54 protein-coding genes, 1 other RNA gene and 1 pseudogene (1 of these 56 running past the window's edge) are annotated in these 56,323 nt (G+C 65.1%); 33 read left to right on the top strand and 23 right to left on the bottom strand.

Features of this window, described 5'->3' with window-relative positions; genetic code table 11:
* Positions 1–11: 11 nt before the first annotated feature.
* The 5 genes from MJ606_RS03400 to mdoH all read left to right on the top strand — a co-directional run bounded on the left by MJ606_RS03400 (position 12) and on the right by mdoH (position 7,354).
* Positions 12–1,016, top strand: coding sequence for a hypothetical protein (locus MJ606_RS03400; protein ID WP_243047994.1), 1,005 nt, complete (start codon positions 12–14; stop codon positions 1,014–1,016).
* Positions 1,017–1,462: 446 nt separating this feature from the next.
* On the top strand, positions 1,463–1,627 hold the full coding sequence (locus MJ606_RS03395; RefSeq protein WP_243047993.1) for a hypothetical protein: 165 nt from the start codon (positions 1,463–1,465) through the stop codon (positions 1,625–1,627).
* 401 nt (positions 1,628–2,028) lie between these two features.
* A complete protein-coding gene (locus tag MJ606_RS03390) occupies positions 2,029–2,838 on the top strand; it encodes an alpha/beta fold hydrolase (RefSeq protein WP_243047992.1) in 810 nt (269 codons plus the stop codon).
* 498 nt (positions 2,839–3,336) lie between these two features.
* Positions 3,337–4,959: a glucan biosynthesis protein G gene (locus MJ606_RS03385; RefSeq protein WP_343214788.1), complete on the top strand. Its 1,623-nt coding sequence runs from the start codon at positions 3,337–3,339 to the stop codon at positions 4,957–4,959.
* The gene (gene mdoH, locus MJ606_RS03380; RefSeq protein ID WP_243047991.1) at positions 4,940–7,354 is read left to right on the top strand and encodes a glucans biosynthesis glucosyltransferase MdoH; all 2,415 of its coding nucleotides are present in this window, start codon (positions 4,940–4,942) and stop codon (positions 7,352–7,354) included. The genes MJ606_RS03385 and mdoH overlap by 20 nt, the downstream gene beginning before the upstream one ends.
* A gap of 413 nt (positions 7,355–7,767) precedes the next feature.
* On the opposite strand, the gene MJ606_RS03375 is transcribed toward mdoH, so the two are convergent.
* The 8 genes and pseudogenes from MJ606_RS03375 to MJ606_RS03340 all read right to left on the bottom strand — a co-directional run bounded on the left by MJ606_RS03375 (position 7,768) and on the right by MJ606_RS03340 (position 11,943).
* Positions 7,768–8,586, bottom strand: a complete 819-nt coding sequence (locus tag MJ606_RS03375) for an IS3 family transposase (RefSeq protein ID WP_243047990.1) — start codon at positions 8,584–8,586, stop codon at positions 7,768–7,770.
* Positions 8,586–8,899: pseudogene (locus MJ606_RS18370) on the bottom strand (DUF1153 domain-containing protein). The gene MJ606_RS03375 and the pseudogene MJ606_RS18370 overlap by 1 nt, the downstream one beginning before the upstream one ends.
* 449 nt (positions 8,900–9,348) lie before the next feature.
* Complete coding sequence (gene rpiA, locus MJ606_RS03365) at positions 9,349–9,990, bottom strand: ribose-5-phosphate isomerase RpiA (RefSeq protein WP_243047989.1); 642 nt, start codon at positions 9,988–9,990, stop codon at positions 9,349–9,351.
* Between the two features lie 27 nt (positions 9,991–10,017).
* Positions 10,018–10,482 carry an EVE domain-containing protein gene (locus MJ606_RS03360; protein ID WP_243047988.1) on the bottom strand — a complete coding sequence of 155 codons (465 nt, stop codon included), beginning with the start codon at positions 10,480–10,482 and terminating at the stop codon, positions 10,018–10,020.
* Positions 10,479–11,099, bottom strand: coding sequence for a 5-formyltetrahydrofolate cyclo-ligase (locus MJ606_RS03355; RefSeq protein ID WP_243047987.1), 621 nt, complete (start codon positions 11,097–11,099; stop codon positions 10,479–10,481). The genes MJ606_RS03360 and MJ606_RS03355 overlap by 4 nt, the downstream gene beginning before the upstream one ends.
* Before the next feature lie 95 nt (positions 11,100–11,194).
* Positions 11,195–11,381: non-coding RNA, 6S RNA (ssrS, locus tag MJ606_RS03350), on the bottom strand.
* Positions 11,382–11,387: 6 nt separating this feature from the next.
* Positions 11,388–11,711: a cell division protein ZapA gene (locus MJ606_RS03345; RefSeq protein WP_243047986.1), complete on the bottom strand. Its 324-nt coding sequence runs from the start codon at positions 11,709–11,711 to the stop codon at positions 11,388–11,390.
* Positions 11,704–11,943 (bottom strand): TIGR02449 family protein, encoded by a 240-nt coding sequence (locus MJ606_RS03340; RefSeq protein WP_243047985.1) that lies wholly within the window; start codon positions 11,941–11,943, stop codon positions 11,704–11,706. Before MJ606_RS03340 ends, MJ606_RS03345 begins: the two co-directional genes overlap by 8 nt.
* Positions 11,944–12,032: 89 nt before the next feature.
* On the opposite strand from MJ606_RS03340, the gene MJ606_RS03335 reads away from it, so the two are divergent.
* Complete coding sequence (locus tag MJ606_RS03335) at positions 12,033–12,596, top strand: UPF0149 family protein (protein WP_243047984.1); 564 nt, start codon at positions 12,033–12,035, stop codon at positions 12,594–12,596.
* On the top strand, positions 12,554–13,903 hold the full coding sequence (locus tag MJ606_RS03330) for an aminopeptidase P N-terminal domain-containing protein (RefSeq protein WP_243047983.1): 1,350 nt from the start codon (positions 12,554–12,556) through the stop codon (positions 13,901–13,903). Before MJ606_RS03335 ends, MJ606_RS03330 begins: the two co-directional genes overlap by 43 nt.
* 44 nt (positions 13,904–13,947) lie before the next feature.
* Here MJ606_RS03330 and cydX read toward each other — a convergent pair whose 3' ends face one another.
* From cydX to rph, 10 genes are all read right to left on the bottom strand, one after another.
* Positions 13,948–14,085, bottom strand: a complete 138-nt coding sequence (cydX, locus tag MJ606_RS03325) for a cytochrome bd-I oxidase subunit CydX (protein WP_243047982.1) — start codon at positions 14,083–14,085, stop codon at positions 13,948–13,950.
* Positions 14,086–14,100: 15 nt separating this feature from the next.
* Positions 14,101–15,231: a cytochrome d ubiquinol oxidase subunit II gene (gene cydB, locus MJ606_RS03320; RefSeq protein WP_243047981.1), complete on the bottom strand. Its 1,131-nt coding sequence runs from the start codon at positions 15,229–15,231 to the stop codon at positions 14,101–14,103.
* A gap of 10 nt (positions 15,232–15,241) precedes the next feature.
* A complete protein-coding gene (locus MJ606_RS03315; protein ID WP_243048578.1) occupies positions 15,242–16,819 on the bottom strand; it encodes a cytochrome ubiquinol oxidase subunit I in 1,578 nt (525 codons plus the stop codon).
* Positions 16,819–17,061: a cytochrome oxidase putative small subunit CydP gene (cydP, locus tag MJ606_RS03310; protein WP_243047980.1), complete on the bottom strand. Its 243-nt coding sequence runs from the start codon at positions 17,059–17,061 to the stop codon at positions 16,819–16,821. The genes MJ606_RS03315 and cydP overlap by 1 nt, the downstream gene beginning before the upstream one ends.
* 204 nt (positions 17,062–17,265) lie before the next feature.
* Positions 17,266–18,588 carry a Xaa-Pro dipeptidase gene (gene pepQ / locus MJ606_RS03305; RefSeq protein ID WP_243047979.1) on the bottom strand — a complete coding sequence of 441 codons (1,323 nt, stop codon included), beginning with the start codon at positions 18,586–18,588 and terminating at the stop codon, positions 17,266–17,268.
* Between the two features lie 143 nt (positions 18,589–18,731).
* Positions 18,732–19,091, bottom strand: coding sequence for a PilZ domain-containing protein (locus MJ606_RS03300; RefSeq protein WP_243048577.1), 360 nt, complete (start codon positions 19,089–19,091; stop codon positions 18,732–18,734).
* Between the two features lie 5 nt (positions 19,092–19,096).
* Entirely contained in the window at positions 19,097–21,370 is a 2,274-nt protein-coding gene (locus tag MJ606_RS03295) for a DUF1631 family protein (RefSeq protein ID WP_243047978.1), read from the bottom strand.
* Between the two features lie 81 nt (positions 21,371–21,451).
* The gene (gene hemW, locus MJ606_RS03290; protein ID WP_243048576.1) at positions 21,452–22,618 is read right to left on the bottom strand and encodes a radical SAM family heme chaperone HemW; all 1,167 of its coding nucleotides are present in this window, start codon (positions 22,616–22,618) and stop codon (positions 21,452–21,454) included.
* Between the two features lie 2 nt (positions 22,619–22,620).
* Positions 22,621–23,220, bottom strand: coding sequence for an RdgB/HAM1 family non-canonical purine NTP pyrophosphatase (gene rdgB, locus MJ606_RS03285; RefSeq protein ID WP_243047977.1), 600 nt, complete (start codon positions 23,218–23,220; stop codon positions 22,621–22,623).
* Between the two features lie 20 nt (positions 23,221–23,240).
* Positions 23,241–23,972: a ribonuclease PH gene (gene rph / locus MJ606_RS03280; protein ID WP_243047976.1), complete on the bottom strand. Its 732-nt coding sequence runs from the start codon at positions 23,970–23,972 to the stop codon at positions 23,241–23,243.
* 81 nt (positions 23,973–24,053) lie between these two features.
* Here rph and MJ606_RS03275 point away from each other — a divergent pair, with 81 nt between their 5' ends.
* From MJ606_RS03275 to MJ606_RS03245, 7 genes are all read left to right on the top strand, one after another.
* Positions 24,054–24,914, top strand: a complete 861-nt coding sequence (locus MJ606_RS03275; protein WP_243047975.1) for a YicC/YloC family endoribonuclease — start codon at positions 24,054–24,056, stop codon at positions 24,912–24,914.
* Positions 24,911–25,546 carry a guanylate kinase gene (gmk, locus tag MJ606_RS03270; RefSeq protein WP_243047974.1) on the top strand — a complete coding sequence of 212 codons (636 nt, stop codon included), beginning with the start codon at positions 24,911–24,913 and terminating at the stop codon, positions 25,544–25,546. The genes MJ606_RS03275 and gmk overlap by 4 nt, the downstream gene beginning before the upstream one ends.
* 157 nt (positions 25,547–25,703) lie before the next feature.
* Positions 25,704–26,540, top strand: a complete 837-nt coding sequence (locus MJ606_RS03265) for an ATP-binding cassette domain-containing protein (protein ID WP_243047973.1) — start codon at positions 25,704–25,706, stop codon at positions 26,538–26,540.
* Positions 26,537–27,310 (top strand): lipid asymmetry maintenance ABC transporter permease subunit MlaE, encoded by a 774-nt coding sequence (mlaE, locus tag MJ606_RS03260; protein ID WP_243047972.1) that lies wholly within the window; start codon positions 26,537–26,539, stop codon positions 27,308–27,310. Before MJ606_RS03265 ends, mlaE begins: the two co-directional genes overlap by 4 nt.
* A gap of 43 nt (positions 27,311–27,353) precedes the next feature.
* Positions 27,354–28,223: an outer membrane lipid asymmetry maintenance protein MlaD gene (gene mlaD, locus MJ606_RS03255; protein WP_243047971.1), complete on the top strand. Its 870-nt coding sequence runs from the start codon at positions 27,354–27,356 to the stop codon at positions 28,221–28,223.
* A 53-nt stretch (positions 28,224–28,276) separates the two neighbouring features.
* Positions 28,277–28,951, top strand: coding sequence for an ABC transporter substrate-binding protein (locus tag MJ606_RS03250; protein WP_243047970.1), 675 nt, complete (start codon positions 28,277–28,279; stop codon positions 28,949–28,951).
* A gap of 14 nt (positions 28,952–28,965) precedes the next feature.
* On the top strand, positions 28,966–29,256 hold the full coding sequence (locus MJ606_RS03245) for an STAS domain-containing protein (protein ID WP_243047969.1): 291 nt from the start codon (positions 28,966–28,968) through the stop codon (positions 29,254–29,256).
* A 63-nt stretch (positions 29,257–29,319) separates the two neighbouring features.
* Here MJ606_RS03245 and MJ606_RS03240 read toward each other — a convergent pair whose 3' ends face one another.
* Positions 29,320–30,159, bottom strand: a complete 840-nt coding sequence (locus tag MJ606_RS03240) for a VacJ family lipoprotein (RefSeq protein WP_243047968.1) — start codon at positions 30,157–30,159, stop codon at positions 29,320–29,322.
* Positions 30,160–30,358: 199 nt separating this feature from the next.
* Here MJ606_RS03240 and rpoZ point away from each other — a divergent pair, with 199 nt between their 5' ends.
* The 7 genes from rpoZ (at position 30,359) to MJ606_RS03205 (ending at position 38,504) form a co-directional block, all read left to right on the top strand.
* The gene (gene rpoZ / locus MJ606_RS03235; RefSeq protein ID WP_114238931.1) at positions 30,359–30,649 is read left to right on the top strand and encodes a DNA-directed RNA polymerase subunit omega; all 291 of its coding nucleotides are present in this window, start codon (positions 30,359–30,361) and stop codon (positions 30,647–30,649) included.
* A 133-nt stretch (positions 30,650–30,782) separates the two neighbouring features.
* Positions 30,783–32,948, top strand: coding sequence for a bifunctional (p)ppGpp synthetase/guanosine-3',5'-bis(diphosphate) 3'-pyrophosphohydrolase (locus tag MJ606_RS03230; protein ID WP_243047967.1), 2,166 nt, complete (start codon positions 30,783–30,785; stop codon positions 32,946–32,948).
* Positions 32,949–33,021: 73 nt separating this feature from the next.
* Complete coding sequence (locus MJ606_RS03225) at positions 33,022–33,405, top strand: RidA family protein (protein ID WP_243047966.1); 384 nt, start codon at positions 33,022–33,024, stop codon at positions 33,403–33,405.
* Between the two features lie 80 nt (positions 33,406–33,485).
* A complete protein-coding gene (gene recG, locus MJ606_RS03220) occupies positions 33,486–35,606 on the top strand; it encodes an ATP-dependent DNA helicase RecG (RefSeq protein WP_243047965.1) in 2,121 nt (706 codons plus the stop codon).
* Positions 35,607–35,676: 70 nt separating this feature from the next.
* Complete coding sequence (locus tag MJ606_RS03215) at positions 35,677–36,603, top strand: nucleoside hydrolase (RefSeq protein ID WP_243047964.1); 927 nt, start codon at positions 35,677–35,679, stop codon at positions 36,601–36,603.
* Between the two features lie 107 nt (positions 36,604–36,710).
* Positions 36,711–36,956 (top strand): type B 50S ribosomal protein L31, encoded by a 246-nt coding sequence (locus MJ606_RS03210; RefSeq protein ID WP_243047963.1) that lies wholly within the window; start codon positions 36,711–36,713, stop codon positions 36,954–36,956.
* 252 nt (positions 36,957–37,208) lie between these two features.
* A complete protein-coding gene (locus MJ606_RS03205; protein WP_243048575.1) occupies positions 37,209–38,504 on the top strand; it encodes a citrate synthase in 1,296 nt (431 codons plus the stop codon).
* A 99-nt stretch (positions 38,505–38,603) separates the two neighbouring features.
* Here MJ606_RS03205 and MJ606_RS03200 read toward each other — a convergent pair whose 3' ends face one another.
* A complete protein-coding gene (locus tag MJ606_RS03200; protein WP_243047962.1) occupies positions 38,604–39,278 on the bottom strand; it encodes a hypothetical protein in 675 nt (224 codons plus the stop codon).
* A gap of 69 nt (positions 39,279–39,347) precedes the next feature.
* On the bottom strand, positions 39,348–41,870 hold the full coding sequence (locus MJ606_RS03195; protein ID WP_243047961.1) for a penicillin-binding protein 1A: 2,523 nt from the start codon (positions 41,868–41,870) through the stop codon (positions 39,348–39,350).
* A gap of 249 nt (positions 41,871–42,119) precedes the next feature.
* On the opposite strand from MJ606_RS03195, the gene MJ606_RS03190 reads away from it, so the two are divergent.
* The 11 genes from MJ606_RS03190 (at position 42,120) to MJ606_RS03140 (ending at position 54,506) form a co-directional block, all read left to right on the top strand.
* Entirely contained in the window at positions 42,120–43,178 is a 1,059-nt protein-coding gene (locus tag MJ606_RS03190) for a pilus assembly protein PilM (RefSeq protein WP_243047960.1), read from the top strand.
* Entirely contained in the window at positions 43,178–43,858 is a 681-nt protein-coding gene (locus MJ606_RS03185; RefSeq protein ID WP_243047959.1) for a PilN domain-containing protein, read from the top strand. Before MJ606_RS03190 ends, MJ606_RS03185 begins: the two co-directional genes overlap by 1 nt.
* Positions 43,858–44,574, top strand: coding sequence for a type 4a pilus biogenesis protein PilO (gene pilO / locus MJ606_RS03180; protein ID WP_243047958.1), 717 nt, complete (start codon positions 43,858–43,860; stop codon positions 44,572–44,574). The genes MJ606_RS03185 and pilO overlap by 1 nt, the downstream gene beginning before the upstream one ends.
* Entirely contained in the window at positions 44,571–45,113 is a 543-nt protein-coding gene (locus MJ606_RS03175; protein WP_243047957.1) for a pilus assembly protein PilP, read from the top strand. Before pilO ends, MJ606_RS03175 begins: the two co-directional genes overlap by 4 nt.
* A 56-nt stretch (positions 45,114–45,169) precedes the next feature.
* A complete protein-coding gene (locus tag MJ606_RS03170; RefSeq protein WP_243047956.1) occupies positions 45,170–47,293 on the top strand; it encodes a type IV pilus secretin PilQ in 2,124 nt (707 codons plus the stop codon).
* A 157-nt stretch (positions 47,294–47,450) separates the two neighbouring features.
* Positions 47,451–48,446, top strand: coding sequence for a MoxR family ATPase (locus tag MJ606_RS03165; protein WP_243048574.1), 996 nt, complete (start codon positions 47,451–47,453; stop codon positions 48,444–48,446).
* Between the two features lie 8 nt (positions 48,447–48,454).
* On the top strand, positions 48,455–49,381 hold the full coding sequence (locus MJ606_RS03160) for a DUF58 domain-containing protein (protein WP_243047955.1): 927 nt from the start codon (positions 48,455–48,457) through the stop codon (positions 49,379–49,381).
* Positions 49,378–49,917 (top strand): DUF4381 family protein, encoded by a 540-nt coding sequence (locus MJ606_RS03155; RefSeq protein WP_243047954.1) that lies wholly within the window; start codon positions 49,378–49,380, stop codon positions 49,915–49,917. Before MJ606_RS03160 ends, MJ606_RS03155 begins: the two co-directional genes overlap by 4 nt.
* Positions 49,910–50,890: a VWA domain-containing protein gene (locus MJ606_RS03150; RefSeq protein WP_243047953.1), complete on the top strand. Its 981-nt coding sequence runs from the start codon at positions 49,910–49,912 to the stop codon at positions 50,888–50,890. The genes MJ606_RS03155 and MJ606_RS03150 overlap by 8 nt, the downstream gene beginning before the upstream one ends.
* A complete protein-coding gene (locus MJ606_RS03145; protein WP_243047952.1) occupies positions 50,887–52,797 on the top strand; it encodes a VWA domain-containing protein in 1,911 nt (636 codons plus the stop codon). Before MJ606_RS03150 ends, MJ606_RS03145 begins: the two co-directional genes overlap by 4 nt.
* Positions 52,794–54,506 carry a BatD family protein gene (locus MJ606_RS03140; RefSeq protein ID WP_243047951.1) on the top strand — a complete coding sequence of 571 codons (1,713 nt, stop codon included), beginning with the start codon at positions 52,794–52,796 and terminating at the stop codon, positions 54,504–54,506. Before MJ606_RS03145 ends, MJ606_RS03140 begins: the two co-directional genes overlap by 4 nt.
* Here the strand turns inward: MJ606_RS03140 and MJ606_RS03135 are convergent.
* Positions 54,490–55,014: an O-acetyl-ADP-ribose deacetylase gene (locus MJ606_RS03135; protein ID WP_243047950.1), complete on the bottom strand. Its 525-nt coding sequence runs from the start codon at positions 55,012–55,014 to the stop codon at positions 54,490–54,492. The genes MJ606_RS03140 and MJ606_RS03135 overlap by 17 nt on opposite strands.
* Before the next feature lie 67 nt (positions 55,015–55,081).
* On the opposite strand from MJ606_RS03135, the gene MJ606_RS03130 reads away from it, so the two are divergent.
* Positions 55,082–55,546, top strand: coding sequence for a MarR family transcriptional regulator (locus tag MJ606_RS03130; protein WP_243047949.1), 465 nt, complete (start codon positions 55,082–55,084; stop codon positions 55,544–55,546).
* A gap of 79 nt (positions 55,547–55,625) precedes the next feature.
* Here MJ606_RS03130 and MJ606_RS03125 read toward each other — a convergent pair whose 3' ends face one another.
* Positions 55,626–56,323: the end of a M20/M25/M40 family metallo-hydrolase gene (locus MJ606_RS03125; RefSeq protein WP_243047948.1), read on the bottom strand. 742 nt of this gene lie beyond the right edge of the window; the window shows 698 of its 1,440 coding nt (coding positions 743–1,440); its start codon lies off the right edge, out of view; it ends in the stop codon at positions 55,626–55,628.

Raw genomic sequence — 56,323 nt, 5'->3', positions numbered from 1 at the left:
CACAAGTAGGGATGCAAGCTAACAGCGTTGAAAGGAACCTGGATAAGATCGTAGAGCTTCTTACGTCTGAAGCCCGGTCAAGGAGTTTTACGGATGCAAAGGAGTTTGAGCAACGGGTGCGTGAAGCTGCTGCCGAGTTCTTCGGCAAGAATGCAATCGACTACGACCCTGCAGCTCAAGCATTTCCTGATATAGAAATCAAAGGGACTGGGGCGGGGATTGAAGTCAAGTTTACGACCGCCGATTCATGGAGGAGCGTCGCAAATAGTGTGCTGGAGACAAACCGAATACAGAACGTAAAGAAGGTATACGTAGTATTCGGAAAAATGGGTGGGGTACCTGAGGTGCGATGGGGTGAGTACGAAAAATGCGTGATGCATGTTCGTACCTCTCACGTTCCAAGATTTGAGGTGGATATCGAGGCAGAGGAATCGTTATTCACTCAGATGGGAGTCACCTACGATAAGTTCCGCACCTCCGAGATGCACGAAAAAATGGAGTACATCCGGAAGTATGCGCGCGGGCGGTTGAGGCCCGGTGAGCGACTTTGGTGGCTTGAGGATTCGCCAAATGAGGTGCACTCATTACCCATACAGGCGCGGTTGTACACCAAGTTGCCCTTGGATGAAAAAACGAAGTTAAGGGCCGAAGCGGTACTGCTCTGTCCCCAGATAGTTGCATCCGGTCGGTCACGAAATAAGTACGACGACGTAGTTCTTTATCTTTTGACCTATCATGGCGTCCTATGTCATCAGGCAAGAGATCTATTTAGTGCAGGAAGCGTTGCCAATCCGGACAATGATGATGAAGGCGGCCTATACATCGAGCGGGCTATTAAGCTCATTGAAGGTGAAATGATTGCCGCTGCGTATCGGATGGACGATGCGCTATTTCAGGAGTACTGGGGAAAATCCGTTCCTCCGAATCGGCGAATCAAAGAATGGTTGGCGCGAGCCGATCTAGCGGCTCAGGGATGGACTCCATCACAGTCCCTCTTTCTGTCGCAGAGAATATGAGTTCGGGTAACCCGGTTCTCATGGCCCTCATGGCTGTTCGCTCCCATTGATTGTGTCTTAGCGCAGTCGACTCTTTTTGCCGGTATGGGCGTTGATGGTGGGCTGTAAACGAGATGGGCGTCACATTTTTGTGATCCAGGTCGGGATTGAACCCATGAGTGGGCATCTTATAAAGTGGACACTTCTTTGGACACTTATGTCAGAAAGTTCAATCGGAAGAATCCCTTACGCCATAAGGGGTTTGGACACTGAGGTGGGGGTCCTAGTCTCCCAGCCACATCAAGGCTCCGCTTCGGCGGGGCCTTTTTGTTTTTTTGGCTCTGCACGAGAGTTTCAAGGCCTATGGGGCTCGTCCCGAGGCCGGCGGGATGCCGGTCGAACGACGACGGTGTTCCCACATTGTTCTCTATGAGAAAGCCCTGGACTACCACTCGTTTCGGCACGGCATGACCACCAAGCTCTATGCCGCAGATGTATCGGAGCCGATCATCGACGAACTGACTGGCCATGAAGGACAGGGGACAAGTCGCCGGGTCTATAAGAAAGACATGCCGTTGACGAAGCTACACGCAGCGATCGTCAAGGTTGAATGGCCGGAGGTGGCTCTCTGACGAGCCGAAATATTTGGGAGGAAATTTCCGAGGCGGTATCTAACGATGCCGCCAACGCTATTCACCCCCTAACCAGCTCGACTGCTGGGCGACTTGCATTGGTTCGTTATCAAACCTAGGATATATGTATGTACTTACTTACATTGTGGGTTTAATGACACCAAATGCCCAAAGGGTCAACGGATAGCCGCCATCGCACAACGGAGCGGCCAATGCCGGCCACTGACGCGTTGATCTAGCAAGCACTGGCGGACAGACCTGCACGGCCCCGATACACCCGCATGTGGCACAGGCACGGCCGGATAGGCCGCAGCCAAAACGATTCAGTGACCATTGCGAGATCGAAAAATATAACGATCTGGCGTTTTCATCACGGAAATATGATTGGAGAGGTGAAAGGCATGGCTACATTCGACACAAACGGTATCTCGCTTTACTACGAGACCTTCGGGAACCCGGCCCATCCCCCGGTAATGCTGATAACCGGCCTGGGCGGCATAGGAAAGAGCTGGAACTCCCAGGTGCCTCACTTCGCGAAGGATTTTTACGTGGTGGTGCCGGACCATCGTGGCACTGGCCGGTCTACGCACACGCTGGAAGGACATACGACCCAGCAACTGGCCGCAGACATGGCGTCATTGATCGAACACCTCGCTTGCGGCCCCATGCACGTGGTAGGTGCATCGACGGGCGGCGCGATTGCGCAGTACATGGCTTTGAGCCACCCCCATACGGTGCGCAGTCTTACACTCTCGTCGACCTTTGCGCGTTTCGACACCTTCACCCAGATTGAGTTCAAGATCCGGCGCAAAATGGTCTCTGAGTGGGATCGGCGCAGCGTCGTCGAGGGATCCTCGCTTTTTCTGTTCTCTCCGCGATACATACGGGAGAATCCCAAAAAACTGGAATCATGGATTGAACAAGCGGCAGCGCACTCGACTCAACCCGAAGACCTTGAAATAGCCCTAAAACGCATCGACATGGTTGCATCCCACGATGCGCTCGCGCGGCTTGGAGAAATCCGGCAGCCAACGCTGGTCGTGTGTGGCAACCGTAATTTTTGCACGCCATTACCGCTCTCCGAAGAGATCGCCCATGCCGTACCCGGTGCCGAACTGGTAATTTTCGAAGACGCAGGCGAGCTCATTGAAATCGAGCAGGAAGAGAAATACTTCCAAGTCGTCAGCGACTTCATCAAGCGCCACGGCTAGTCCGAAAAAATAAGCCAAGCCCGCGTCCCCGCTTAAAACCCAAGATAGATAGCCACCGGCCATGCTGGTGGCTATCGCTCAACGCAACTCATAGGTTCTGCGCGAGGAAGCCCGAAGGGGTGACACGCTTGGCCGCTGTTGCATCGACATCGGTAGAGACTGAGAAGCAAGCAGCATTGTTTCTCAAATTCAACAATCTTGAAGACCAAGGGCTAGTTTGGTCCATTTCGCCCCCGCCCTAGAACGCCCAGCATTGTCGGCCAGCACGCGCGAGCATCCAGCTTAACCAAAGCAGTCCTGCTTGCCCTATCGAGCGCCAACTCGCGATGCAACTCCCCGGCCAAAGCGCCTAGACTACAAAGGCGGCAATTTGCCGACCGTCCTGAAACCTGCAACTTGCCGCGCCAGTTACAGATTTCGCAAAGGCCCTGAATCGTGTGCGCATCCGTCATCCGCCGCGTTAGCTACTGCAGTGCATGGCTTCTTGCATTCGTTGCCATGCTCTTCGGGGGAGTGTCCTGCGAGCAGCCGTCATCTCCCACGCCAAGTACGCCCACAACGGACACAGCTCCCACGAAGTCGCCTGCGGTTGATACCGCCAAGTCCAGTCTCAACCGTTCATCGGCCAGTGGCTTCTCGTTCTTCGATGTGGCGGATATTGCGCGCAGCTTGGCAGCGCAAAGTTACAGGCCGCCGGTGTCCAACCTTCCCCAAGAGCTGCGCGATCTGACGTATGCCGGCTACCAGAACATACAGTTGCGCGCCGGCCATGATCACTGGCGCGATGATGGCCTGCTGTTCCGGCTTGCCTTTTACCATCAGGGCATGCAGTTCGATACGCCGGTAGCCATCAATGAGATCGATGAGTACGGCCAGGCGCATCCACTCCAGTTCGATCCTGCCGATTTCGACTATGGCAGCCTGCAGGTCAACATCGATCTGCTCAAGGACCTTGGTTTCGCCGGCTTCAAGGTGCTGTACCCAGTAAACTCTGCGCTCAAGCCTGATGACGAGCTGGCGTCATTTCTGGGGGCGAGCTACTTCCGCGTGATCGGCCGAGGGCAGATCTATGGACTATCGGCGCGTGGCCTGGCCATCGATACGGCCTTGCCTATTGGCGAGGAATTTCCCGCCTTTCGCGAGTACTGGATCGTCAAGCCGAGCAAGAGCGCACGCGAACTGGAAATCTATGCGCTGCTCGATTCACCACGCGCGGTCGGCGCCTATCGCTTCGTGATCCGGCCAGGCGTCGATACGATCGTCGATGTCCATGCACGCATCTACTTGCGGGCAAAGGTTAGACGCTTGGGCATCGCGCCGCTCACCAGCATGTTCTTGTACGGTGCGAACCAGCCGTCGCCGACGCACAATTATCGGCCAGAAATACACGATTCCGAGGGCCTGGCGATCCACACAGGCCTGGACGAATGGGTGTGGCGCCCGCTGAACAACCCGAAGAGGCTGAGCATCAGCACATTCCAGATGGAGAATCCGCGCGGTTTCGGGTTGTTGCAGCGCACGCGCGACTTCGGTCACTACGAGGATCTCGACGACCGTTACGAAAAGCGTCCGAGCCTATGGATTGAACCCATCGGCAACTGGGGCAAGGGCGACGTACAGCTGATCGAGATTCCCACACCGGACGAAACCAACGACAACATCGTGGCATTCTGGGTCCCTGACGCGCAGCCCAGCCGCGGGACACCGCTCGATATCCAATACCGGATGACTTGGACGCTCGACGAGCCGAGCACCCATACGACTCCACTCGCGTGGGTGACCCAGACGCGCCGTTCCGGCGGTGAGCTCAAAGGCCCTGACCTGGTCCGTCGCGGCGACGACAGCATAAGCTTCATCATCGACTTCGCCGGCCCTTCGTTCGCGCATCTGCCGCCGAACGCGACTGTCAGCGCAGATACCTGGTGCGATGACAACGGCGAAATCATCGAGCATTGGGTGCGCGCCAACGAGGCCACGGGTGAGCACCGCCTGATGCTGCGCGTCAAAGTCAAGGATGTATCCAAGCCAGTTGAAATGCGGGCAACGCTGACTAGCGGGCGAATCGCGCTGTCGGAAACCTGGTCTTATCGGCTTCCCGCCAATGAAGTCGATGCAAAATAGACCCGACAGTTTGCTGCAACGCTATCTACAACGGTTGCCGTCGACCAAGGGCGAGCAATCCGCGCTGGAGCATGGCGTAGAAGTGCGAATCGCGAGCGGCAATGAGCCATGGGCAGCGCTGCACGAGACGTTGGGCCAGCCGTGGCAGCATGCCGTCGCCGAGCCCTCGGCGGCCTCTGTCGGCCGGCGCCTGATGCTTGGCTATGGCGCCGCCTGCGCGGCAGCCGGCGTGCTCCGCAGCGATGCCGCTGGTGCCAAAATCGCCGCTGTACCACCGCTAGCCCGCACTCCGCTGGCCGCAACCCCTTGGGAACCCAATCCCTTGCTGCGCGCGTGGCGCCGGCTACGCACCGCTCGTCGGCCTCCCGCCGCCCTCCGCCATCGCAGGACGCGCTGGCACACCACTAACTGGCGGCGGCTCGCCCTGGTGTTCGCTGTCGGCCTTCAGACGGTGATCGCCACGGCGTATATGCAGGATGTACTGCCCTACCATGGCGCCGAACCGCTTGAAGTGTTGATCCTGATTCTGTTCGCGCTGCTGTTCTGCTGGATCTCATCCGGCTTCTGGACGGCCGCGATGGGCTTCGTGCAGATCATGGTTGGGCACGACCGCTACAGTATCTCGGCGCGCGGCCTCCCCGATGCACCGCTGTCTGCCGACATACGTTGCGCATTGGTCATGCCGATCTGCAACGAAGACGTAGGACGCGTGTTTGCCGGCTTGCGAGCGACCTATGAGTCACTGGCGCGTACCGACTCGCTTAGGCACTTCGACGTTTTCGTGCTCAGTGACAGCGACCAAGCCGACATCTGCGTGGCGGAACAACAGGCCTGGATGGAGCTGTGCAGTACCGTCGATGGCTTCGGGCGCCTCTTCTATCGCCACCGTCGCCGTCGCGTGAAACGAAAGAGCGGCAACATTGACGATTTTTGCCGCCGCTGGGGCGCGAAATACCGCTATATGGTGGTGCTTGACGCCGATAGCGTGATGACCGGGGCCTGCCTGAAGTCGCTGGTGCAGCTTATGGAAATCCATCCCGCGGCGGGCATCATCCAAAGCGCGCCGTTCGCGATGGGCATGCAGACCCTCTACGCTCGGATCCAGCAATTCGCGACACGTGTCTATGGCCCGCTATTCACGGCTGGCCTGCATTTCTGGCAGCTGGGCGAATCCCATTATTGGGGCCATAACGCGATCATCCGACTTCGACCATTCATGCAGCACTGCATCCTGGCACCGTTGCCGGGCAAAGGGGCCTTCGCCGGCACCATCCTGTCCCACGACTTCGTCGAAGCTGCGCTGATGCGCCGCGCGGGTTGGGGCGTATGGATCGCATACGACCTACCAGGGAGCTACGAAGAGCTTCCGCCCAACTTACTCGACGAACTGAAGCGGGACCAGCGTTGGTGCCATGGTAACTTGATGAACTTCCGCCTATTCCTGACCGACGGCTTCCATCCAGCACACCGCGCTGTGTTTCTTATCGGCGTCATGTCGTATCTTTCGGCGCCGTTGTGGTTCCTGCTCCTCGTACTGGCCACGGTCCTACTGGCCGTGCATACGCTGATCGAGCCACAGTACTTCGTCGAGCCACATCAGTTATTCCCAGTCTGGCCGCAGTGGCATCCAGGCAAGGCAATTGCACTGTTGTCGTCGACCTTCGTGCTGCTATTGCTGCCGAAGGTCCTGAGCGTCCTTCTTGTCTGTTTGCGTGACCCGCAGGACCATGGCGGACGCTTCAAGGTCGTCCTGAGCATGCTGTGCGAAATGCTGTTCTCGATGCTACTCGCGCCGGTACGCATGATCTTCCATACACGCTTCATCACCGCCGTGCTGTTTGGTTTGAAAGCGCGCTGGATTTCGCCACAGCGCGACGCGAACCACACCCCCTGGGGCGAGGCGATTCGCCGCCATGCTTCCCAGACGTTGCTGGGGCTGGCGTGGGCCGGCCTGGTGGGCTGGCTCAATCCGCTATGCCTGTGGTGGATGGCCCCCATTCTGGCTGCCTGGCTGCTCGCCATCCCACTGTCGGCACTGACGAGCCGCGTGGACATAGGCCGGAAATCGCTCGCCGTGGGCCTCTTCCGTACTCCTGAGGAAACGAGGCCGCCGAAAGAGCTCGTCGCGACACACGCCTACACGCTGGCCGCACGCCATCACGAGGATGAAACCCCTGATTTCGACGCCGCTGTCACCGACCCTGCAATCAATGCGCTGGTCTGCGTGATGGCGGGGGCTCGCCACCGGAATGCGCCGCCCAACATTGAGGCCCGCAAAGCACTGGTCGAACTAGCCTCCGAGAAAAGTGCCGAGCTTTCCGAACTGCAGCGCATCAGGCTGCTGGATGACCCCGTGGCCATGGCACAGTTGCATCGCCTGGCGTGGGTGCAATAGCCAGATGCCCGGGCTCAACTCCGGGAATGCCTTGCTTGCGAAATAGGCGCAGTCGAGCGCGAAAGCCTCCCGCAGCGAATGACTAGTCCGGTGGGCAACACGAGCACCGAGTTCAGACGCCTCCGGAATAGTGGTCAACCCAGATCGGAATCCGCACCTGGACGATGCACCGCTCAAAGCAGGACCCGGCCCCTCGTGTCTGAGCACCTTGTTACAGGTCTGCATCGTCCAATCGCCGTATTGATGGCTGAACGGTGTGAACGCAGACTGCGTCGGCGCCACTGCCCCGTCACGACGGCAGAGGAACGCATGTCCACTAGGGTCTATCTGACGATCTCCACGGACGCCGGCGCCCCTTTTTATCATGATGTTGACGGTGGACACCTGTAATGACCCAGCACTTCCTGCGCAGGTCAGGCCGCTAAAGCATACGCCTGGGCAGGTGTTTTCATACCGAGCGCCTGGTGCGGTCTGCGGTGGTTGTAAAACGCGACCCAGTCACCGATCACACGGCTAGCGTGTTGCTGGGTTTCAAAGCGATGGCGATGGACGCATTGCTCTTTGAGCGTCCGAATCAGGCGCTCGACCATGCCGTTTTGTTGCGGGCAGTGCGGCGTGATGAACTCTTGTTTCAAGCCGTAGCTGCGCACCAGCGCGGTGTAGCTGCGGCTGGTAAAGACCAACCCGTTATCGGAGCGAAGCAGAAAGGGCTCTCGCACGCGGCCTAGGCTACCCAAGCGACTGATCAGGGCTTGTTCCAGCGCCGCTTCGGCGGTCTTGGACTTGGCACTGCGCGATAGGTGCCAGCCAAGCAGCTGACGCGTATGGCAGCCCATCACCAGCGCCAGAGTCAGCCAGCCGTCACGGCCCGCCCAGATGCGGCATTGGTCCGTTGACCAACGCTCATCCGGCGCCTTGGCCACCGAGGGCAAGGCTTCGATCCGTGGGCGCTGCCCGATCGGGCGTTTGCGCACCTGCCAGCCCTTGAGCTGAAAGAGGCGCTGCACCGTGTTCTTGTTCATACCCAACAACCACGCCACCGTGCGATAGCCAAACGACGGCTCCTGTTCGATCGGCGCCTTCACCGGTTCGGCCCGTTCGGCGCGAACTTTCGGCGCGGCCTTCACTGGTCGGTAGTAGATCGTCCGTCGCGACACGCCAAACCATCGACACAACTTGGCCAGCGCCACCTCCACGCCCTCCTTGCGCAGTCCCTGCTGGATCGAGAGCATCACGTCTCGTCCTTGCCCAACAGGGACGCCAATCTTTTCGTGCGCGAAGTTCCAACATGGCCTCGCCGTAGGCTTCTTGCAGTTCCTTCAGCTGCCGCTCGTACTGTTCGCGCACATCTTCGGGCTTGGTGCGCAACGCATTCTCCATGCCGCGCTTGCCATCATCGACCCAGCTCTCGATCTCCGAGGGAGGCAGGTCGAACTGGCGGCTTGCCTGCGCCACGGTCGTTTTTCCCTGGATGATGTCGAACACCAGCGACGACTTGCGTCGGGCCGTCCACCGCTTGATCTCTTCGTCCATCACGTTGCTCATCAGTGTTCCTCTCTCAAAGTAACACCTGAGCAGGAAATCACTGGGTCATTACACGGGCGCGATAGTGGGTGCAGCCTGTTTTAGGCGTTAATGTAGCGTAAGATCAGGAACGCATTTCTTGGGACAACTTTCATCCGAGTTTTCCTCATGATTTTCTTCTGAATCAATGGCTTGATATGACGCCTTGGTGGGCTGGTCTTCCAGCCAAAAACACAAAGCCCGCCTATATGGCGGGCTTTTGTTTTTGGTCTGGAATGCTGGGCGAACCATGTCCAATCGATTAATTTGGAGCAAACATGGCTCGTAGTGCGCGGGTCGACTCGATGGCCCAGCCCCACGACATGGCCTTGCGCTTGATCGGTTCGAACAAAAACGCCTCCCGGGAAACCAGGAGGCGTTTCGTTTTCTGGCTTCTCCCCCGTGAAGGAGGGCGGGCGAGCAAGGCGTGCTCAAATCACCTTGTCGCCCACCAGCACCACATCGGCCGGGCGGCGTGCAAACAGGCCTACGGTGACAATGCCCGGAATCTGGTTGAGGTCGCTCTCCAGTGCTACCGGGTCGACGATCTGCCAGCCATGCACGTCGATGATCCAGTTGCCGTTGTCGGTGACCACGCCATCGCGCCACACCGGCTGGCCGCCGCGCTTGACGATCTCGCGGCCGATCAGGCTGCGCGCCATCGGGATCACTTCGATCGGCAGCGGGAACTTGCCCAGCAGGTTCACCTGCTTGCTCGAGTCGATGATGCAGACAAACTTTGCGCTGGCCTCGGCCACGATCTTCTCGCGGGTGAGCGCGGCGCCGCCGCCCTTGATCAGGCGCTTGTGCGGATCGCACTCGTCCGCGCCGTCCACATAGAGCGAGAGCGGCCCGGTGGCGTTGAGATCCAGCACCGGAATGCCCAGGCGCTTGAGGTGCGCGGTGGATTGTTCCGAGCTGGACACTGCACCCTGGATACGGTCCTTCAGGTCGGCCAAGGCATCGATGAAATAGGCGACCGTGGAGCCGGTGCCGACGCCGACGATGGCGCCGTCCTCGACATAGCGGATGGCGGCTTCGCCGGCCTGGCGTTTCTCGTTGACGTTGCTCATGTCGTGCGTTCCGGTAAGGGGAAAGAGTTATTCCATCGCCAGGATATGACGCCATTCGGCCGCGCCCACCGGCATCACCGAGAGCCGATTGCCCTTGCGCACCAGCGCCATCTCGGCCAGCGCCGGCTCTGCCTGCAGCTCCTTGAGTGGAATGGTGCGCTTGAGCTTCTTCACGAACTTCACGTCCACCAGTGCCCAGCGCGGGTTGTCGCGCGAGCTGGCCGGGTCGAAGTACTTGCTCTTGGGGTCGAACTGGCTGGGGTCGGGATAGGCGTCGGTGGCCACTTCGGCAATGCCGACGATGCCCGGCTCGGCGCAGTTGGAGTGATAGAAGAAAATCTTGTCGCCCACGCGCATGCCGTCGCGCATGAAGTTGCGCGCCTGATAGTTGCGCACGCCGTCCCAGGCTTCCTGGCCCTTGCGCTTCAAGTCATCGATGGAGAAGGCGTCCGGCTCGGACTTCATCAGCCAATATTGGGTGTGCGCCGTCATGTGTGGGCCTCTCCATCCTCGCCGGAGGCGTGGCAGTCGATCAGTTCGTGCTCGGTGGCGATGTAGTCGAGCGGTACGTCCCAGGTTTGCGCATCGATCTGCGGCAGCTCCTGGAACGCATAGGCTATGCCCACCAGCAGCGGCTCGGTGGGGCGTGCCTGTTCCCGCAGGAAGGCGAAGCTGCGGTCGTAATAGCCGCCGCCGGTACCCAACCGGTTGCCGTTGCGGTCGAACGCCAGCAGTGGCACCAACACCAGGTCAAGCTGGAATGGTTCCAGCAGCTCTTGGGGTTCCACCGGCTCGGGAATGCCGTAGCGGTTGGGCTGCACATCCTGGCCGGCCTGCCACGGGGCAAAGCGCAGCCGCTGCCCGGGTCCGATCACCGGCAGCAGAAACTGCTGGCCGCGCGCGGCCAGGGGGGGGATGACCAGGTTGAGCGGCAGCTCGCCGTCGCAGGCCCAATAGCCGGCCACGCGGGCGTCGGTGAGGTACTCGGGGAGTTGTTCCAGGCTGCGTCGCAGACCCTGGGCGGCACCGATGCGCTGCGCCGGGGTAAGCGCACGGCGGCGTTCGGCCAGTTGCTGGCGTAGTTCGCGTCGCTGGGCGGTAGCGTCCACGTTCGCATCTCCTGCAAAGCGAGCCCGCGGACGTTGCGGCGAGCGGCCCGGGGCCGTACGGCGCCAGACGGCGCCGTACGGTAGGGAATGAGGTGGCGTTAACCGCGATGCCGCTGCCCACCGAACGACCTTGATCCACGATGGATCAGGTGGGAGAGCTACATGGTCTCAAGGCTTTCCGCACGCGGCGGACATGCACAACAACCGATGAAAAGCCGACCCGGGGCCGTATTTAGGAACAAGGCAAATGTAAGAGTGTGCTGGCGCACACCGCAGAAAACGCCGAGGCTATTTTACGTGGGCGTCGAGGGCCGCTTCAAGCTTGCGTCGCAGGGCGGCCAGACCATCAGTCACGCCCTGATCAGTACCGGTGTGCTGCTTGCGCAGGGAAAGGAATTCGTGCGTGACGCTGATGGCAGCCAGCACGGCCAGCCGATCGAAGCCCGGCGCCTTGGCGTTGGCACGCAATTCGCGCATCTTGCGGTCGAGGTAGGCGGCCGATTCCAGCAGGCCTTCACGCTCTTCCGGTGCGCAGGCGATCAGGAATTCGCGGTCGACCAGTCGCAGCGCAACCGGTTCGTTGGCGGGGGTGCTCACGCTGCTCTCAGCCATTGTTCTCAAGCGCCTTCAGTCGCTGGATCATTGCTTCGACGCGGCTGCGCGCCTGTTCGTTGCGCGCCATCAGGCCCGCCCGCTCGTTCGCCAGCTGCTCCTGGCTATGCCGCAGGCTGCGGTTTTCCTCGGTAAGCCGGCGCACGATGTCGAGCAGCCGATCGAGCTGCTCGCCCAGGGCTGCTAGCTCTAGCTTGACGGGATCAGGCTTGATGGATTCGGGCGCGCTCATGGGTCGAAACTATAGCAGGAGGGCCAATGAAAACAGCAGGCTCGGGGGCGCTGCATTAAACTGGCGGCTTGCCTTGAAGGAGTAATGCCATGACACCGAGCGAGCTGATCGGCTACGACGAACTGGACGACGCCATCGCCCGCCTGCAGCTGGGTGTCCAGGCCAGCGAACTGCATGGCTCGCTGTGCGGCTTCCTGGCCGGTGGCGGTCACTTCGGCAAGCAGTCGTTGATCGAAACGCTGCACCTGGACGCCGAGGCGGCCACGCCCTCCGCGCCGACCCAGGCCGTGCTCGACCGCCTGGTCAAACAGAGCCAGGCCGAGCTGGACGACCCGGAGCTGGGCTTCGAGCCGCTGTTGCCGGCGGATGACCGTCCCTTGCCGGAGCGTGCCGAGTCGCTGGTCGACTGGTGCCGCGGCTTCCTGGGCGGCTTCGGGCTGGCGGGCGCCGAGGCGCACGGCCAGTTGTCGGACGAGGCGCAGGAAATCCTGCGCGACCTGGCCACCATCGCTTCCTCCGCGTTCGATTTTGGCGACGAGGGCGAGGACGAGGACGCGCTGATCGAAGTCCATGAGTTCGTGCGCATGGGCGCCATGCTGCTGTTCGCCGAATGCGCCGGCCGCAACAAACCCAACAGCGATACCGTGCATTGAGCATTTCGGCCGAGGAATATGCGCGTCGCCGCCGCCAGCTGATGCGCATGGCTGGCGAAGACGCGGTGATGCTGATTGCCGCCGCGCCCGAGCGGGTGCGCAACGCGGACGCCAACTGGCCGTACCGGCAGGATTCGGACCTGCATTATCTTTCGGGTTTTCCCGAGCCCGATGCCGTGCTGGCCCTGTTGCCGGGCCGCAAGCATGGCGAAGCCGTGCTGTTCTGCCGCGAGCGCGACGAGGAGCACGAGCGCTGGCACGGCGAATCCATCGGCACCGATCGCGCCGTCAGCGAATACGGCATGGACGATGCGTTTCCCATCGACGATATCGACGACATCCTGCCCGGCATGATCGAGGGCAGGGCACGCGTCTACTGCCATTTCGGCCGCGAGCCGGAATTCGACGCGCGTTTGCTGGGCTGGATGCGCCGGCTGCGTCAGCTGCGCGGCGGCGGTGTGGTGCCCAAAGACCTGGTGGCGCTAGGCCATCTGCTGCATGACCTGCGCTTGTACAAGTCGCGTGGCGAGTTGAAGCTGATGCGCGCCTCGGCTGCCGTGGCGGCCGAAGCCCATCGGGCGGCCATGCATGCTGCCGTGGCCGGCCGGCATGAATACGAAGTGGAAGCCGAGATCCTGCGCGTCATGCGCAGCCGCGGCGCGGTGCCGGCGTTTCCGCCCATCGTGGCCGGCGGCGCCCATGCCTGTGTGATGCACTACACGGCCAATCGCGCCGTGCTGCGCGATGGCGACCTGCTGCTGGTGGATGCCGGCGCGGAAGTGGACTGCTATGCGTCCGACATCACCCGCACGTTTCCCATCAACGGTCGCTACAGCCGCGAGCAGCGTGCGCTGTACGAAGTGGTGCATGCCGCCCAGCTGGCGGCGATCGACGAAGTGCTGCCGGGGCGCACCTTCAGTGCCGCGCACGAGGCCGCCGTGCGCGTGATCGCCGAAGGCCTGTGCGCGCTGGGCCTGCTCAAGGGCAGCGCCGACGATGCCATCGCCGATGGCGGCTACAAGCGTTTCTTTCCCGCCAAGACCGGCCATTGGCTGGGCCTGGACGTGCACGACGTGGGCGACTATCGGGTGGATGGCGAACCGCGCCTGCTCGAGCCGGGCATGGTGGTGACGGTGGAGCCGGGCATCTACGTGCCGCCCGGCGATGCCGGCGTGGCGGAACGCTGGCGCGGCATCGGCATTCGCATCGAGGACGACGTGGCCATCACCAAGGACGGCAATGAAGTGCTTACCGATGGTGTGCCGAAGGATGCCGAGGAGATCGAGGCGCTACTGCGCGCGCGTTGAACCCAAGCCCGTGATCCCGGCGCGGGCCGGGACCACGGATCGCATCAGCGTGCTTCGCCCGGCGGCTTCGGTTCGCTGCGCTCAAGCGCCTCATCGGTAGCATGCACCTCGTACCACATCGCATTGAGGATGCCGAACGCACAGGCCAGGCCGAGGCCGAGGATCCAGGAGAAATACCACATGGCGTCGTTCCTCTCTCAGTAGCTGTGGCCGGACTGGCGCACGTGTTCCAGCGTCACGCGTCCGCGCAACACGCGGAACACCCAGCTGGTGTAGATGATGATGATCGGCATGAACACCGCCGTGGCGCCCAGCATCAGCGCCAGCGTGCCCTTGCTGGATGAGGCATCCCACACGGTGAGGCTAGAGCGCGGATCGATGCTGGACGGCAGCAGGAACGGGAACAGCGCGAAGCCCGCCGACAGGATGGTGCCGACCACCATCAGGCTGCTGCACAGGAAGCCGCCCAGCCCTTTCCTTGCCACGGTCAGCTGCACACCGATGGCGCCCAGCAGGCCCAGCACCGGCGCCAGCCAGAACCACGGGTACTGCATGTAGCTGGCGAACCAGCTGCTGCCGTGCGCCACTTCCTTGTACAGCGGGTTGGATACGCCACCGGTCACCACCGGGCCGACGATGGCGTAGCCCGGCACGCCGTACGCCAGCCAGATACCAGCCAGCACGTAGAACACCACATAGGCCAGGGTAGTCCAGCGCGCCACGCGCACGGCGCGCGTGGCGATCACCTGGTCGGCCTTGTAGGCCGCCCAGCAGGCGCCATGGGACAGCAGCATGGTCAGTGAGACAAGACCGGCCACCAGGGCGAACGGGTGCAGCAGTTCGAAGAAGCTGCCATGCCAGGTCATGCGCAGGTTGCCATCGAACTGGAACGGCACGCCAAGGAACAGGTTGCCGAAGGCCACGCCGGAAATCAGCATCACCACCACGCCGGACGCGGTGAGCACCCAGTCCCACAGGCTGCGCCAGCGTGCATCGTGGATTTTGCTGCGGAAGTTGAAGCCCACGGGTCGCAGGATGAAGGCCAGCAGCACCAGGAAGATCGCCAGGTACATGCCGGAGAACGACACGGCATACAGCGCCGGCCACGCGGCAAAGGCGGCGCCGCCACCCAGGATGAACCACACCTGGTTGCCCTCCCAGGTGGGCTCGATGGTTTCCAGCATTACCAGGCGCTCGTCGTCGGTGCGGCCCAGCACGCGCAGCAGCGCGGCGATGCCGAAGTCGAAACCGTCCATCACGGCGAAGCCGATGAGCAGGATGCCGAGCAGGGCCCACCAGATCACGCGCAGGGTTTCATAGTCGAACATGGCGTTCTCCTCAGGCCTTGGCAGCCAGCGTGGCGGGGGTGGGTGAAGGCGAGCTTGCGGGCCACAGGCCCAGCCCGTCCGGGCCCTTGCGGGCGTACTTCACCATCAGCACCGCATCGATGACCGCCAGCACGCTGTAGAACAACACGAAACCGCCCAGCGAAGTCCACACCTGGCCGGCCGTCACGCTGGACACGCCCAGCGCCGTCGGCAGCACGCCTTCGATGGCCCATGGCTGGCGACCGTACTCGGCCACGATCCAGCCCAGCTCCGCGGCGAGCCACGGCAGCGGCAGGCTCCACAGCGCAAGCTTCAGATACCAGCGATGCTTGTCCAGCTGGCGCTTGCTGGCCTTCCAGAACGAGAAGGCGAACAGCGCGATGAAATAGAAGCCGCAGGCCACCATGAGGCGGAACGACCAGAACAGCACCGGCACATTCGGGATGGTGCTGTCGGCGGCTTTCTGGATGTCCGCCGGCGTGGCCTGGCGGGGGTCTTCGATGAAGCGCTTGAGCAGCAGCGCGTAGCCCAAGTCCTTGTCATGCGCGGCCAGGATCGCCTTGGCCTGCGCGTTGTTGCGGTCCTCGCGCAGCACCAGCATGGCGTCATAGGCCTGGATGCCGGTGCCGATCTTGCTCTTGGCGTCCTCCACCAGGTTGGCGATGCCCGGGATCGGCTTGTCGATCGAGCGCGTGCCGATCAGGCCCATCACCCACGGAATGCGCAGCGCATAGTGCGTGGTCTTGTTCTCCACGTCGGGGATGCCGAACAGGGTGAACGAGGCGGGCGCCGGCTCGGTCTCCCACATGGCCTCGATCGCGGCCATCTTCATCTTCTGGTTTTCCGAGACGGCGTAGCCCGACTCGTCGCCCAGCACCACCACCGACAGCGCGGCCGCGAGACCGAAGCTGGCGGCCACCGTCATCGAGCGCTTGGCGAAATCCACGTTGCGCCCGCGCAGCAGGTACCAGGCGCTGATCGACAGCACGAACATCGAGCCGAGCACATAGCCGGCGCTTACCGTATGCACGAACTTGGCCTGCGCCACCGGGTTGAAGAACACTTCGCTGAAGGAGGTGACTTCCATGCGCATCGTCTCGGCGTTGAACGCCGAGCCGACCGGATTCTGCATCCAGCCGTTGGCCACCAGGATCCACAGCGCGGACAGGCTGGTGGCCAGTGCGAGGAACCAGGTCACCAGCAGGTGCCCCACGCGCGAGACGCGATTCCAGCCCATGAAGAACAGGCCGACCAGGGTGCCTTCGAGGAAGAACGCCATCAGCCCTTCGATGGCCAGCGGCGTGCCGAACACGTCGCCCACGTAGTGAGCGTAGTAGGCCCAGTTCATGCCGAACTGGAACTCCATGGTGACGCCGGTGGCGACGCCCATGGCGAAGTTGATGCCGAACAGCACGCCCCAGAACTGCACCATGCGCTTCCAGACTTCGCGCCCGGTCATGACATAGACGCTCTCCATGATGGCGAGCATCCACACCAGACCCAGCGTGAGCGGTACAAACAGGAAGTGATAGAGCGCGGTCAGCGCGAACTGCATGCGGGAGAGCGTAACGACATCGGAGTCGATGATCATGGGCTGTCTGCGTGCGAGGTGGAGGAAGCGGAAGCCGGTGCGAGCAGATGCTCGATCGCGGCGGGACGGGTATCCGGACGTGCGTAGGGCGCCATCGCCACCCACCAGATCAGCGTAAGCAGCACGATCTTGGCGAGCACCAACAGCATCAGTTCACCCGCCAGTCGCCGCAGCGGACGGCGTGGCGCGTCTCTTTGGACCGTATCGGAGGCTACCGAGCCGGCGGTCTGCATGGACATGCGAGAAGCCCCTTGCTGTACCTGGGGCGAGCATACGCAACCTGTGTGAAGTTGTCGTGCGGATGGTTGACGCAGCGGTGGATAGCCGCAGCCGCTGAAAATGCGTGGCGTAGATGCCGGGCATTCGTGTAGGGCGTGTCAGGAGCGGCCCGTCCGGTTGCGCCGGGCGGGCCACGATGGGGAGGGGCGAGTGCCCCCGTCGCGTCAGATCAGGGCGAATGCGTCGCGGGTGAGGTTTTCCGGCACGCCATTCGTGCACACCACATCGTCCTCGATGCGGATGCCACCGTAGGAGCGGAAGAAATCCACCTTGGCCCAGTCGATGTCGTTGGCGGCTGGCTTGTCGCGCAGCTCGTCCAGCAGCATGTCGATGAAATACAGGCCCGGCTCGATCGTCACCACCATGCCCGGCTCCAACACGCGGGTCATGCGCAGGTACGGGTGGCCCTGCGGGCGGGCGATGGTGCCGCCATGTTCGGTCTGCTGGAAGCCGGCGACATCATGCACCTGCAGGCCGATCGGATGACCCAGGCCATGCGGGAAGAACGCCGAGGTGACGCCGGATGCCACCGCGCTTTCGGGATTCATGCGGATGATGCCGTGCTCGCGCAGCACGTTGGCCAGCACATGGTGGGCGTGGATGTGCAACTCCGCATAGCTCTGGCCCGCGCGTACCTTGGCCACGAAAGCCTGCTGGGCGGCATCGACGCTGTCGATCAGCGCCTGGAACTCGCTATGGCCATAGGCGGCGTAGCTGCGCGTGATGTCGCTGGCGTAACCGGCGGCGCTGGCGCCCGCGTCGATCAGGAACGAGCGGCTCTGTGCCGGCGCCGTGCGGTCGAAGTGGGTGTAGTGCAGCACCGCGCCGTGCTCGTTGAGGCCGACGATGCTGGCGTAGGGCAGCTCGGCGTCGATCTGCCGGGCCGCGGCGAGGTAAGCCATATGGATGCCGAACTCGCTCTCGCCCGCGCGGAACGCCTGCTCGGCCGCCCGGTGCGCGCGGGCGCCGATGCGGCTGGCTTCACGCATCAGTTCCAGCTCGTAAGAGGTCTTGTACGAGCGATGCCAGTGCAGGTAATCCAGCACCGGCTGCGGATTGTTGGCCTGCGCACCCGGCACGCTCGGGCATTCGGGGCCGATGATGGCGCGGCGCGTGTGTTCGCCCGGCAGCAGGGAGACGGCATCGTTGGCGTTGCGCACGATCTCGATGTCGAAGTGCTCCACCCAGTAGCCGTTCGGCGCCGCCGGCACCACGTGCCAGTAATCCTGCGGCTGCAGGAAGATCAGCTTGGGCTTGTGGCCGGGCGTATGGACGATCCAGCTGCCTGGCGTGTCGGTCAGCGGCAGCCAGTGGCGGAAGTGTGGATTGGCGACGAACGGGTAATCCTGATCATCGAGAAACTTGCGCAACGGCGTGCCCGCGGCGATCACCAGATGATCGAACCCGCCCAGCGCAAGCGCCTTGTCGGCACGCTCGCGCAGCGTGGCCAGATGCTGGGAATAGAGCGGGGCGAGACGATCGTGCATGACAACTCCTGACTGGGCCTGCGGCGCAAGCGCTTGGCGGGCGGGTGGCGGCGACACCTTGGAGTGGGTAGCCGGGGGAGTGCGCATGATGGCGCGGCGGGAGCACCGGTGCCAGCGGTGACCGTCAGGCGTTCTGCGCTGGGCTAGCCCTGTCCCGGCTGTTCCAGCCAGGCGTCCAGCATCGCTGCATCCGCATCCGCGATGGCCACGATGCGATAGCCCGCCCATACCTGCCCCGGGCTGGCCGCCGCCTCATGCCATTGTTCCTGGATGCCCACCTCGATGGTCTGCGGTGAGCTGCCCAGGCCGGGCAGGGCCAGGCGGACCTGGTAGATCGCTTCGCTGCGCGGCGGATGGGCGCTGATCAGCAGCATGCCGTTGGACGACAGGTTGCCCAGGTGGCCGATGGGCTGGCCGCTGATGACGTCGGTGACCACGGCGGTGAAGTTGGCGCGCTTGCGCAGCGCGCGGCGCTGGTCGATGGAGGTGATGTTCTCGCCCACGTCGATCACGCTCCGCCCTGCCAGGCCGCCGGGTGCGGCCGGGTCGCTTGCCGCAAGTGGCTGGTCAGGGCCTGCCACGCGCGATCGAGCAAATTGTCGCGTGCGGGCGGCATCTCGCGCACGCGGCCGCGGGCCATTTCGTGGGCGAGCTGCTCCAGCGTTATTTCCTCGCTGCGCAGGCCGCGACGGGTGACGAACAGGCTGTTGCCGGAGACCGGCGAATACCAGGCCAGCTTGCGCTGGGTGACGCGCCCGCTGGCCGGCTCGATGAACTCGAACCAGGTGCCGAACGGCAGCTGGCGCAGGCGATGATGGATGCGTTGCTCCGGTGGTTCCAGCGGAGGGGCGGGCGGGCGCGGCGGTTCGGGCGCGGGCGCGTCGGCGGTGGCGTGTTCGCCCAGCCGCTGATGCTGTTTGAGCTTGAGCGCCAGCTCGGTCACCGTGGCCGAGTCGCTGGCGGCCGGCGCACTGGCGGGGATGCCCAGCAGCCGTTGCGCCACCTGGACGGATTCCTCCACGTGCATGCCGATCTGCTGCAGGCCCGCTTCCACTTCGGCCAGCAGCAGGCTGCGATCGTTGACCGGCAGCTGGCCGAGCAGCTGGTCGGTGATGCGCAACCGCGAGGCAAAGGCCTCGCTGTCTTCGCCATGGCGCAGCAGGGTGAGCGCGAGCACGTCGGACCAGGCGCGTTCCAGCAGGGTGCGCAGCAGGCCGCGCGGATGGCAGCGCTCGAAGCGTTCGGCCATCAGTTCCGCCGCGCGGTGGCGTGCCTGCTCCAGGCGCTCGCGGCCCTGCATGGCTTCCACCTGGCGCCGCTCGGCGATCTGCGCCTTGCGATTGAGCAGGCCCAGGTGATGTTCGATATCCGCCAGCAGGCTGGTGTAGAGGCCGGTGCTGGGTGGTTCGCGGCGGGCGCGTTCCACCAGCTGGTTGAGCTTGGCGGCGAGCGAACGGTCGGCCTCGCCATCGGGTCCGTCCAGCCAGTCGTTGGCCGCCTCGGCGACCGTGCCCAGCAGCTTGCGCGCGGGATGTTCGCGCTGGTTGAAAAAGCCCTGGTCGGCCACCGCCATGCGCAGCAGGGGCAGTTGCAGGTCGCCCAGCAGCGAATGGGCGTTGCCGTGGCGCTGGAGCTGCCCGCCGATCTGTTCGAACAGCATGGCGACCAGTTCCACCGTGTCGCCCTGTTCGTCGGTGAGGTGCGTCTGTCCGGCGCCGGCCGGCTTGCCGGTGTTGAGCTGGGTGAGCAACTCCTCGCGCAACGCCTTGGCGCTGCGCAGCTCACGCTGGGCCTGGTCGGCGACGTCGGTGACGTGCAGTTGCAGGGCATCGAGCGCCAGCTGCAGTTCTTCCGGCGTGGCGGCACGTGCGCCGCTGGGGTAGCTCAGCGAACCCTGGCCGGCACGATGCTGCGCGAGCATTTCGCGCAGGCTGTCGAGCACCGCGATGCTGTCGCTGCGCGCCGCGCCGGGCGCGATCGGGGCGGCGGCCGGTGTCGTCGGCTGGCGCATGCTGGCCGGCGCGGTTTCGGCCGCCGGGCCGCGTGGCTGCCGTTCCAGCTGCACGCGCGGTGGCGTGGGGAAGGCGCGCAACTGCGGCAGGATGCCGTCGCTGCGCAGGTGCTCGTTGACCGTCTCGTACAGCGAGGCCAGCGAATGCACTACGGCGGTGTCGAAGCTCTGCAGCATCAACAGGCGATGTTCCACCGGCAGTTCCAGCGGATCGCTGGCATCGCGAAACGAGACGGCCAGCGCCTGCGGGCCCAGCGGCAGGTCCGCGCCTTCGAGCGGCGGGTGGCCCACCAGCACGGCGAAGCGGTAGCCCAGTTCGAACAGCGGAGTGCCGTGGCGGGCCTCGCCGCGCGCCACCAGCTTGTCCAGCGCCACCGTTTGCTCGTGTTCGGTCTGGTCGAGCAATTCCAGCGGACGCCTCGGTGCCTCGGCTTCTTCCACCACTGCCGGCGTGGAGCCGAGCCGGCTGAAGTGCTGGCGCACGCCTTCGATAAAGCGCCGTTCGATGCTGCCGCGCTGCTGCAGCAGCAGTTGGCGGCTGAGCAGGTATTGCTGCTGTTCCAGGTGGTTGCGCGAGCGTTCGGCCAGTGAATAGAAGCGCTGCTCGATATCGCCCAGGCATAGGCGCATCGGCGCCTCCAGCCAACTGGTGCACAGTGCGTGGGTTTCCTCGATCAGGCGCCGGGCGCGCGACGGCCAGCCGGCATGGTCGGGGCGGATGTCCCGATCAGATGCAAACGGCTGACGTCGACCCTGCTGTTCGACATCCATGACAGACCCTGTCAGTTCCCCCCGGAGATGGGCAGAGTCTAAGCGGGCCGGGGCGTGGCCGCCATCGGCCGGAAGGCGGATTCAGTCAAGGAATGCGGCGATCACATCGTTGAGAAAGCGCTGGCCCAGTGGGGTGGTGCGCAGCAGGCTAGGGCTTTCGGCCAGCCATCCACGCTGACGGGCGGCCGCCAGCGCGGTGGCGATGCGCTCGTCGGGCAGGCCGGTGCGCTGGGTAAAGTCGGCCATCGGCACGCCGTCGATCAGGCGCAGGGCATTGAGCATGTACTCGAACGGCAGTTCGTCCGGGGCCACCGGGGCATCACCGCCGATGCGCTCCGGACCGCCCGGCGCCGCCAGATAGGCCTTGGGATGGCGGGTCTTCCAGCGGCGTCGCACCGTGCCGGTGGCCGTATCGCTGAGCTTGCCATGGGCGCCGGCGCCGATGCCCAGGTAGTCGCCGAAGCGCCAGTAATTGAGGTTGTGCACGCAGCGCCGGTCGGCTTGGGCATAGGCGGACACCTCGTACTGGGCGTAGCCCGCCTCGGCCAGGCGCTGCTCGCAGGCTTCCTGCATGGCCCAGGCGTGGTCGTCGTCCGGCAGCGGCGGGGGATTGGCGGCGAACGCCGTGTTGGGTTCCAGGGTCAGCTGGTAATGCGAGACATGCGTGGGTTGCAGCGCCACGGCGCGCTCGACGTCGGCCAGCGCGCCTTCCAGCGCCTGTTCCGGCAGTGCGTACATCAGGTCGAGGTTGATGTTGGCGTAACCGGCATCCTGGGCCGACTTCACCGCCGCCTCGGCCTCGCCGGCCGAGTGGATGCGGCCCAGCCGGCGCAGCTTGTCGTCGTCGAAGCTCTGGATGCCGAACGACAGGCGATTCACGCCGGCAGCGAGATAGCCATCGAAACGGCCATGCTCGACCGTGCCCGGGTTGGTCTCCAGGGTGATCTCGGCGCCTTCGACCAGGGGCAGGCGCGAGCGCACGCCATCGAGGAAGCGATCGATCAGTTCCGGCGCGAACAGGCTGGGCGTGCCGCCGCCGAAGAAAATGCTGTGCACCGGCCGCCCGCTGGCGGCCGCACCGAAATCGCGCAGGTCGGCATCGAGGTCGGCCAGCAACGCATCCACATAGGCCGCGTACGGCGGCGGATCGCCACGCAGCCCGTGCGAGTTGAAATCGCAATAGGGACACTTCTTCACGCACCACGGCATGTGGACGTACAGCGACAACGGCGGTGCGATCAGCGGCATGTTCACAGGTGCGGCGTTTCCAGGCGGTGACGCAATTGCGCCAGCGCCCGGCCGCGATGGCTGATGCGGTTTTTCAGGCCCGGCGGCAGCTCGGCGGCGCTCACCGTTTCACCGTCGGGCAGGAACAGCGGGTCATAGCCGAAGCCTTGCGTGCCACGCTGCTCGGTCAGCACGCGGCCATGCCAGCGGCCCTCGGCGATCAGCGGCGCGGGGTCATCGGCGTGTTGCAGCAGCACCAGCACGCAGATGAAGAACGCGCCACGCCGTTCCGTCGGCACGCCATCCAGCTCGCGCAGCAGCTTGGCATTGTTGGCCGCGCTGTCGCCGTGGCCGCCGCTGTAGCGGGCCGAATAGAGGCCCGGCGCGCCGTGCAGATGGTCGACGCACAGCCCGGAGTCGTCGGCCAGCGCGGGCAGGCCGCTGAGCCGGGCCGCATGGCGAGCCTTGAGCAAGGCGTTCTCCACGAAGCTCAGGCCGGTCTCCTCCACGTCTTCCACCGCGTATGCCGACTGCGCCACGAAGCTGCGCCCGCTGTCGGCGAGCAGCTGGTTGAATTCGGTCAGTTTGCCGGGATTGCTGCTGGCCAGGACGATGCGCGACATGCAAGGGATTCCGTGTGGACTCAGGGTAGTTCCAGCGCCGCGCGCTGGGCGGCCACCAGTTCGCCGATGCCTTTTTCGGCCAGGCCGAGCAGGGCGTCCATTTCATCGCGGCGGAAGGCATGGCCCTCGGCGGTGCCTTGCACCTCGATGAAACCGCCGCCGTCATTCATCACCACGTTCATGTCGGTATCGCAGTTGGAATCCTCGGCATAGTCGAGGTCGAGCACCGGCACGCCCTGGTAGATGCCCACCGACACTGCCGCGATGGCGCCGACGACCGGGTTGCGACGGAGGTTCTCGCGCTTCATCAGCAGGCTCACCGCGTCGACCAGCGCCACATAGGCGCCAGTGATGGCGGCGGTGCGGGTACCGCCATCGGCCTGGATCACGTCGCAGTCGAGCGTGATGACGCGCTCGCCCAGCGCCTGGCGATCCACGCAGGCGCGCAGGCTGCGGCCGATCAGGCGCTGGATCTCCATGGTGCGGCCACCCTGGCCGCCGCGCGCGGCTTCGCGCTGCATGCGGGTATTGGTGGCGCGCGGCAGCATGCCGTATTCGGCGGTGATCCAGCCTTCACCCTTGCCGCGCAGCCACGGCGGCACGCGGTCTTCGATGCTGGCGGTGCACAGCACCCGGGTATCGCCAAAACTGATCAGCACCGAGCCTTCGGCGTGACGGGTGTAGTGACGTTCGATGGTGACGGTGCGCAGCTGGTCGCTGGCGCGGCCACTGGGGCGGCTTTGGGGGCTCATGGGGCGAGTGGCCTTAGGAATTGGGCAAGGCAGGGCGGGAGAGTTTACCATTGCGCCTTTCCAGACATCCGCAGGCCCTCGATGATCCGCAGCATGACGGCTTATGCCTCCGCCGAGACCAGTGGCCCCGCCGGGACGCTCAGCTGCGAACTGCGCACGGTCAATCACCGCTATCTCGAGCTGAGTCCGCGCCTGCCCGACGAGCTGCGCGTGTTCGAATCGGCCCTGCGCGAGCGCATCGCGGCCCGCCTCTCGCGCGGCAAGGTGGACGTCACCGTGCGCCTGCGCGGTGAATCGCGCGGCGACGCGCTGCAGGTCAATGCCGGCATGCTGGCCCGCCTGTCGGAGCTGGCGCGGGATCTCGAAGCGCGCTTTCCGCGCATGGCCATCGAGTTCACCGAGCTGCTGCGTTTCCCCGGCGTGGTGCAGCAGGCGGAAGTGGAACCCGAGGTGCTGCAGGCCGCCTTGCTGGAAGCGCTGGAGCGTGCGCTCGATGCGCTCACCGCCACCCGCGAACGCGAGGGCGCCAAGCTGGGCGAGCTGCTGGTGGATCGCCTGGACGCCATCGAACGCATCGTGGCCGACGTGCGCAGCTTCATGCCGCAGATTCGCGAAGGCTTGCGCGCGCGGCTGGAATCGCGCCTGGCCGACATCAAGCAGCCCGCCGATCCGGGCCGGTTGGAGCAGGAACTGGTGCTGCAGATCACCCGCAGCGACGTGGATGAGGAACTCGACCGCCTGAGCACGCATATCGCCGAAACGCGCCGCGTGCTGGGCATGCAGGAGCCGGTCGGGCGTCGCCTGGATTTCCTCATGCAGGAGTTCAACCGCGAGGCCAATACGCTCGGCTCCAAGGCCGTCGACGCGCGTAGCACCAATGCCGCGGTGGAGCTGAAGGTGCTGATCGAGCAGATGCGCGAGCAGGTGCAGAACATCGAATGAACGCGATGACGCCAGTCACTGCCGAAGGCACCTTGTTCGTGGTGGCCGCACCCTCGGGCGCGGGCAAGTCCACCCTGGTCAACGCGCTGCTGGAACGCGAGCCCACGATCTCGCTGTCGATCTCGCATACCACGCGGCCGCCGCGTCCGGGCGAGCAGTATGGGCGGCATTACTATTTCGTCGAGCGCCAGGCGTTCGAGCGCGAGATTGCCGATGGCGTCTTCCTCGAGCATGCCGAAGTGCATGGCAATCTCTATGGCACGTCGCGCACCACCGTGGACGAGCTGTTGGGGCAGGGCCGCGATGTGCTGCTGGAAATCGACTGGCAGGGCGCGCGGCAGATCCGCAAGAGCAAACCCGATTGCGTGAGCGTGTTCATCCTGCCGCCGTCGCGTACCGAGCTGGAGCGCCGCCTGCGCGGGCGCGGCTTGGACAGCGCCGAGGTGATCGCCCGCCGCCTGCACAATTCGCGCGAGGAAATCGCCCACGCGCACGAGTTCGACTACATCATCGTCAACGACGACTTCGACGTGGCTCTTGGCGACCTGCAGGCCATCGTGCGCGCGGTGCGCCAGCGCAGCAGCCTGCAGTGGCAGCGTCATGAGACGCTGATTGCCGAGCTGTTGGCCTGATGCCGGCAGGGTGGGGTGGCGTCGCCATGTCCTGATCCGCCGGCCCGTCCGCAAGATGCTGTTTTGTTAGCCATTCCTGAGTGCCGCCTGGCCCGGTGCATGGCCTTCACCGCCGTATTCCGCTAACGTGCCCGCTTTCCCCAGCGCAGCCTCGCCCATGACCGACTCCGTCAGCGCCAAGCCTGAAGACAGCACCCTGGTGCGCGTCCGTGGCCTGACCACGGTGCTCAATGGCAAGAAAGTGTTCGATGCGCTGGACATGGATATCCCGCGCGGCAAGATCACCGCGATCATGGGGCCCAGCGGTACCGGCAAGACCACCTTGCTGAAACACATCACCGGCCAGATGCGCGGCGACGCGGGCGAGATCGTGGTCGATGGCCAGAACGTGTCGTCGCTATCGCGCGAAAAGCTGTTCGAGCTGCGCGAGCGCATCGGTTACCTGTTCCAGAATTCCGCCCTGCTCACCGATTTCGATGTGTTCGAGAATGTGGCGTTTCCGCTGCGCCAGCACACCAAGCTGCCGGAAGTGCTGATCCGCAACATCGTGCTGACCAAGCTGCAGGCGGTGGGCTTGCGTGGCGCCGCCGCGCTGCTGCCCGCCGAGCTGTCGGGCGGCATGGCGCGCCGCGTGGCGCTGGCCCGCGCCATCGTGTTCGACCCGATGCTGATTCTTTATGACGAGCCGTTCGTCGGCCTCGATCCGATCGCGTTGAACCAGGTGCTCAAGCTGATCCGCACGCTCAACCAGACGCTGGGCATCACTAGCGTGCTGGTGGCCCACGAGTTGGAGGCGATCAAGCGGGTGGCCGACCACATCTACCTCATTGCCAATGGCAAGGTGGTGGCGCAGGGCGATCCCAAGACGATTGCCAATGACGGCTCGCCGTGGACGCGGCAGTTCTTCGGTGGCGAGGCCGACGGCCCGGTGCCGTTCCAGTATCCGGCGGGCGACTATGCGGCCTCGCTCGGTTTTCCGCGGGGTAATCCATGAGCGTGCCGATGCGTCGAGACAATATCGTGCTGCGCTCGCTGGCGCAGATCGGCGATTGTGCGCTGTTCCTGCTGCGCATTCTCGCGGCCATCCCGCGCAGCCTGCGCCATGTGCGCGAGACGGTGCGCCAGCTGTGGTTCGTCGGCGCGATGAGCCTGATCATCATCATGGTCTGTGGCCTGTTCGTGGGCATGGTGCTGGGGCTGCAGCTGTATGACGTGCTGTCGATTTTCGGTGGCACCTCGGCCACCGGCACGGTGGTGGCGATCGCGATCTACCGCGAGTTGGGTCCGGTAGTGACGGCGTTGCTGTTTGCCGGCCGCGCGGGCACCTCGATTACCGCCGAGATCGGCCTGATGCGCGCCACCGACCAGATCGCCGCGATGGAGATGATGGCGGTGGACCCGATCGCCTATGTGGCCGTGCCCCGTTTCCTGGCGGGTGTGATCGCCATGCCGCTGCTGTGCTGCGTGTTCTGCGCGCTGGGCATCTTCGGCGGCCACCTGGTCGGCGTGAGCTGGCTGGGCATCGACAACGGCACGTTCTGGTCGAACATGACCGCCAGCGTCGAGCTGGTGAAGGACGTGATCAACGGCGTGCTGTGGAAGAGCGTGGTGTTCGGCACCGTGGTGTCGCTCATCGCCGTGTTCCAGGGCTACACCACGCCGCCGACCAGCGAGGGCGTGGCGTATGCCACCACCCGTACCGTGGTCGCTTCGTCGATCGCCATCCTGGCGCTCGATTTCGTGCTCACCGCGTTCTTGATGTGAGCGCCATGACCGTATCAACCCACCTTTCATTGAGGATCGTGCCGTGAGCCAGAGACAATCCTATGCCGTCGGCACCGGCCTGTTCATCGTGCTCGGCTTCGCCGCGCTCGGCTATCTCGCCACCCAGACCACCTCGGTGGCCAACACCAGTCGTGGCCCCAGCTACACCGTCGAGGCCCACTTCGCCAATATCGGCCAGCTCAAGGAGCGTGCGCCGGTGAAGGTGGCCGGCGTGCGCATCGGCCAGGTGCAGTCGATCGTGCTCGATCCGGGCAAGGAGACGGCCGATGTGAAGCTGTCCATCGACCAGCGCTACAACCAGATTCCCGACGACTCGGTCGCCACCATCTTCACCAGCGGCCTGCTGGGCGACCAGTACGTGGGTGTCCAGTACGGCCATTCGAAGAACCCCGTGGCCGCTGGCGGCACGCTGGCGCTCACCCGTCCGGCGCAGCAGCTGGAGGAGATGCTCGGCAAGTTCTTCGGTGCCGGCGGCGTGGCGGACAACCTGTCCGGCAGCTACCTGGTCAAGGCGCGCTTCAGCAATATCGGCGCGCTTTCGGTCGGGGCCCCGGTCAAGATGGCCGGCGTGGCGATCGGCAGCGTGCAGTCGATCCAGGCCGACCCGGTCAAGCTCGATGCGGAAGTGACCCTGGCCATCGACAAGAAGTACAGCCAGATCCCGGATGACTCGGCCGCCGCCGTGTTCACCAGTGGTTTGATCGGCACCCAGTACGTTGCCATCCAGCCCGGCGGTTCGCCCGACATGCTGAAAAACGGCGACGAGATGGTGCTGACCCAGTCGGCGATGCAGATCGAGGACCTTATCGGCAAATTCCTGGTTAGTGGTTCGTCCACCGATGCCAAGAAGGACGCCGACAACGGCAAGGCTGGCGCCGGCGACAAGCATTGAACCGGCGCATTGCGTACCGATATTCCCCCAAGATCCCGTTCAGGAGTTTCCCCATGTTGCGCAGTCTGGCTCTTGCCACCGCCGTCGCTTTCGGTAGCGTGATCGCCGTGCCCGCATTCGCCCAGGATGCCGCGGCGACCGCGGGCGCCCAGCAGACGCCGCCCCAGGTGGTGCAGGCGATTTCCGACCAGCTCTCCAAGGCCATCGAGGGCCACCAGGCGGAGCTGAAGAACAATCATGAAAAGCTGATCGGCGTGATCGACAGCGTGTTCCTGCCGCACTTCGACATCGACTACGCGTCGATCCTGGTGCTGGGCCAGCATGCCCGCGAAGCCAGCCCGGAACAGCGCTCCCGTTTCGCCAAGGCGTTCTACAACTCGATCACCCATCGTTACGCCGAGGGCCTGCTCGACTACACCCGTGGTCGCGTGAAGGTGCTGCCGTTCAACGGCGACCTCAACGACAAGCGCACCATCGTGCGTACCCAGGTGACGATGGACGATGGCAAGACCGTGGCGGTCGACTACGCGTTCCGCAAGGATCGCGATGGCAACTGGAAGGCCTACGACGTGATCATCGAAGGCATTTCCTACATCACCAATTACCGCAACCAGGTCGACGCCGAGATCCGCAAGGTCGGCATCGACCAGCTGATCACCAACCTCGAGACCCAGGGCGAGAAGGCGCTGGAGACGATGGAAAAGGACAGCGGGAATACCACCAAGTGATGGCTTCCGGGCACGTGCCAGTGCAGGTCGATGACGGTACGCCGGGCAGCGTGCGCGTGTCCGGCGCCTTGACGTTCGCCAGCGCGGCCGCCGCGCTCGATGCCCTCACGGCGGCGGTGGCGCGCGATGGCCGCCATACGCTCGACCTCGCCGGCGTGACGCGCACCGATAGCGCGGGCCTGGCCTGCGTGCTGGCGGTGCTGGCGGCGTCGGCGCGGCAGGGACGCAAGCTGTCCGTGCGCAACATGCCCGAGGGCATGCACCTGCTGGCCAGCGTCTGCGAGGTGGAAGGCCTGTTGGCCTGAGCGTCGGTGGTGTTGCGGTAATGAAAAGGGGCCTTGCGGCCCCTCTTTCATGCATGAATCCAATTAGTTCGGTGCTGGATTCTGGGTCGGCTTCGCCGGCTGCTTGTTCTCCCACTTCTGCTGTTCGTCCAGCAGCTGGTCGGGATCGAAGTTCTTGTCCTTCAGGCCCTGCATCTGCTCGATCACGTCGGTGGGCGGATTGCCGTCATAGATCTGGTAGATGCGTTGCTGGCGATACGCGTCGCGGATGAAGGCGTAGGGGTCGTAGGCCGAGGCCAGGAAGCTCTCGGCATCGATCGCGGACGAGCGCAGCGTCACCAGGTAGAGCGCCTGCGGGATGTATTGCTGGCCGAACTCGTAGTGGTTGTTGCGCTCGTAGTAGCTCAGCGGGTCGAAGAAATAGCCGTCCACCGGCAGGCGCCACACGTCGCGGACCGTCGATGGACCCATCAGGGGCAGCATCAGGTAGCCGCCTTCCGGCACGCCCCAGTGCGCCAGGGTGATGCCGAAGTCGGTTTCGTTGAGCGGGATGCCGAGCTGGCTGGCCGGGTCGAAGAAGCCGCCGATGCCCAGGGTCAGGTTCACCAGGAAGCGGCCGCTGCCCTGGATGGCCTGCCAGGGACGAGCCTGCAGCAGGTCATTGGCCACCGTGATCGGCATATGGATGTTGGTGAAGAAGTCGCTCACGCAGCGGCGGATGGTGGGGTTGGTCACCTTGCGGTAACCCACCGCGACCGGCCGGACCACGGCCTTGTCCACCGAGTCGTTGAAGGCGTAGACCTTCCGGTTGAACTTCTCGTAGGGATCGTCGGTGCGTGGCTTGGCGATCGTGCAGCCGGCCAACAGGACCAGTGCCACCAGGGGCAGGCTGCGTGGGAGGAGTGAGCGGAAGGCGGACGGCATCGGTGGCGACAGTCCTGGGGGCTAGAGGGAGTACAATATTGTACTGTCTGGTTTTTTATTATGTACAGGCCCCCTAGTTTCCGGGGACAGAGCTGCAGACTGCGTGAACTGCGCATCATACGTCTTGCTGCATTGCCAGCAAAGCGGCCGCTGGCTACACTGACAGGTGATAAGTCGCTTTATTCTCTAAGGATTTCAGATGGCCCGCATTACCGTCGAAGACTGCCTGCAGGTAGTCGACAACCGCTTCGAACTGGTGCTCATGGCGACCAAGCGCGCCCGCCAGCTCGCCAAGGGTGCCGAGCCGGCAGTCAATCCCGATCACGACAAGCCGACCGTGCTCGCCCTGCGCGAGATCGCCGACCGCCGCATCGACCAGGCCACCATCGACGAGATCGACAAGGCCGAGCGCGAGCGTGCCGAACGCGAGGCGCTGGAGTGGGCCGCCGCCGAGGTGGACGACGACCTCTCCAAGGGCGGAGACGACTGATGGAAGGCGGCGGCTGTAGACAGCGAGCGATTCAGGCCGGCATGTCCGGCTTGGCCTGCTCGCGCCTCCATGCCGCCACCCTCGCCACCGTCAAACGCGGCGAGGCGGTCGCCTGAGCGGGGACCGAACATCCATGCCGGCCGTCACGGACTCCTCGCCCCTGGATTCCTCGACGCTGCCGCCGTATGTGCTGGCGCTGAAGGAGCGCGTGGCCTATCTGCCGGAAGCGCAAGTGGCGCGCGTGATCCGTGCCTACGAAGTGGGCGCCCGCGCGCACGAGGGCCAGGCCCGCAAGAGCGGCGAGCCCTACATCACGCACCCGGTCGCCGTGGCCGGCATCCTGGCCGAGCTGGGCCTGGACGCCGAGACCATCATCGCGGCGATCCTGCATGACACGCTGGAAGACACCACGCTGAGCCGTACCGAGCTTGCCGGCGAGTTCGGCGAGACGGTGGCCGAGCTGGTCGACGGCGTCACCAAGCTGGACAAGATGAGCTTCAGCAGCCGCCAGGAGGCGGACGCGGAAAGTTTCCGCAAGATGCTGCTGGCGATGGCGCGCGACCTGCGCGTGATCCTCATCAAGCTGGCCGACCGCCTGCACAACATGCGCACGCTGGGCGCCAAGGATGCCCCCTCGCGCCGCCGCATCGCGCGCGAGACGCTGGAAATCTACGCGCCCATCGCGCAGCGCCTGGGCATGAACAAGTTCAAGGCGGAACTGCAGGACCTGGGTTTCCGCGCGCTGTATCCCGATCGCTACCGCGTGATCAGCGAGCGCATCCGCGCCGCGCTGGGCAACCGGCGCGAGGCGATGGGCAAGATCGAGGCGGCGCTGTCGGCGCGCCTGACGGCCGAACACCTCACCGCGCGGGTGGTGGGGCGCATCAAGTCGCCGTGGAGCATCTATTCGAAGATGCACAACGAGCACAAGAGCTTTGCACAGCTGATGGATGTGTACGGCTTCCGCGTGGTGGTCGACTCGGCAATGAGCTGCTACATGGCGCTGGGCGCCGTGCATGGGCTGTACAAGCCGGTGGATCGTCGCTTCAAGGATTTCATCGCCATTCCCAAGGCCAACGGTTACCAGTCGCTGCATACCGTGCTGCTGGGGCCATTCGGCGCACCGATCGAAGTGCAGGTCCGCACCGCCGAAATGGATTCCGTGGCCGAGCGCGGCGTGGCGGCGCACTGGGCCTACAAGACCGATTCCGGTCCCGCGAACAGCGCGCAGGCGCGCGCGCGCGAGTGGCTATCGTCGCTGGCCGACAGCCAGGCCAACACGGCCTCGTCGTCGGAGTTCATCGAGAACGTCAAGATCGACCTGTTCCCGGACGAGGTCTACCTGTTCACCCCGCGCGGTGACATTCTCTCGTTGCCGCGCAACGCCACCGCGCTCGACTTCGCCTATGCCGTGCACACCGACGTGGGCGATCACGCCGTGGCGGCGCGGGTGGACAAGAAACTGCTGCCGCTGCGCACGCGCCTGGAATCGGGGCAGCTGGTGGAAATCATCACCGCGCCGTCCGCCGTGCCCAATCCCGCATGGCTGGAGTCGGTGGTCACTGGCAAGGCGCGTACGGCGATCCGCCAGTACCTCAAGCACCTGCAGCACGAGGATGCGGTGGACTTCGGCCATCGCATGCTCGACCGCGCGCTCGACGCGCTGGGCAGCAGCCTCGATGCGATTCCGCCGGCCGTGCTCGATCGTTTCCTGGAAACCTCCAAGCTCAAGCGTCTGGAGGAACTGCTTTCCGACATTGCGCTGGGCAACCGCATGCCGCACCTGGTCGCCAGCCAGCTGGTGGCGGCGCGCGGCAAGAAGGCTTCCGATGCGCAGGCCGCGCCGCATGCGGCGGAGAAGATCCACATCACCGGCGCCGAGCGCGGCGTGCTGAGCTTCGGCAACTGCTGCCATCCGCTGCCGGGCGACGAGATCATCGGCTACCTGTCCTCGGGCAAGGGCATCGTGGTGCATCGGGTGGAATGCCCGAACGTGGTGGAGCTGCGCAAGTCGCCGGAGCGTTGCGTGGCGATCGAGTGGGACCGCGACGTGCAGGGCGACTACCGCGCCGAGCTGCGCATCGAGGTCATCAACCGTCCCGGCGTGCTGGCCACGGTGGCGGCGGCCATCGCGGCGGCCAACTCCAATATCGAGAACGTGGAATACGTCGAGCGCGATGCGTCGGCGGCCACCTTGCTGTTCGCGCTGGAAGTGAAGAACCGCAAGCATCTGGCCGAAGTGATCCGGCGCGTGCGTCGCACCGGCGTGGTCAGCGGCGCCTACCGCTACCCGTTGTAGTTTTCCGTCCGCGGGACAGCCTGCCGAACTGGGCTTACACTCTGCGCTTTCACCTTCGCGCAGAGGATTTGTCATGTCCCGCAGCATCATCGCCACCGACCAGGCCCCCGCCGCCATTGGCCCGTATTCGCAGGCCGTGCGCGCCGGCAACACGGTGTATTTCTCCGGACAGATCCCGCTCGATCCGGCCACGGGCAACCTGATCGAGGGCAGCATTGCCGCGCAGACGCGTCGCGTGTTCGATAACCTCAAGGCCGTGGCCGAGGCCGCGGGCGGTTCGCTCGACAAGATCGTGCGCGTGGGCATCTACGTGACCAACCTGGGGCACTTCTCCACGGTCAACGAAGTGATGGCCGAATATTTCCAGGCGCCGTACCCGGCGCGCTCCACCATCGAAGTGTCCGCGCTGCCGAAGATGGCCGACGTGGAAGTCGATGCCGTCATGGTGCTGGACTGATCCATCGGCGGTTCCTGCGCCGACAGCGGATGGGCAACCACCCGCTGCGCGCGGGAGTCGCGCTCGGTTAGGCTTCGCCGATGCCGCCTCGCAGCGTACGCGCCACCGCCACGCCTACTGCCGACCCCGGCGCCACCCCCGTGTCGGCGTTGCCGGGCGTCGGCCCGGCGCTGGCCGAGGCACTGGCGCGATTGGGCCTGGAGCGCGTGCAGGATCTGTGGTTTCACCTGCCGCTGCGCTACGAGGACAAGACGCAGGTCGTCGCCATCGCCGACCTGCGCCCCGGCGAGCGGGCGCAGGTGGAGGGCGTGATCGAGGCGGTGGAGCGGGGCTTCCGTTACCGGCCCCAGCTCAAGGTGGCCATCAGCGATGATTCGCAGCAGACGCTGGTGCTGCGCTTCTTTCACTTTCGTCGCAGCCAGTCCGACCAGCTGCAGCCCGGCGCGCGCCTGCTCTGCTACGGCGAAGTGCGCCAGGGCTCGCAGGGCCTGGAGATGGTGCATCCGCAATACCAGCGGCTCGCCGGCGACGAGCTGGCGGTGGTCGACGAACGGCTCAGCCCGATCTATCCGACCACCGAGGGGCTGGGACAGAAGCGCCTGGCCGGGGTGATCGCCAAGGCGCTGGCGCTGCTGCCGCCGGAGGCGCAGCTGGAGCTGATTCCCACGGCGCTGTGCGAAGCGCATGGACTCACCTCGCTGCGCGCGGCGTTGCTCTACGTGCACCGGCCACCGCCGGATGCCCATCTGGGCCAGCTCACCGCCGGCCGCCACCCGGCGCAACAGCGGTTGGCCTTCGAGGAATTGCTCACCCAGCATCTGAGCCTCAAGCGCATGCGCGCCGCCGTGCGTCGACGCCACGCACCCAGCCTGCGTGGCACCGGGCAACTGCGCGAGCGTCTGCTGGCCAGCCTGCCGTTTGGCCTCACTGGCGCGCAGCAGCGGGTTGTTGCGGAAATCGCCGCCGATATCGCGCAGCCCAAACCCATGTTGCGGTTGGTGCAGGGGGACGTGGGCAGCGGCAAGACCATCGTGGCGGCGCTGGCCGCGCTGGCTGCGGTGGAGTCCGGCCAGCAGGTGGCGCTGATGGCGCCCACCGAGTTGCTGGCCGAGCAGCACCTGCATCACTTCCGTCACTGGTTGACGCCGCTGGGCATCGAGGTGGCTTGGCTGGCGGGCAAGGTGGCCGGCAAGGCGCGACAGCAGGCGCTGCAACGGGTGGCCGAGGGCGCGCATGTCGTCATTGGCACGCATGCGCTGATGCAAGACGGCGTGACCTTCGGCCAGCTCGGCCTGGTGATCGTGGACGAGCAGCATCGCTTCGGCGTGCAGCAGCGCCTGGCATTGCGCGACAAGGGGGCGGATCGGGCATCGGGCCTGGTGCCGCATCAGCTGGTGCTTACCGCCACGCCCATTCCACGCACGCTGGCGATGAGCGCCTATGCCGACCTCGACGTGTCTGCCATCGATGAACTGCCGCCGGGGCGCACGCCGGTACAGACCATTGCGATTTCGAATGCGCGACGCGTGGAAGTGATCGAGCGCATCCACGCGGCATGCCTGGAAGGACGCCAGGTCTACTGGGTATGCACGCTGATCGAGGAGTCCGAACAGCTGCGCGCGCAAGCGGCGGAGGTGGCCCATGCCGAGCTTTCCGCCGCGCTGGCCGACTGCCGCATCGGCCTGATCCACGGCCGCATGAAGCCCAGGGACAAGCAGGCCGTGATGGACGCGTTCAAGGCCGGCGAGTTGTCCGTGCTGGTGGCGACCACGGTGATCGAAGTGGGCGTGGACGTGCCCAATGCCAGCCTGATGGTGATCGAGAACAGCGAGCGGCTGGGGCTGGCCCAGTTGCATCAGCTGCGCGGGCGAGTGGGGCGTGGCGCCGTGGCATCCAATTGCGTGCTGCTGTACCAGCCGCCACTCGGACAACTGGCGCGCGAGCGCCTGCAGGTGATGCGCGAAACCAACGATGGTTTCCGCATCGCCGAGAAGGATCTGGAATTGCGTGGCCCCGGCGAAGTACTGGGCACGCGACAGACCGGCCAGCTGAGTTTCCGCATCGCCGACCTGGCGCGCGATGCGCATTTGCTGCCGGCGGTGCAGGAGGTGGGCGCGCAACTGCTGTCGCAGCATCCGCAACAGGCCGAGCAGCTGATCGTGCGCTGGATCGGCGGCGCGGCGCGCTACGTCCACGCGTAAGCGCCATCGGGGTTTGCGCGGGGCGCGCGAGCTTCTAAGCTAGCGGGTTCGACCCCAACGACGAAGCACCATGAGCAAGCCATCATTGCTGATCGATACCGACCCGGGCGTGGACGATGCGCTCGCCATCCTGATGGCGCACGCGCACGCCGATGTCAGCGGGCTGACCATCGCCGCCGGCAATGTGGGCCTGGGGCACACCGTGCGCAATGCGCGCACGCTGGTCGATCTGGTGGGCGCGCCGACGCCGATCTTCGCCGGCTGCCCGACACCGTTGGTGCGCATGCCCGAGGAAGACGCCGTGCACGTGCATGGTGCCGATGGCCTGGGCGATGTCGGCTTTGCCGAGCCCAAAGCTGTGGCGTCCGCCGAGCATGCCGTGCAGGCGATCCTGCGCCTTACGCGCGAGCAACCGGGCCTGACGCTGGTGGCACTGGGGCCGTTGACCAACCTGGCTCTGGCCGTGCGGCTGGACCCCGGCCTGCCGCAGCGCGTGAAGCGCCTGGTGATCATGGGCGGCGCGGTGACCGGCCTGGGCAACACCGGCAAGATCCCCGCCGAGTTCAATATCGGCTTCGATCCGGAAGCGGCCCACGTGGTGTTCGAGGCGTTCCCGGCATTCGATCTGGTCGATTGGGAAGTGGTGCTGCGGCACGCCTTCACCGACGAGGAATTCGATGGCTGGCTGGCCGCTGGCGATGAGCGCGCGAGGTTCTTCGAGCAGGTGTTCCGCACCGCGCGTGCATTCAACCTCAAGCGCGGTCGCCGCGGCGTCATTGCCGCCGATGCGCTGGCGATGGCGGTGGCGATCGATCCAGGCATGGTCACGCGCAGCGAATCGCGTCACGTGGCGGTGGAAATGGATGGCCGGCTCACCCGCGGCGCCACCGTGGTGGACTGGACCGACCGGCTGGGTCAGCCCGCCAACGCGCGTATCGTGATGGAGGTGGATCAGGCCCGTTTCGGGGCCATGGTGCGCCGTGCGCTGGGGGCCTGAACGCCCCGCCTGGCGCGCCCGGACAGGCCAAGTCACTGACGGGCTTGCCAATGGTCCAGGTCTGTAGTTAAAATGCCGCTCTTTTCACCCACCGCTTTGAGTCAGTCATGAAGCCCGATATCCATCCGAATTATCGCCCGGTGGTGTTCCAGGACCTGTCGTCCGACTTCGCGTTCCTCACGCGTTCGACGATCGCCACCAAGGAAACCGTCAAGTGGGAAGACGGCAACGAGTACCCGCTGATCAAGGTGGATATCTCCAGCCATTCCCATCCGTTCTACACCGGCAAGCAGAAGTCGCTGGACACCGGCGGCCGCGTCGACAAGTTCCGTCGTCGCTACGCGCAGAAGTAATCGCGCGCTAACGCCTGCTGTGACGCTGCGATGACGTGGCGTTGACATGCACATCGCACGGGGCGAGCTCAGGCTCGCCCCGTGCTTTTTAGCGTCCGCCATCCGACCATCCGCTAGGGCATGTTCCCGAATCGATGTGCGATAATGGTGACTGAGGTGTCGCGATACTTTCCCCACGGCGACATCAACCCTACCTCGCCGGCCTCGCGCTATCGCGATACGCCGGCGATGACATACGTGAAGGAGGTTTCTGTGTCCGATTCCAAGATCGTCAAGTTGGTGGATGAGTCGACCAAGCGCAGCAGTGAATTGCCCCTGCTCAGCGGTACGCTCGGTCCCGCATGCATCGACATCGGCACGCTGTACAAGGACACGGGCCACTTCACCTACGACCCGGGTTACGGCAGCACCGCCAGCACCAAGAGCGCGATCACCTATATCGATGGCGACGAGGGCGTGCTGCTGTACCGCGGTTACCCGATCGAGCAGCTGGCCGAGAAATCCAGCTTCCTCGAAGTGGCCTACCTGCTGCTCAATGGCGAACTGCCGAACAAGCAGGAATTCAGCACCTTCGAGCACCAGATCACGCATCACACGATGATGCACGAGTCGCTGAAGAACTTCTTCCAGGGCTTCCATCACGACGCGCATCCGATGGCCATGCTGGCCGCTTCGGTCGCTTCGCTGTCGGCTTTCTACCATGACGACCTGGACGTCGATAACGCGGACGACCGCAAGCTGGCCGCGATCCGCCTGATCGCCAAGATGCCGACCATCGCCGCCGCCTGCTACCGCTATTCGATCGGCTGGCCGTTCCGCTATCCGCGCAACAACCTCGAGTATGTCGACCGCTTCCTGCACATGATGTTCGAAGTGCCGAGCGAACCGCTGGAGCTGAGCCCGGTGGCCGCCAAGGCGCTGGACCTGCTGTTCATCCTGCATGCCGACCACGAGCAGAATGCGTCCACCTCGACGGTGCGCCTGGTTGGCTCGACCGGTGCCAACCCGTATGCATCGATCGCCGCCGGCATCACCGCGCTGTGGGGCCCGGCACACGGCGGCGCCAACGAGGCGGTGCTGAAGATGCTCGAGGAGATCGGCACGGCGGACAAGGTCGAAACGGCCGTCAAGCGCGCCAAGGACAAGAACGACAACTTCCGCCTGATGGGCTTCGGCCACCGCGTCTACAAGAACTTCGACCCGCGCGCCAAGATCATCCGCGAGATGACCCACAAGGTGCTCAACGAGCTGGGCATCAACGACCCGCTGCTCGACGTGGCGATGAAGCTGGAAGAGGCTGCGCTGAAGGACGACTACTTCGTCGAGCGCAAGCTGTACCCGAACGTCGACTTCTACTCGGGCATCATCTACAAGGCCCTGGGCATCCCGACCGAGATGTTCACCGTGATGTTCGCCATTGCGCGCACCGCCGGCTGGATCTCGCATTGGATCGAACAGCACGAAACCCCAGGCTCGCGCATCGGTCGCCCGCGCCAGATCTACACGGGTTCGGACGTGCGCAACTACGTGCCGGCGGACAAGCGCTAAGCGCCCTTGCCGTCGCCGTAAAAAGAACGCCCCGGTCATGCCGGGGCGTTTTTTATTGCCTTGTTGTTGGCGGGAAGCGTGTCTTGCACGCGCCCTGTGTCAGCGCAATGCCGACGACAGCATCCGCTCGAACTCGTCTTCCTCGTCCGTGGTGGCCAGCAGTTCTTCTACCGCCGCCAGCGTGGCGCGGCGCATGGGCTTCTCGTCGATGCGATCCAGCGGAGGTTGCCGCAGCGCATTGCGTGGCAGCACGGTGAGGTCGAACGGAAGGTTGTCGGCGGAAAAAAGCAGTACCGGATATTCCTCCTGCTCGTCCCGTGACACGCGCAGGCGTCGTGTCTGCTGGGTCAGGGGAACGCCACGCTCCTGCAGGAACAGCACCACGGTTTCGGGGGTGTCGCAGAACAGGTGCAGGCATACGGCCGAATGGGAGTCGGCGGTGCCGTCGAGCACGGCGCCGACCAGGCGAGGCTCGAAGCGCTCCAGGAAGCGCATGGCTTCGACGGCGGCCTCGCGGCGCTCCTGCAGCAACTGTGGCTGGCTGTCGGCGTGGAAGATGCGCTGGTGTTCACGCAGCGCCTGTTCGATCTCGTTGTTGCGCGGTAGTGCCTGCGCTTCGAGGATGCCAAGCCGCTCGGCGGCCTTGACCTTGGCGTGGTGGAAATCGCGGATGCCGTGCTCGCTCATCAATCGCGCCGCCTCCTGGGCGACGCGCTGGCGATTGCGCTGCAGACGGTCCTGCGCGTGGATGCGATGGTGTTCGCCTCGTGCCATGCCTCATTCCTCCGGAAAGCTGGCGTTCGCAAGGGCGAACGCGGTTGCCGGGCGATGGATCCCGGCTTGTCAGAAGATGTCGTAGGCGTGCTGCTGGTCCTGATCCTCCTGCTGCTGGTTGGCCTGGTTGCGCAAGCGATCCACGTCCTCCACCTTGAAGATCTCGGGCATGCTGTTCGGATCGCCCGCGCCGGCAGGCAGTCCGCTGGACCGGTCGATCTGCACCGTACTGATACCCGGCGGCATCGGCAAGGCCGATGACGGCTGGTCCTTCAAGGCCGCGCCCATGTAGGACATCCAGATGGGCAGCGCCGCCTTGGCGCCGAACTCGCCCTTGCCGAGCGAGCTGAAATCGTCGAAGCCCACCCACACGGCGGTGACCAGGTTGCCGTTGAAGCCGGAGAACCAGGCGTCGCGGTGGTCGTTGGTGGAGCCGGTCTTGCCGGCCAGGTCGTCGCGGCCCAGCGCCATGGCGGCCGAGCCGGTGCCGCGCTTGATCACATCCTGCATCAGCGAGGTGATCAGGTAGTCGTTGCGCACGTCGATGACCTGCGGGGCCAGTACCGGCGGATGCGCGCCGTCATGGGTGTCGGCCGGCAACACGGCGTCGCCGACCCCGGCCACGCTGCCCGAGGCGGGCGGCGCGACCGTGCTGGCGGCGGCCATGGCATTGGCCGGCGTGGTGCTGGCCGGCGGCGGGCCGGGAGGGCGGGTATCCAGCAGGCGCTCGGCGCAGGTGCGGCAGGCGCGTGCGGGGTTGGCGGCATACACCGGCTTGCCGTCGCGGTCGTCGATCTCGCTGATGAAGTACGGCGTCACCAGGTAACCGCCGTTGGCGAACACGGCATAGCCGCGGGCCATGCTCATCGGCGACACGGAGGCGGTGCCCAGGGCCATCGACAGGTTGGCGGGCAGCGAGTCGAGGCTGAAGCCGAAGCGGGTCACGTAGTCACGCGCGTAGCGCACCCCGATCGCATCGAGCAGGCGCACCGAGACCAGGTTCTTGGACTGGACCAGGGCTTCGCGCAGGCGGATCGGGCCGTCGAACTTGTCGTCGTCGTTGGACGGCGTCCACAGGCCGCCGGGCCGCGACGGGTCGGGCAGGGCCAGCGGTGCGTCGTTGACGATGGACGCCGGGGTAAAGCCCCGCTCGAACGCGGCCGAATAGATGAACGGCTTGAAGCTCGAACCCGGCTGGCGGGCGGCCATCACGGCACGGTTGAACTTGCTGCGCAGGAAGTTGAAGCCGCCTACCAGGGCCTGCAGGGAGCCGTCTTCCGGGTTGATCGAGGCCAGCGCGCCCTGGGCGGCCGGGATCTGGGTGAGCTGCCACTGGCCCTTCTCGTCGCGCGACACGCGCACGATATCGCCGCGCTTGAGGACGGCGGCCACGTTCTTGGGGGCTGCGCCGACGCGGGTGTCATCGATACGCGGGCGCGCCCAGCTCATGGCGTCCAGGTTCAGCGTGACCTGCTCGCGGCTGGGCAGGTAGATGCTGGCTTCGTTCGCCGAGACGGCAGTGACGATGCCAGGGTCCATGCCGGAGATATCGGTATAGCCGGCCAGCGCGCGGTCGAAATCGTCGTTGCCGGCGTCGGCGGCCAGCTCCTGGTGGGCCTCGGGGCCGCGCCAGCCATGGCGGCGGTCGTAGTCGATCAGGCCGGCGCGCACGGCATCCACGGCCGCCTGCTGGCGGCCGCTCTGCACCGTGGTCTTCACCACATAGCCCTCGGTGAGCGCGTCATTGCCCAGGCGGTCGAGCACCTGCAGGCGCACCATTTCGGCCAGGTAAGGCGCATCCACCTCGATGGCCGGTTCATGCGGGGAGGCGTTGTTGGCCTCGGCAAGGGCCTGTTCGTACTCTTCCTTGCTGATGTAGTGGTTTTCCAGCATCTGGCCCAGCACCCAGTTGCGGCGGGCGATCATGCGCTTGGGGTTGTTGAGCGGGTTGACCACCGAGGGCAACTGGAAGGTCGAGGCCAGGGTGGCGCATTCGGCCACGCTGAGCTGGTCCAGGGTCTTGCCGTAGTAGTACGAGGCTGCCGCCGCCACGCCGTAGGAGCGGTGGCCCAGGAACATCTTGTTGAGATAGAGCTCCAGGATCTGGTCCTTGGTCAGCTCGCTCTCCATGCGCAGGGCGATGAAGATCTCGGTCAGTTTGCGCGAGTACAGCTTTTCCGGGCTGAGGAAGAAGTTGCGCGCCACCTGCTGGGTGATGGTGGAACCGCCCGGCCCCTTGTCGCCGCCCGACGTGATGACATGCCAGCCGGCACGGGCAATGCCATGCCAGTCCACCCCGGGGTGCTGGTAGAAGCTGGCATCCTCGGCGGCCAGTACCGCATGCTTGAGCCGCTCGGGCACGTTGGCGATGGCGACCGGGATGCGTCGCGTCTCACCAAAGCTTGCGATCAGCTTGCCGTCCGCGGTGAGTACACGCAGCGGCACCTGCATGTGATAGTCCTTAAGGACATCCACTGAGGGGAGCCGGGGGGAGATCAGCCAGTACGCCACGCCAATGGCCGCAACGCCCAGCAGCAAGCCTGTAAAAGCCAGGACCAGGATCCAGCGCAGCAACCGCTTAAGAATTTGCATGATTTGGGTGTTTGCGAGACGTAAGTCAAAACAAGACAGAGTATAGATGTAGCAGTATCTGCGGCATGAACCGCGGGTGTCACAGCAAAAAACAGGCCATTCGACGGCTTTGTGCAAGTGTGGATGCCGTCACGCGAATGTGTCGAGAAAAAGCTCGTATACCATTGCTAATACATTAATTTTTGGTTTTAATGCCGGCGCGCACCTGCCAGTCATTGGTACGGGCGCACAGGGGCAAGGGGGAAAATCGTGGGGCTCTTTACACCCAAGAAGCCGCCGCTTGTTGGCGTCGATATCAGTTCGACTGCCGTCAAGCTGCTGCAGCTCAGCCAGGCCGGTGGCCGTTATCGCGTGGAACACTACGCGGTCGAGCCACTGCCCCCCAATGCGGTGGTCGAAAAGAACATCGTCGAAGTGGAGGCGGTGGGCGAGGCCATCCGGCGCGCGCTGGCGCGTTCGGGATCCAAGCTCAAGCACGCGGCGGCGGCGGTGGCCGGCTCGGCGGTGATCACCCGCATCATTCCGATGCCCAGTGAGCTGTCCGAAGACGACCTCGAAGGCCAGATCCAGGTCGAGGCCAACCAATACATCCCGTATCCGATCGAGGAGGTGAGCCTCGACTACGAGGTGCTGGGGCCGGTCCGCGACAACCCCGAAATGAACAATGTGCTGCTCGCTGCCTCGCGCACCGAGAACGTCGACATGCGCGTGGCCGCGCTGGACCTGGGCGGCCTCACCGCCAAGGTGGTAGACGTCGAGGCGTTCGCCATGGAAAACGCCTTCGCGATGGTGGCCGACCAGCTGAACGTAGGCCGCGATGCGCTGGTCGCCGTGGTCGATATCGGCGCCACCATGACCACGCTGTCGGTGCTGCGCAACCAGCGCACCATCTACTCGCGCGAGCAGGTGTTCGGCGGCAAGCAGCTCACCGACGAGATCATGCGTCGCTATGGCCTTTCCTACGAGGAGGCCGGCCGTGCCAAGCGCAAGGGCGGCCTGCCCGACTCCTACGAGAGCGAGGCGCTGGAGCCGTTCAAGGAATCGCTGGTTCAGCAGATCAGTCGCCTGCTGCAGTTTTTCTTCGCCGGCAGCGAATACAGCAAGGTGGATCAGGTGGTGCTGGCCGGTGGCTGCGCTTCGATCGAAGGCATCGGCCCGATGCTCGAGCAACAGCTCGGCGTGCCCTGCGTGGTGGCCAACCCGCTGGCGCGCATGTCGCTGTCGCCGCGCGTGCAGGCGCAGTCGCTGTCCCAGGACGCGCCCGCGCTGATGATCGCGGTCGGCCTCGCGCTGAGGAGCTTCGACTGATGGCACATATCAACCTACTTCCGTGGCGCGCCGAGCGCCGCAAGCAGCGCGAGCGCGAGTTCTTCCTGCAGCTGGCCGCGGCCTTCGTGGCGGCGGTGCTGGTGCTGTTCGTATGGGCGTTCTGGATGGACCAGCGCATCGACAACCAGACCGAACGCAACAGCTACCTGCAGGGCGAGATCAAACAACTCGACGAGCGCCTCGCCAAGATCAAGGATCTGGAAACCGTGCGTTCGCGCCTGCTGGCCCGCAAGCAGATCATCGAGCAGCTGCAGGCCAACCGCTCGCAGATGGTGCATCTGTTCGACGAGCTGGTGAAAACCATCCCGGCCAGTGCGCGCCTGGGCGGCCTCAAGCAGACCGGCGATTCGATGACGCTCGACGGCGTGGCCCAGTCCAACGCCAGCGTGGCCGAATACATGCGCAACATCGAGGCATCGCCGTGGATGGGACATGCCGACCTGCGCAAGACGGAGAACACGCATGGCGACTCGCGCATGCCGTACGCCTTCGGCCTGGATGTGGCGCTGAGCCGGCCCAAGTCGGACGAGAACGGCGACGACGCCAGCGACGATCACGCGCCCATCCTGCCCTCGGCCAATCCGGGTGCGGCCAAGCCCGCCCCCGCCGCCTCGGCTGGCAAGCCGGCGAGCCCGCAAGGTAACGGAGGAACCAAATAATGAAGTTCCTCAGCGACCTGCAAAATCTCGACCGCAACAACATCGGCGGCTGGCCGCAGTCGATCAAGATCTTCTTCACCGGACTGGTGTTCGTCCTGGTCGTGTTCTTTGGCTGGTACCTCTACGTCAGTGACCAGCAGAGCACGCTGGAGCAGGCGGTCGCCAAGGAAGAGCAGCTCAAGCAGGAGTTCTCGCAGAAGCAGGCCAAGTCGGCCAATCTCGAGGCGCTGCAGCAGCAGCTCGACGAAATGCAGGACATGCTGCGCCAGCTATTGCGCCAGCTGCCCAGCAAGACCGAGATGCCCGAGCTGCTGGTGGATATCTCGCAGACGGCATTGTCGGCGGGCCTGGAGACCGAGCTGTTCCAGCCGGGTCCGGAATCGCCCAAGGACTTCTATGCGGAGAAGCCGATCCAGCTGCGCATGGTGGGCACCTATCACCAGTTCGGTACCTTCATCAGCGGCGTGGCCTCGCTGCCTCGCGTGGTGATCCTGACCTTGCACGATGTCTCGTTGACGCCCAAGACCAAGGACGCCAAGGATGCGAAGGGCGCTCCGGTGGCCGCCAATGGCCTGCTGGTGCTGCAGGGTACGGTCAAAACCTATCGCTACCTGGAAGATGACGAGAGCGCCGCGGCCAAGGAGGCCAATGCCAAGTCGTCAGGTGGCAAGCCGGCAAACGGCAAGGCGGCCGCGAAGACAGGGGGCCAGAAATGAGCAAGTTGGCTGCCATCCGGTCCACTCGCGTGTTGCGTGTGCTGTTGGTGCTTGCTGCCGCGCTGGTGCTCGGCGGCTGCACTCGCGGCATGTCCGATCTGCGCGACTGGGTTGACCAGGAAAAGCACAAGAAGGGCGCGCCGGTTCCGCCGCTACCCGTGATCAAGACCTTCGAGACCTTCCAGTACAACGACCAGGATCGTCGCGACCCGTTCAGCCCGAGCACGGCCGAACTGCAGCAGGGCAACGCCAACAACGGTCCGCGCCCGGACGAGAACCGGGCCAAGGAGCCGCTGGAGATGTTTGCCCTGGACAGCCTGAAGATGGTGGGCACGGTGGGTACCGGCGGCGGGATGGAAGTGCTGGTGAAGGACCCCGGTGGCGTCATCCATCGCGTCCATCGCAATGAATACATGGGCCAGAACTACGGTCGGATCACCGCGATCAGCGAGGACCACATCGACCTGGTGGAACTGGTTTCCAACGGAAATGGTGGCTGGATGGAACGTCCCGCCAGCATCGCGCTCGGCGAGAAATGAGAAACACAGGGGCTGATGCAATGACCTACCAAATCCAACCTGTTCGGGGCCGTTTCATGCGCCAGGCTAGCCGTTACATGATCATGGGCCTGCTGACGCTGGGCGCCGTCTGGTCGAACACGGCGGCAGCCGCCACCAGCACCCTGAAGGAGATCAGCTACGACACGCTGCCGGGCGGCCGCATCGAGCTGCATCTGAACTTCGCGCAGGGGCCTGTGCCCGAACCGAAGATCTTCACGACCGGCAATCCGCCGCGCATTGCGGTCGACTTCGCCGACACCGACAACGCGGCGCCGCGGCATATCGATATCGGCAAGGGCTCGACCACCGGCGTCTCCGCCGTGTCGGCCGGTGGCCGGACCCGCGTGGTAGTGGAGTTGCTGCGCGACTCCACCTATCGCTCCCGCGTGGAAGGCAACAGCCTCGTGCTGACCGTGAACAACGGTACCGACGCGGCGACCACCACCACGGCAGCCATCATTGACCCATCCAAGGCGTTGCCGTCGCTGGCGACCGGGCCTGCGGTATCCAACATCGACTTCCGCCGTGGTCCCAATGGCGAGGGTCGCATCCTGATCGACTTCAGCGGCGCCGGCGCCAACGCCGACATGAAGCGCCAGGGCGACAAGGTCGTGATCGACATAGATCACGCGAATCTGCCCGCCAACCTGGCCCAGCGCCTGGATGTGCTCGACTTCGCCACCCCGGTGCAGACCATCGTCACCAAGGCTGGTGTCCGTGGCGGTGCGCACATGGAGATCGCCATCAAGGGCCAGGTGGACACCTCGGCCTACCAGAGCGGCAACCAGTACGTGGTCGAAGTCGCTCCCAAGAAGAGCGACAAGGCGCCCGATGGCAAGCTGGCCAAGGGCCAGGATCCGGTCTACAGCGGCAACCGCGTCACCTTCAACTTCCAGGACATCCCGGTGCGCTCGGCGCTACAGTTGCTCGCCGACATCTCCAACCTGAACCTGGTGGCTTCCGACACGGTGGGCGGCAGCGTCACGCTGCGACTGGTCAACGTGCCGTGGGACCAGGCGCTGGATGTGGTGTTGCGCGCCAAGAGCCTGGACAAGCGCCAGAACGGCAACGTGATCTGGATCGCGCCGCAGGAAGAGCTGGCCAAGTACGAGCAGAGCATCGCCGATGCCCGCCTGAAAGCCGAAGACAATGCCCAGCTGGTGACCGACTATGTGCCGATCAGCTATGGCAAGGCCAAGGACATCGCCAAGCTGCTGACCCAGGGCAGCCTGCAAAGCCAGGGCGGTGGCAGCGGCAACACCAATGCGTCGCGCGGCTTCCTGTCTTCGCGTGGTAGCGTGTCGTTCGACGAACGCACCAATACCCTGCTGATCAACGACAACCCGCAAAAGATCCGCGAGCTGCGGGACCTGATAGCCGTGCTCGACAAGCCGGTGCAGCAGGTGCTGATCGAGTCGCGTATCGTGATCGCTACCGACAACTTCACCCGCGACCTGGGCGCCAAGTTCGGCTTGCAGGGCAAGAAGGTCAATTCCAACAATACGATCTCCACGGGTGGTGTCGATGGTGGCGACGGCACCACCAGCGGCCTCAATGTGAACCTGCCAGTGAGCAGCCCGGCCGGCAGCTTCGGCCTGGCCATCCTGGGCAAGAACTACGCACTGGATCTGGAACTGTCCGCTGCGCAGACCGAAGGCCGTGGCGAAGTGATCTCCAGCCCTCGCGTGATCACCGCCAACCAGCAGGAAGCGGTGATCCGCCAAGGCCAGGAAATCGGCTACGTCACCTACCAGAACAGCGCCACCGGCGCGGCCGGCAGCGGCACCGCCACCGTGCAGTTCAAGGACGCGGTGCTGGAACTGAAGGTGACGCCGACCATCACTGCCGACAACCGCGTATACCTGATGATCAACGTGAAGAAGGATGCGCTGGACTCCTACATCACGGTACCGGGCAGTGGCCAGGTGCCGACCATCGATACCCGCGAGATCAACACCTCGGTGCTGGTCGACAATGGTCAGACGGTGGTGCTGGGCGGCATCTACGAGATCACCAAGCAGAACACCGCGACCAAGGTGCCGGGTCTGGGCGACATCCCGGGTATCGGCATCCTGTTCCGCAACACCTCGCGTGAAAGCGACAAGGCGGAGCTGCTGATCTTCGTGACGCCGCGCATCCTCAGCGAAAGCCTGCAGTAACCGGGATTTCCATGCGGTTCGAAAAGGGCGGCTCCGGCCGCCCTTTTCTTTGCGGCGAGCTTGGGGGCGCCGGTTTACCGCAGCCGGAAGTCATGGGGATTAAACTTCCGGCGCGCCCGAAGGTCTTAGATGGCGCCAAATCATGATGGAACCCCTGATGGACATGCCCGAGGCCCAGCCCGTATCTCGCCTGCAAGAGGCTTTTCTGCACGTTCGCGACGAGCTGCGACGCAGTGTCATCGGCCAGCCGCACCTGATCGATTGCCTGCTGGTGGCCTTGCTCGCGGATGGCCACCTGCTGGTGGAGGGCGCGCCCGGCCTGGCCAAGACCACCGTGGTCAAGGCGCTGGCGGCCCATGTCGAGGCGGATTTCCACCGCGTGCAGTTCACCCCGGACCTGCTGCCGGCCGACCTCACCGGCACCGACGTGTTCCGCCCGCAATCGGGCAGCTTTGAATTCGAGCGTGGCCCGCTGTTCCACAACATCGTGCTGGCCGACGAGATCAACCGTGCGCCGGCCAAGGTGCAGTCGGCCCTGCTCGAAGCCATGGCCGAGCGGCAGATCACGGTGGGGCGCAGCACCTGGCGGCTGCCTGAGCTGTTCATGGTGATGGCCACGCAGAATCCGATCGAGCAGGAAGGCACCTTCGCTCTGCCGGAGGCGCAACTGGATCGTTTCGTGATGCATGTGACCATCGGCTATCCCGATGCCGCGGCGGAACTGGCGATCCTCAAGCTGGCGCGCGAACAGGCGCGTCACAGCCTGCACCCGGCGCCCGCGCCGCGCCCCAGCCTGAGCCAGGCCGACGTGTTCAACGCGCGCGACGCCGTGCTGGCCGTGCACATGGCGCCGGCGCTGGAGGAATACCTGACCCAGCTGGTGCTGGCCACCCGCAACGCGGGTGCCTACGGGCCGGAACTGAAGCGCTGGATCGCGTGGGGCGCCAGTCCGCGCGGCACCATTGCGCTGGATCGTTGCGCCCGCGCACACGCATGGCTGGCCGGTCGCGACTACGCCTTGCCCGAAGACGTGCATGCCATCGCGCATGAAGTGCTGCGCCATCGCGTGCTGCTCAGCTACGAGGCGGAGGCTGAGGGCGTGCGCAGCGACCAGGTCATCCGGCGCGTACTGGACCTCGTGCCGCTGCCGTGAACGCCGCGGTGAACAGGCCTGATGATGGCGACGGGCGCACGCGCGTCCGCCTGACCGAGCTGGTGGCGTTGCGCGCGCGCGTGGCCAAGGCGGCATTGCCACGGCTGGAAAGCCGGGCCATGCATGCCGGCCAGCAGTCCAGCCGTCTGTTCGGGCGCGGCATGGACTACGCCGAATCGCGCGTCTATCAGCCCGGCGACGACGTGCGCCGGCTCGACTGGCGGCTGACCGCGCGCAGTGGCCGCCTGCATACCAAGCTGTTCCAGGAAGAACGCGAAGGTCGCTTGCTGATCCTGCTCGATACCCACGAAAGCATGCGTTTTGGTACGCGCGTGCGCTTCAAGTCGGTGCAGGCGGCCCGCGCGGCAGCGCTGGCGGCCTGGTATGTGGTGCGGGCCGGCGAGCGGGTGGGGCTGATGGAATTCGGTGGCGGTGATCGCCTGCTGCGTCCACAGGGTGGCGCTCGCGGTGCGTTGGCGATCTGCGGCGCGCTGGCCGAATGGCAAGGGCAAGGGCCGGCCGTGCATGCGCAAGCTGAGTCCTTGTCGCAGGCACTGCTGCGCGCCAGTCGCCTGATGCGCGGCACCAATCGCCTGCTGTTGATCAGCGACGGTCTCAGCTGTGATGACGCCGCGCGAGGACGCCTGCTCGACCTGGCTGGCAAGGCGGCGGTCCGCGTGCTGGTGGTCGCCGATGCATTGGAACTGTCCATGCCGCCGCCGGGGCGTTATCCGCTGGAGCACGATGGCGAGCGGCGCGAAGTCGCCCTGTTCGGCGAACGTCAGCGGCGGGAGTTCCAGCAACGGCTCGGTGCCGGGCAGGCCGCGCTGAACAGCGTCGCGCAGGGCCTGGGCATCCCTCATCGAACCATCGATACCACGGCCGATCCGCTCGATGCCGTACTCGCGCTGCTGGCGCCGGGAGCGCGCCGATGATGTTCCCGGCAACCACGGTGGCACCAGCCACAGGCCCGGTGCTGCGCGATATCCATCTGCCTCCTGACCCACCCTGGTGGCCGCCGGCGCCGGGTTGGTGGGGGGCTGCGTTGCTGCTGCTGGGGCTGGTGGCGCTCGCCGTCTGGCTATGGCATCGACGCCACGGACACCGCGTGCTTGAACGTGCCCTGCTGGGCGAAGTGGACGCGCTTCTCGTGCACTGGCGCGAGCAGCCGCAGATGCTCGCCGCCGGGCTGCATCAGCTGCTGCGTCGAGGCGCATTGCGATACGACGCCGGGGCGGCCCATCGGCACGGTGATGAATGGCGGCGCACGCTGGCGGTGATTCCGGTCGATGCGTCGACACTGGATCGCCTGATGGCGCTGGAAGATGCCATGTACCGGCCCGGCGCCTCGTTCGATATCGACGCCACGGTCGCGGCGACCCGCCACTGGCTGTTGCTGGCCTGGCGCCGTCGCGCCGGACGGAAAGCCATCGCGGTGCCGCAGATCGCGGCGGAGTCGAGTCATGTTTGAACTCGCCTGGCCGTGGGTCTTCGTACTGCTGCCGCTGCCCTGGTTGCTGCGCCTTGGCTTGCGCAGCGTCGAGCCGGGGCAGGCCTTGCATCTGCCGCATCCGGGTCTGCAACTGGCGGTGGCCAGCGGCAAGCGCGAGGGTGGCTGGCGATGGTGGATGCTGCTGTTGGCGTGGCTGTGCCTGTTGGTCGCCGCGTCGCGTCCGCAGTGGGTGGGGCCGCCGCAGGCACAGCAACGCAGCGGGCGGGCGTTGATGCTGGCAGTGGATCTCTCCGGCAGCATGCGCACGGACGATATGCGGTTGGGTGGCCAGCCGATCAGCCGCTTCGGTGCCGTCGAGGCCATTGCGGGCGATTTCATCTCGCGTCGTAGCGGTGACGAGATGGGGCTGGTGTTGTTCGGCAGCCGCGCTTTTCTGGTCACGCCGTTGACCTACGACCTCAACGCCGTGCGTGCGCAATTGCAGGGCGCGGCGGTCGGGTTGGCCGGCACCGAGACGGCCATCGGCGATGCGATCGCCGTGGCGGTGAAGCGGCTGGCGCCGTTGCCGGAGCAGGCGCGGGTGGTGGTGCTGCTGACCGATGGCGTCAACAACGCCGGCAGCATTGCGCCGCTGGACGCCGCGCATGCCGCCAAGGCGGCCGGCGTGCGCATCTATACCATTGGCATCGGTGCCACCGAGATGCGCATTCCGGACCTGTTCGGCACCCGCACCATCAATCCTTCGGCAGATCTGGACGAGGGCATGCTGCGCACGATGGCCGCGCAGACCGGCGGCCGCTATTTCCGCGCCACCGACTCGAGCCAGTTGGCCGATGCGTATCGAGCCATCGACGCCCTCGAACCGATGCCGCAGCAGGGCCCGTCGCTGCGGCCCCGGCATGAACTGTTCCGTTGGCCGCTCGCCGTGGGCGCCCTGGCCTGGCTGATCGCGCTGGCGCCGCGCCAGCGTCGTCGTGAGGTGTTGGCATGACCGACGCCTGGCAGCAATTCCATTTCTTGCGGCCATGGTGGCTGCTTGCCTTGTTGGCGCTGCCGATGTTGCTGGCGCTGGCCTCGCGCCGCAGCGTCGCGCGCGAGGAACTGGCGCGACTGGTGGATGCCGAGTTATTGCCGTATTTGCTGTTGGGACGCGAGCGTGGCCGGCGCCTGTCTTCGTTCGTGGTGATCGCCAGCTGGGTCCTCGCTTCGCTGGCCATGGCCGGGCCGACCTGGAGTCGTGTCGCCCAGCCGCTGTACGCCAAGCGCGCCGCGCAGGTGGTGGCGTTGTCGCTGTCGCAGCACATGCTGGCGCGCGACGTGGCGCCCAGTCGCCTGGATCGTGCGCGCTACAAGGCGAGTGACCTGCTGGCGGCGAACAAGGATGGCCTCAATGGCTTGATCGCCTACGCTGGCGAGGCGTTCGTGGTGGCGCCGCTCACCACCGACGCGGGGAGCCTTCGCGACCTGCTGGATGCGCTGGCCCCGGATACGATGCCGACCGATGGCGACAATGCCGCCCAGGCCATCGAGCGTGGCGTGGCCTTGATCCATGATGCCAAAGCCGGTGGCGGCTCGCTGGTGCTGGTGACCGATGATGCCGACGCGGCGGCCCAGGCTGCGGCGCGCAAGGCGCTCGCCGAGGGTGTGCGCGTCTCGGTGCTCGGCGTGGGTACCACCCAGGGCGGGCCGGTGCCGCTCGCCGACCAGAGCTTCGTGCGTGATGCGCAGGGCGAAGTGGTCATGGCTCGCCGCCACGACGACGCACTACGTGCCCTCGCCGAGGCCGGCGGCGGCCGCTACGTGACGATGAGCGACGACCACAGCGACATCGACGCGTTAGGCGGCGAACTGCGCGCCGATGGTGCCGCCACCTTGGCCGGCGACCAGCAGGGCGATGAATGGCAGGATCGCGGCCCGTGGCTGCTGCTGCCGCTGCTGCCTCTGGTCGCCATGACGTTTCGCCGTGGCTGGCTGGTATTGCTGGCGCTGACCTTGCTGCCCGGTGTTCCCGGCAGTGCACACGCCAGCAGTTGGAGCGATCTGTGGCAACGTCCCGACCAGCAGGCCGCTGCCGCGCTCCAGCAGGGGCGGGCGAAGGAAGCGCAGCAGCTGGCGCGCGATCCGCAGCTGCGTGGCGCTGCCGCCTATCGAGCGGGCGATTACGCCGCCGCCACTGCCGCGTTGCGCCAGTCGCCGGGGGCCGATGCGCAATACAACCTGGGCAACGCCTTGGCCAAGCAGGGCGACTACCAAGGTGCGCTGGACGCCTATGATCGTGCGCTCAAGGCCAACCCCGCCAATGCGGATGCGCTTGCCAACCGCAAGGCAGTGGAAGACTGGTTGCACCGGCAGCAACCGCCGCCAAAGGAGCAGGACAAGGGCGCCCAGAACGACAAGGACAAGTCGGGGCAAGGCAAGTCGACCACGCCGCCCGACGATGCGCAGGGCAAGGCGGGGCAAAAGGATAACGACGACAAATCCGACGATGGCAAGGGCAAGCCGTCGCAGGACGCCCAAGGCAATGCGCAGGGCAGCGGCAACGACAAGGATGCCCAGGGCCATAACCCGGAGCAGGACCAACCGGCCAGCGATGCCGCGGGCACCCAGCCGCAGACGCCACAGGAACAGGCCGAACAGCATGCCCGCGAGGCGCAGGCGCAGCAGGCGCTGCAGAAGCAGATGGACCAGGCGCTGGGCAAGCCGGGCCAGCAGCGTCAACCGCCGACGCATGAGCTTGGCGCCATGGCGACGGACGATGCGCAATCGAAGCTTCCCGCCGATGTGCGGCAGGCGCTGCAGCGCGTACCCGACGATCCGGGCGCCCTGTTGCGCCGCAAGTTCGACCTTGAATACCGGCAGCGCCATGGCGGCATGGCGCCGGAGGACGATTCACCGTGAAATCGCGTCGCTTGTTTGCCTGGTTGTGGTTGGTCGCCTGCCTGTGGCCGCTGGTGTCGCGCGCCACCGACGTGCAGGCCGCGCTCGATCGCACACAGGTGGCGCTGGGCGAGACAGTGACCTTGAACCTGCGCGTGAACGGCGGCGGCATGGCCGCCGCGCCGGACCTTGGCGCGCTGTCGAAGGACTTCGCCGTACTCGGCACGTCGAGCAACACCAGCATCAGCATCATCAATGGCAGCCGTTCGGCCCAGCTGACCATCGGCGTGGCCTTGCGGCCGCTGCATATGGGCACGCTGATCATTCCGCCATTGTCGTTTGCGGGTGGCGTGACGCAGCCGTTGCAACTCGAAGTGGTGGCGCCCGATCCCAAGGCATCGGCCGCCGGACGTAAAGACGTCTTCGTGGATGCGACCGTCGAGCCGGCCAGCGGCTATGTCGGGCAGCAGCTGGTCTACACCGAGCGTCTCTATTTCGCTGCCAACCTCACCAATGGCGCGCTGGAAGATCCGCAACTGGCTGGCGTCGACGTGCATCGCCTGGGCGATGAGATCAACTACCAGGCCGAGCGTGGCGGACGCCGCTACAACGTGATCGAACGTCGCTACGCGCTCATGCCGCAGCGCGAAGGCCACCTGGAGATTCCACCGGTGGCGTTCCAGGGCGACATGGTCGACATGAACGACCCCGATGCCTTCTTCGGCAGCGCCACGCCGGTGTCGGCATCCTCGCCCGCGGTATCCATCGATGTGCGCCCGGCACCTGCGCAGGCAGCCCGCACTGCATGGCTGCCGGCACGCGAGCTGACGCTGAGTCTCGATGGTGGCCCGGCATCGGGCGATCTGCGCGTGGGCCAGGCGCTCAACGTGGTGATGAGCGTACAGGCCACCGGTTTGCCGTATGAAGCATTGCCGGCACTCAGCCTGCCGACGCTTGATGGCGCCACCGTCTACCCGGACAAGCCGGTCAATGGCACCCGCGTGGATGGCCAATGGCTGGTCGGGCGTCGCCAGCAAGGTTTTGCCATCGTGCCCAGCCGTGCCGGCACGCTGACCATTCCGGAAACCACGCTGACCTGGTGGAACGTGGTGACCGACCGCATGGAAGTTGCCCGCATTCCTGCGCAGAGCTTCCATGTATTGCCCGCCATCGGCGCGGCGGCGGTAACGCCTGCCCAGGTATCCGCCGCACCCGCGCCCGTGACGAATACGGTGCCGTCCACCGCTTCCCCCAGCGTCCGAGTGGCCGCCCCGGGCATTCCCTGGCGCTGGCTGGCGCTGGGCAGCCTGGCCCTGTGGGTGATCAGCGTGGCAGCGTGGTTCGGCTGGCGTCGACGTGGCGCACGTGTTGCGGCGCCCCCGGCGGGCAAGGAGCCAGGCACCACGTCACCCTCGCAGCTGCGCGCCGCTTTCCTTGCCGCAGAGAGGAGCGATGACACGGCAAGGCAGGCCGCCGCGCTGCTTGCCTGGGCACGGAGCGAGCGGCCCGCCTTGCAGAATCTGGGTGAGCTGTCCCGTGCATTGGCATCGGCGCCGCAGTGCGAGGCGATTGCCGCGTTGCAGCGCCAGCACTATGCGGGGCAGCATCAGTCTGGCCTGGGCGAACAGCTGGCGGCCGCGTTCCGCGATGGCTTTGCCTGGCGACCGCAGGACGGCGAGCCGAACCCGTCACCCCTGCCACCGTTGTACCCGTTCAAGCTGCATCATTGAGCGCGTTCTGCCAGATCGCGGCCATGGCCTCGCCGAAGCAGCACAACACGACATGCAGCGGAGCCCCTGGCCGTTGCGCGTCGCGCAGGCTGCGCAGCGCCACCGGCGCGGCGAGTTCGGGCGGGTAGCCATAGACACCGCAGCTGATGGCGGGAAAAGCGATGGAGTCCACCCCATGCTTGATCGCCAGTGTCATGCTATGCCGGTAGCAGCCGGCGAGCAGGGTGGGTTCGTCATGCGTGCCGCCGTGCCAGACAGGGCCCACGGCATGGATGATGTAGCGGGCCGGAAGCCGGAAGCCCGGGGTGATGCGTGCCTCGCCAGTGGGACAGCGCACGCCCAGGCGTACCTGCGGCAGGGCGCGGCAGGCTTCCATTAGTTCCGGGCCCGCGGCACGATGGATGGCGCCATCCACGCCGCCGCCGCCGAGCAGGCTGGGGTTGGCGGCGTTGACGATGGCATCCGTGTTCAACTGAGTGATGTCGGCAATGACGATTTCGATGGACATGGCTTCGTGAGATTTTGCGACATATGCTTGATCCTATTCCTGGCTTGCGCGGACCGACTGCACATCTATGACTAAGGCGGAAGACATTTCCTTTGGCTATCTGCTCAACGATGTGACCTTGCTGTTCCGCAAGCACTTCGACAGACGCGCCGTGAAATTCGGGTTGACCCGCGCGCAATGGCGGGCCACCAAGATGCTGTATTACCGCGAGGGGCTGCGCCAGACCGAGCTGGCCGAGCTGCTGGAGATGGAGCCCATCGCCGTGGGGCGGGTGATCGACCGCCTGCAGGCAGCCGGCTTTGTCGAGCGTCGGCCCGATCCGAAGGATCGTCGCGCCTGGCGGTTGTACGTGACCGACCAGGCGCGCGCGGTGATCGCCGATATGGAGCTGATCGCCCAGGGCCTGCGCAAGGACGCCACCCAGGGCATCACCGTGCCCGAGCTGCAGCAGGCGCTGGACGTGATCAACCGCATGAAGGAAAACCTGCAGGCGCTCGACCAAGGCAACGCGCCGGACGAAGCCGAGTCCTGATGCGCTGACGAATCGCTGCAGGGTTGAAACGAAAAGGGCGGCCAGCTGGCCGCCCTTTGGCTTGGAGCGTAGGGCGCTATCAGTCTTCCGCGCCGTCCTTCGCAAATGCGCCCGGTGCCGAGCCGAAATCGCCGTTGGCCTGGGCGGCCATGTACGAGAACGCCGCATACACGGCCACGTTCTGCGCCAGCTCCTTCGGATCGATCTTGTCCAGCGTGTCGTTGGCGTTGTGGTGATAGTCGAAGTAGTCGGTGCCGTCCTGGGTCAGCGACAGCGCCGCCATGCCCTTGGCATGCATCTGCGACAGGTCCGAACCGCCGCCGCCAGGCATGGCGGCGTCATAGGCCACGCCGATTGGCGACAGCACCTGCGCGATCTGTTCGATGGCGCCACGTGCCTCCGGCTTCACGCTGGCGCTCATGCGCCACACCTTGCGCGCGCCGAAGTCCGATTCCGTGCCGAGCTGGAACTTGCCCACTTCGGCGGCGTGCTTGTCCGCATAGGCGCGTCCACCCCACAGGCCCATCTCTTCGTTGGCGAAGGCGATGACGCGGATGGTGCGGTCCGGGCGTTGCGGCAGTTCGCCGATCAGCTTGCCCGCGGCCATGGCGATGGCCACGCCTGCGCCGTCATCGATGGCGCCCGTGCCCGGGTCCCACGAATCGAGATGGCCGCCAATGGCCACCACCTGGTCCGGATACTTTCTGCCGGTGAATTCGCCGATCACGTTGGCGCCGGTATAGGTGCCGGTGATACCGCAATCGAGTTCGAGCTTGA

It is taken from the genome of Dyella sp. RRB7 (assembly GCF_022761115.1).
Taxonomy (GTDB): Bacteria; Pseudomonadota; Gammaproteobacteria; order Xanthomonadales; family Rhodanobacteraceae; genus Dyella.
This window is presented reverse-complemented; position numbering and strand designations above follow the sequence as displayed.

What these genes read in the sequence shown, in the direction of transcription:
- cydB (WP_243047981.1), bottom strand. Translation starts at nt 15,231, where the DNA reads ATGTTCGACTATGAAACCCTGCGCGTGATCTGGTGGGCCCTGCTCGGC.
- MJ606_RS03155 (WP_243047954.1), top strand. Translation starts at nt 49,378, where the DNA reads ATGATGTTCCCGGCAACCACGGTGGCACCAGCCACAGGCCCGGTGCTG.
- MJ606_RS03185 (WP_243047959.1), top strand. Translation starts at nt 43,178, where the DNA reads ATGGCACATATCAACCTACTTCCGTGGCGCGCCGAGCGCCGCAAGCAG.
- pepQ (WP_243047979.1), bottom strand. Translation starts at nt 18,588, where the DNA reads ATGCACGATCGTCTCGCCCCGCTCTATTCCCAGCATCTGGCCACGCTG.
- MJ606_RS03225 (WP_243047966.1), top strand. Translation starts at nt 33,022, where the DNA reads ATGTCCCGCAGCATCATCGCCACCGACCAGGCCCCCGCCGCCATTGGC.
- mlaE (WP_243047972.1), top strand. Translation starts at nt 26,537, where the DNA reads ATGAGCGTGCCGATGCGTCGAGACAATATCGTGCTGCGCTCGCTGGCG.
- MJ606_RS03230 (WP_243047967.1), top strand. Translation starts at nt 30,783, where the DNA reads ATGCCGGCCGTCACGGACTCCTCGCCCCTGGATTCCTCGACGCTGCCG.
- mdoH (WP_243047991.1), top strand. Translation starts at nt 4,940, where the DNA reads ATGAAGTCGATGCAAAATAGACCCGACAGTTTGCTGCAACGCTATCTA.
- MJ606_RS03360 (WP_243047988.1), bottom strand. Translation starts at nt 10,482, where the DNA reads ATGACGGCGCACACCCAATATTGGCTGATGAAGTCCGAGCCGGACGCC.
- hemW (WP_243048576.1), bottom strand. Translation starts at nt 22,618, where the DNA reads ATGCCGCTGATCGCACCGCCGTTGTCGCTGTACGTCCACATGCCGTGG.
- MJ606_RS03135 (WP_243047950.1), bottom strand. Translation starts at nt 55,014, where the DNA reads ATGTCCATCGAAATCGTCATTGCCGACATCACTCAGTTGAACACGGAT.
- MJ606_RS03240 (WP_243047968.1), bottom strand. Translation starts at nt 30,159, where the DNA reads ATGCCGTCCGCCTTCCGCTCACTCCTCCCACGCAGCCTGCCCCTGGTG.
- MJ606_RS03395 (WP_243047993.1), top strand. Translation starts at nt 1,463, where the DNA reads ATGACCACCAAGCTCTATGCCGCAGATGTATCGGAGCCGATCATCGAC.
- rdgB (WP_243047977.1), bottom strand. Translation starts at nt 23,220, where the DNA reads ATGTCGCGCATCGTCCTGGCCAGCAGCAATCCCGGCAAACTGACCGAA.
- MJ606_RS03215 (WP_243047964.1), top strand. Translation starts at nt 35,677, where the DNA reads ATGAGCAAGCCATCATTGCTGATCGATACCGACCCGGGCGTGGACGAT.
- MJ606_RS03145 (WP_243047952.1), top strand. Translation starts at nt 50,887, where the DNA reads ATGACCGACGCCTGGCAGCAATTCCATTTCTTGCGGCCATGGTGGCTG.
- pilO (WP_243047958.1), top strand. Translation starts at nt 43,858, where the DNA reads ATGAAGTTCCTCAGCGACCTGCAAAATCTCGACCGCAACAACATCGGC.
- MJ606_RS03275 (WP_243047975.1), top strand. Translation starts at nt 24,054, where the DNA reads ATGATCCGCAGCATGACGGCTTATGCCTCCGCCGAGACCAGTGGCCCC.
- rpiA (WP_243047989.1), bottom strand. Translation starts at nt 9,990, where the DNA reads ATGAGCAACGTCAACGAGAAACGCCAGGCCGGCGAAGCCGCCATCCGC.
- MJ606_RS03250 (WP_243047970.1), top strand. Translation starts at nt 28,277, where the DNA reads ATGTTGCGCAGTCTGGCTCTTGCCACCGCCGTCGCTTTCGGTAGCGTG.
- MJ606_RS03295 (WP_243047978.1), bottom strand. Translation starts at nt 21,370, where the DNA reads ATGGATGTCGAACAGCAGGGTCGACGTCAGCCGTTTGCATCTGATCGG.
- cydX (WP_243047982.1), bottom strand. Translation starts at nt 14,085, where the DNA reads ATGTGGTATTTCTCCTGGATCCTCGGCCTCGGCCTGGCCTGTGCGTTC.
- MJ606_RS03390 (WP_243047992.1), top strand. Translation starts at nt 2,029, where the DNA reads ATGGCTACATTCGACACAAACGGTATCTCGCTTTACTACGAGACCTTC.
- rph (WP_243047976.1), bottom strand. Translation starts at nt 23,972, where the DNA reads ATGAGCCCCCAAAGCCGCCCCAGTGGCCGCGCCAGCGACCAGCTGCGC.
- cydP (WP_243047980.1), bottom strand. Translation starts at nt 17,061, where the DNA reads ATGTCCATGCAGACCGCCGGCTCGGTAGCCTCCGATACGGTCCAAAGA.
- rpoZ (WP_114238931.1), top strand. Translation starts at nt 30,359, where the DNA reads ATGGCCCGCATTACCGTCGAAGACTGCCTGCAGGTAGTCGACAACCGC.
- MJ606_RS03340 (WP_243047985.1), bottom strand. Translation starts at nt 11,943, where the DNA reads ATGAGCGCGCCCGAATCCATCAAGCCTGATCCCGTCAAGCTAGAGCTA.
- MJ606_RS03200 (WP_243047962.1), bottom strand. Translation starts at nt 39,278, where the DNA reads ATGGCACGAGGCGAACACCATCGCATCCACGCGCAGGACCGTCTGCAG.
- MJ606_RS03175 (WP_243047957.1), top strand. Translation starts at nt 44,571, where the DNA reads ATGAGCAAGTTGGCTGCCATCCGGTCCACTCGCGTGTTGCGTGTGCTG.
- gmk (WP_243047974.1), top strand. Translation starts at nt 24,911, where the DNA reads ATGAACGCGATGACGCCAGTCACTGCCGAAGGCACCTTGTTCGTGGTG.
- MJ606_RS03400 (WP_243047994.1), top strand. Translation starts at nt 12, where the DNA reads ATGCAAGCTAACAGCGTTGAAAGGAACCTGGATAAGATCGTAGAGCTT.
- MJ606_RS03335 (WP_243047984.1), top strand. Translation starts at nt 12,033, where the DNA reads ATGACACCGAGCGAGCTGATCGGCTACGACGAACTGGACGACGCCATC.
- MJ606_RS03210 (WP_243047963.1), top strand. Translation starts at nt 36,711, where the DNA reads ATGAAGCCCGATATCCATCCGAATTATCGCCCGGTGGTGTTCCAGGAC.
- MJ606_RS03330 (WP_243047983.1), top strand. Translation starts at nt 12,554, where the DNA reads ATGCGCCGGCCGCAACAAACCCAACAGCGATACCGTGCATTGAGCATT.
- MJ606_RS03345 (WP_243047986.1), bottom strand. Translation starts at nt 11,711, where the DNA reads ATGGCTGAGAGCAGCGTGAGCACCCCCGCCAACGAACCGGTTGCGCTG.
- MJ606_RS03385 (WP_343214788.1), top strand. Translation starts at nt 3,337, where the DNA reads ATGCTCTTCGGGGGAGTGTCCTGCGAGCAGCCGTCATCTCCCACGCCA.
- recG (WP_243047965.1), top strand. Translation starts at nt 33,486, where the DNA reads ATGCCGCCTCGCAGCGTACGCGCCACCGCCACGCCTACTGCCGACCCC.
- MJ606_RS03265 (WP_243047973.1), top strand. Translation starts at nt 25,704, where the DNA reads ATGACCGACTCCGTCAGCGCCAAGCCTGAAGACAGCACCCTGGTGCGC.
- MJ606_RS03195 (WP_243047961.1), bottom strand. Translation starts at nt 41,870, where the DNA reads ATGCAAATTCTTAAGCGGTTGCTGCGCTGGATCCTGGTCCTGGCTTTT.
- MJ606_RS03375 (WP_243047990.1), bottom strand. Translation starts at nt 8,586, where the DNA reads ATGCTCTCGATCCAGCAGGGACTGCGCAAGGAGGGCGTGGAGGTGGCG.
- MJ606_RS03130 (WP_243047949.1), top strand. Translation starts at nt 55,082, where the DNA reads ATGACTAAGGCGGAAGACATTTCCTTTGGCTATCTGCTCAACGATGTG.
- MJ606_RS03150 (WP_243047953.1), top strand. Translation starts at nt 49,910, where the DNA reads ATGTTTGAACTCGCCTGGCCGTGGGTCTTCGTACTGCTGCCGCTGCCC.
- MJ606_RS03170 (WP_243047956.1), top strand. Translation starts at nt 45,170, where the DNA reads ATGCGCCAGGCTAGCCGTTACATGATCATGGGCCTGCTGACGCTGGGC.
- MJ606_RS03165 (WP_243048574.1), top strand. Translation starts at nt 47,451, where the DNA reads ATGGACATGCCCGAGGCCCAGCCCGTATCTCGCCTGCAAGAGGCTTTT.